Source organism: Streptomyces sp. NPDC006923, assembly GCF_040635655.1.
GTDB lineage: Bacteria > Actinomycetota > Actinomycetes > Streptomycetales > Streptomycetaceae > Streptomyces.
Genome location: NZ_JBEYIF010000003.1, coordinates 264,443 through 321,477 on the forward strand (window position 1 = coordinate 264,443; position 57,035 = coordinate 321,477).

49 protein-coding genes and 2 pseudogenes (1 of these 51 cut by a window edge) are annotated in these 57,035 nt (G+C 71.5%); 26 read left to right on the forward strand and 25 right to left on the reverse strand.

All coding sequences use genetic code 11. From position 1 onward, the window contains the following. Positions 1-284 precede the first annotated feature (284 nt). The 5 genes and pseudogenes from ABZ707_RS07135 (at position 285) to ABZ707_RS07155 (ending at position 6,278) form a co-directional block, all read left to right on the forward strand. Positions 285-785, forward strand: a complete 501-nt coding sequence (locus ABZ707_RS07135) for a CGNR zinc finger domain-containing protein (protein WP_360169096.1) — start codon at positions 285-287, stop codon at positions 783-785. Between the two features lie 123 nt (positions 786-908). Then, positions 909-1,478, forward strand: a pseudogene (locus ABZ707_RS07140) (M15 family metallopeptidase); the annotation flags it as partial. 34 nt (positions 1,479-1,512) lie between these two features. Continuing rightward, positions 1,513-1,839: a hypothetical protein gene (locus tag ABZ707_RS07145; protein WP_360169099.1), complete on the forward strand. Its 327-nt coding sequence runs from the start codon at positions 1,513-1,515 to the stop codon at positions 1,837-1,839. Between the two features lie 294 nt (positions 1,840-2,133). After that, positions 2,134-3,279 carry a beta-propeller fold lactonase family protein gene (locus ABZ707_RS07150; RefSeq protein WP_360169102.1) on the forward strand — a complete coding sequence of 382 codons (1,146 nt, stop codon included), beginning with the start codon at positions 2,134-2,136 and terminating at the stop codon, positions 3,277-3,279. Between the two features lie 1,391 nt (positions 3,280-4,670). Then, positions 4,671-6,278 carry a phosphonate degradation HD-domain oxygenase gene (locus tag ABZ707_RS07155; RefSeq protein WP_360169105.1) on the forward strand — a complete coding sequence of 536 codons (1,608 nt, stop codon included), beginning with the start codon at positions 4,671-4,673 and terminating at the stop codon, positions 6,276-6,278. Here the strand turns inward: ABZ707_RS07155 and ABZ707_RS07160 are convergent. Beyond that, on the reverse strand, positions 6,271-7,020 hold the full coding sequence (locus tag ABZ707_RS07160; protein WP_360169108.1) for a GntR family transcriptional regulator: 750 nt from the start codon (positions 7,018-7,020) through the stop codon (positions 6,271-6,273). The two genes, ABZ707_RS07155 and ABZ707_RS07160, sit on opposite strands and share 8 nt — an antisense overlap. Positions 7,021-7,474: 454 nt before the next feature. Between ABZ707_RS07160 and ABZ707_RS07165 the strand changes: the two genes are divergently transcribed. Further along, positions 7,475-8,350 carry an LLM class F420-dependent oxidoreductase gene (locus ABZ707_RS07165; RefSeq protein ID WP_360169111.1) on the forward strand — a complete coding sequence of 292 codons (876 nt, stop codon included), beginning with the start codon at positions 7,475-7,477 and terminating at the stop codon, positions 8,348-8,350. 42 nt (positions 8,351-8,392) lie between these two features. Here ABZ707_RS07165 and ABZ707_RS07170 read toward each other — a convergent pair whose 3' ends face one another. Further along, positions 8,393-9,613 (reverse strand): cysteine desulfurase-like protein, encoded by a 1,221-nt coding sequence (locus ABZ707_RS07170; protein WP_360169114.1) that lies wholly within the window; start codon positions 9,611-9,613, stop codon positions 8,393-8,395. 283 nt (positions 9,614-9,896) lie between these two features. Here ABZ707_RS07170 and ABZ707_RS07175 point away from each other — a divergent pair, with 283 nt between their 5' ends. The 3 genes from ABZ707_RS07175 to ABZ707_RS07185 all read left to right on the forward strand — a co-directional run bounded on the left by ABZ707_RS07175 (position 9,897) and on the right by ABZ707_RS07185 (position 12,746). Further along, on the forward strand, positions 9,897-10,424 hold the full coding sequence (locus ABZ707_RS07175) for a DUF4142 domain-containing protein (protein ID WP_360169118.1): 528 nt from the start codon (positions 9,897-9,899) through the stop codon (positions 10,422-10,424). A 236-nt stretch (positions 10,425-10,660) separates the two neighbouring features. Then, positions 10,661-11,713 (forward strand): zinc-dependent alcohol dehydrogenase family protein, encoded by a 1,053-nt coding sequence (locus ABZ707_RS07180; protein ID WP_360169121.1) that lies wholly within the window; start codon positions 10,661-10,663, stop codon positions 11,711-11,713. Between the two features lie 106 nt (positions 11,714-11,819). After that, positions 11,820-12,746 (forward strand): NAD(P)H-binding protein, encoded by a 927-nt coding sequence (locus tag ABZ707_RS07185; RefSeq protein ID WP_360169124.1) that lies wholly within the window; start codon positions 11,820-11,822, stop codon positions 12,744-12,746. Positions 12,747-12,767: 21 nt separating this feature from the next. Here ABZ707_RS07185 and ABZ707_RS07190 read toward each other — a convergent pair whose 3' ends face one another. Beyond that, entirely contained in the window at positions 12,768-14,579 is a 1,812-nt protein-coding gene (locus ABZ707_RS07190) for an ABC transporter ATP-binding protein (protein WP_360169127.1), read from the reverse strand. Then, a complete protein-coding gene (locus ABZ707_RS07195; RefSeq protein WP_360169130.1) occupies positions 14,576-16,360 on the reverse strand; it encodes an ABC transporter ATP-binding protein in 1,785 nt (594 codons plus the stop codon). Before ABZ707_RS07195 ends, ABZ707_RS07190 begins: the two co-directional genes overlap by 4 nt. A 320-nt stretch (positions 16,361-16,680) precedes the next feature. Between ABZ707_RS07195 and ABZ707_RS07200 the strand changes: the two genes are divergently transcribed. From ABZ707_RS07200 to ABZ707_RS07230, 7 genes are read left to right on the forward strand one after another with little or no spacing between them, the layout of a single operon-like run. Beyond that, positions 16,681-17,799, forward strand: a complete 1,119-nt coding sequence (locus ABZ707_RS07200) for an NAD-dependent epimerase/dehydratase family protein (RefSeq protein ID WP_360169133.1) — start codon at positions 16,681-16,683, stop codon at positions 17,797-17,799. A gap of 4 nt (positions 17,800-17,803) precedes the next feature. Then, positions 17,804-19,756 (forward strand): asparagine synthase (glutamine-hydrolyzing), encoded by a 1,953-nt coding sequence (gene asnB / locus ABZ707_RS07205; RefSeq protein WP_360169136.1) that lies wholly within the window; start codon positions 17,804-17,806, stop codon positions 19,754-19,756. Further along, complete coding sequence (locus tag ABZ707_RS07210; RefSeq protein WP_360169139.1) at positions 19,746-20,960, forward strand: Moenomycin biosynthesis protein MoeGT1; 1,215 nt, start codon at positions 19,746-19,748, stop codon at positions 20,958-20,960. Before asnB ends, ABZ707_RS07210 begins: the two co-directional genes overlap by 11 nt. Further along, on the forward strand, positions 20,957-22,558 hold the full coding sequence (locus tag ABZ707_RS07215) for an asparagine synthetase B family protein (RefSeq protein ID WP_360169142.1): 1,602 nt from the start codon (positions 20,957-20,959) through the stop codon (positions 22,556-22,558). Before ABZ707_RS07210 ends, ABZ707_RS07215 begins: the two co-directional genes overlap by 4 nt. 22 nt (positions 22,559-22,580) lie before the next feature. Next, positions 22,581-24,101 (forward strand): radical SAM protein, encoded by a 1,521-nt coding sequence (locus ABZ707_RS07220; RefSeq protein ID WP_360169145.1) that lies wholly within the window; start codon positions 22,581-22,583, stop codon positions 24,099-24,101. Next, complete coding sequence (locus ABZ707_RS07225; RefSeq protein WP_360169148.1) at positions 24,091-25,326, forward strand: hypothetical protein; 1,236 nt, start codon at positions 24,091-24,093, stop codon at positions 25,324-25,326. The genes ABZ707_RS07220 and ABZ707_RS07225 overlap by 11 nt, the downstream gene beginning before the upstream one ends. Positions 25,327-25,363: 37 nt before the next feature. Continuing rightward, entirely contained in the window at positions 25,364-26,944 is a 1,581-nt protein-coding gene (locus ABZ707_RS07230; RefSeq protein ID WP_360169151.1) for a carbamoyltransferase C-terminal domain-containing protein, read from the forward strand. An 8-nt stretch (positions 26,945-26,952) separates the two neighbouring features. Here the strand turns inward: ABZ707_RS07230 and ABZ707_RS07235 are convergent, their stop codons facing one another. From ABZ707_RS07235 to ABZ707_RS07260, 6 genes are all read right to left on the reverse strand, one after another. After that, a complete protein-coding gene (locus tag ABZ707_RS07235; RefSeq protein WP_360169154.1) occupies positions 26,953-27,771 on the reverse strand; it encodes a class 1 isoprenoid biosynthesis enzyme in 819 nt (272 codons plus the stop codon). Then, entirely contained in the window at positions 27,768-28,604 is an 837-nt protein-coding gene (locus tag ABZ707_RS07240) for a geranylgeranylglyceryl/heptaprenylglyceryl phosphate synthase (RefSeq protein WP_360169157.1), read from the reverse strand. Before ABZ707_RS07240 ends, ABZ707_RS07235 begins: the two co-directional genes overlap by 4 nt. An 85-nt stretch (positions 28,605-28,689) precedes the next feature. Further along, positions 28,690-29,682, reverse strand: coding sequence for a prenyltransferase/squalene oxidase repeat-containing protein (locus ABZ707_RS07245; RefSeq protein WP_360169160.1), 993 nt, complete (start codon positions 29,680-29,682; stop codon positions 28,690-28,692). A 435-nt stretch (positions 29,683-30,117) separates the two neighbouring features. Next, positions 30,118-30,798, reverse strand: coding sequence for a hypothetical protein (locus ABZ707_RS07250; protein ID WP_360169163.1), 681 nt, complete (start codon positions 30,796-30,798; stop codon positions 30,118-30,120). Continuing rightward, on the reverse strand, positions 30,795-31,379 hold the full coding sequence (locus tag ABZ707_RS07255) for an ABC transporter ATP-binding protein (protein ID WP_360169166.1): 585 nt from the start codon (positions 31,377-31,379) through the stop codon (positions 30,795-30,797). Before ABZ707_RS07255 ends, ABZ707_RS07250 begins: the two co-directional genes overlap by 4 nt. Positions 31,380-31,520: 141 nt before the next feature. Next, on the reverse strand, positions 31,521-31,670 hold the full coding sequence (locus tag ABZ707_RS07260; RefSeq protein WP_360169169.1) for a hypothetical protein: 150 nt from the start codon (positions 31,668-31,670) through the stop codon (positions 31,521-31,523). Between the two features lie 536 nt (positions 31,671-32,206). Here ABZ707_RS07260 and ABZ707_RS07265 point away from each other — a divergent pair. The 6 genes from ABZ707_RS07265 to ABZ707_RS07290 all read left to right on the forward strand — a co-directional run bounded on the left by ABZ707_RS07265 (position 32,207) and on the right by ABZ707_RS07290 (position 39,860). Beyond that, positions 32,207-33,412, forward strand: a complete 1,206-nt coding sequence (locus ABZ707_RS07265) for a glycosyltransferase family 2 protein (RefSeq protein WP_360169172.1) — start codon at positions 32,207-32,209, stop codon at positions 33,410-33,412. 53 nt (positions 33,413-33,465) lie between these two features. Then, positions 33,466-34,272, forward strand: a complete 807-nt coding sequence (locus tag ABZ707_RS07270; protein WP_360169175.1) for a glycosyltransferase family 2 protein — start codon at positions 33,466-33,468, stop codon at positions 34,270-34,272. A gap of 71 nt (positions 34,273-34,343) precedes the next feature. After that, complete coding sequence (locus ABZ707_RS07275; RefSeq protein WP_360169178.1) at positions 34,344-35,846, forward strand: glycosyltransferase family 2 protein; 1,503 nt, start codon at positions 34,344-34,346, stop codon at positions 35,844-35,846. A 337-nt stretch (positions 35,847-36,183) separates the two neighbouring features. Further along, positions 36,184-37,440, forward strand: coding sequence for a nucleotide sugar dehydrogenase (locus tag ABZ707_RS07280; protein WP_360169181.1), 1,257 nt, complete (start codon positions 36,184-36,186; stop codon positions 37,438-37,440). A gap of 39 nt (positions 37,441-37,479) precedes the next feature. Further along, on the forward strand, positions 37,480-38,442 hold the full coding sequence (locus ABZ707_RS07285) for an NAD-dependent epimerase/dehydratase family protein (RefSeq protein WP_360169892.1): 963 nt from the start codon (positions 37,480-37,482) through the stop codon (positions 38,440-38,442). 140 nt (positions 38,443-38,582) lie between these two features. Continuing rightward, entirely contained in the window at positions 38,583-39,860 is a 1,278-nt protein-coding gene (locus ABZ707_RS07290; protein ID WP_360169184.1) for a histidine kinase, read from the forward strand. A gap of 177 nt (positions 39,861-40,037) precedes the next feature. Here ABZ707_RS07290 and ABZ707_RS07295 read toward each other — a convergent pair whose 3' ends face one another. The 3 genes and pseudogenes from ABZ707_RS07295 to ABZ707_RS07305 all read right to left on the reverse strand — a co-directional run bounded on the left by ABZ707_RS07295 (position 40,038) and on the right by ABZ707_RS07305 (position 42,974). Next, positions 40,038-41,372, reverse strand: coding sequence for an ABC transporter permease (locus ABZ707_RS07295; RefSeq protein ID WP_360169187.1), 1,335 nt, complete (start codon positions 41,370-41,372; stop codon positions 40,038-40,040). Between the two features lie 3 nt (positions 41,373-41,375). After that, positions 41,376-42,167, reverse strand: a complete 792-nt coding sequence (locus ABZ707_RS07300; protein ID WP_360169190.1) for an ABC transporter ATP-binding protein — start codon at positions 42,165-42,167, stop codon at positions 41,376-41,378. A 235-nt stretch (positions 42,168-42,402) separates the two neighbouring features. After that, positions 42,403-42,974, reverse strand: a pseudogene (locus ABZ707_RS07305) (class I SAM-dependent methyltransferase). Positions 42,975-43,238: 264 nt separating this feature from the next. Between ABZ707_RS07305 and ABZ707_RS07310 the strand changes: the two are divergent. After that, a complete protein-coding gene (locus tag ABZ707_RS07310; RefSeq protein ID WP_360169895.1) occupies positions 43,239-43,694 on the forward strand; it encodes a TerB family tellurite resistance protein in 456 nt (151 codons plus the stop codon). A 248-nt stretch (positions 43,695-43,942) separates the two neighbouring features. On the opposite strand, the gene ABZ707_RS07315 is transcribed toward ABZ707_RS07310, so the two are convergent. Both ABZ707_RS07315 and ABZ707_RS07320 read right to left on the reverse strand, forming a co-directional pair. Further along, positions 43,943-44,884, reverse strand: a complete 942-nt coding sequence (locus ABZ707_RS07315; RefSeq protein WP_360169193.1) for a M56 family metallopeptidase — start codon at positions 44,882-44,884, stop codon at positions 43,943-43,945. Between the two features lie 7 nt (positions 44,885-44,891). Beyond that, positions 44,892-45,290 carry a BlaI/MecI/CopY family transcriptional regulator gene (locus ABZ707_RS07320; protein ID WP_360169196.1) on the reverse strand — a complete coding sequence of 133 codons (399 nt, stop codon included), beginning with the start codon at positions 45,288-45,290 and terminating at the stop codon, positions 44,892-44,894. A 203-nt stretch (positions 45,291-45,493) separates the two neighbouring features. Here ABZ707_RS07320 and ABZ707_RS07325 point away from each other — a divergent pair, with 203 nt between their 5' ends. Then, positions 45,494-46,525 carry a zinc-binding alcohol dehydrogenase family protein gene (locus tag ABZ707_RS07325; RefSeq protein WP_360169198.1) on the forward strand — a complete coding sequence of 344 codons (1,032 nt, stop codon included), beginning with the start codon at positions 45,494-45,496 and terminating at the stop codon, positions 46,523-46,525. 63 nt (positions 46,526-46,588) lie between these two features. Here ABZ707_RS07325 and ABZ707_RS07330 read toward each other — a convergent pair whose 3' ends face one another. After that, entirely contained in the window at positions 46,589-47,566 is a 978-nt protein-coding gene (locus tag ABZ707_RS07330) for a zinc-binding dehydrogenase (RefSeq protein ID WP_360169201.1), read from the reverse strand. A 218-nt stretch (positions 47,567-47,784) separates the two neighbouring features. Here ABZ707_RS07330 and ABZ707_RS07335 point away from each other — a divergent pair, with 218 nt between their 5' ends. After that, positions 47,785-48,474 carry a TetR family transcriptional regulator gene (locus tag ABZ707_RS07335; RefSeq protein ID WP_360169204.1) on the forward strand — a complete coding sequence of 230 codons (690 nt, stop codon included), beginning with the start codon at positions 47,785-47,787 and terminating at the stop codon, positions 48,472-48,474. Positions 48,475-48,499: 25 nt separating this feature from the next. Here ABZ707_RS07335 and ABZ707_RS07340 read toward each other — a convergent pair whose 3' ends face one another. Continuing rightward, entirely contained in the window at positions 48,500-49,147 is a 648-nt protein-coding gene (locus ABZ707_RS07340) for a GDSL-type esterase/lipase family protein (RefSeq protein ID WP_360169207.1), read from the reverse strand. A 92-nt stretch (positions 49,148-49,239) separates the two neighbouring features. Here ABZ707_RS07340 and ABZ707_RS07345 point away from each other — a divergent pair, with 92 nt between their 5' ends. After that, a complete protein-coding gene (locus ABZ707_RS07345; RefSeq protein WP_360169210.1) occupies positions 49,240-49,581 on the forward strand; it encodes a Tn3 family transposase in 342 nt (113 codons plus the stop codon). A 244-nt stretch (positions 49,582-49,825) separates the two neighbouring features. On the opposite strand, the gene ABZ707_RS07350 is transcribed toward ABZ707_RS07345, so the two are convergent. The 8 genes from ABZ707_RS07350 to ABZ707_RS07385 all read right to left on the reverse strand — a co-directional run. Beyond that, positions 49,826-50,302 (reverse strand): hypothetical protein, encoded by a 477-nt coding sequence (locus ABZ707_RS07350; RefSeq protein ID WP_360169213.1) that lies wholly within the window; start codon positions 50,300-50,302, stop codon positions 49,826-49,828. 107 nt (positions 50,303-50,409) lie between these two features. Further along, the gene (locus ABZ707_RS07355; RefSeq protein ID WP_360169216.1) at positions 50,410-50,622 is read right to left on the reverse strand and encodes a hypothetical protein; all 213 of its coding nucleotides are present in this window, start codon (positions 50,620-50,622) and stop codon (positions 50,410-50,412) included. A 312-nt stretch (positions 50,623-50,934) separates the two neighbouring features. Beyond that, positions 50,935-51,327 carry a hypothetical protein gene (locus ABZ707_RS07360; RefSeq protein WP_360169219.1) on the reverse strand — a complete coding sequence of 131 codons (393 nt, stop codon included), beginning with the start codon at positions 51,325-51,327 and terminating at the stop codon, positions 50,935-50,937. 65 nt (positions 51,328-51,392) lie between these two features. After that, complete coding sequence (locus tag ABZ707_RS07365) at positions 51,393-52,136, reverse strand: glycosyltransferase family 2 protein (RefSeq protein ID WP_360169222.1); 744 nt, start codon at positions 52,134-52,136, stop codon at positions 51,393-51,395. Continuing rightward, a complete protein-coding gene (locus ABZ707_RS07370) occupies positions 52,133-52,750 on the reverse strand; it encodes an SAM-dependent methyltransferase (protein WP_360169225.1) in 618 nt (205 codons plus the stop codon). Before ABZ707_RS07370 ends, ABZ707_RS07365 begins: the two co-directional genes overlap by 4 nt. After that, positions 52,747-53,511, reverse strand: a complete 765-nt coding sequence (locus ABZ707_RS07375; RefSeq protein ID WP_360169228.1) for a PIG-L family deacetylase — start codon at positions 53,509-53,511, stop codon at positions 52,747-52,749. Before ABZ707_RS07375 ends, ABZ707_RS07370 begins: the two co-directional genes overlap by 4 nt. After that, positions 53,508-54,464, reverse strand: coding sequence for an acyl-CoA dehydrogenase family protein (locus ABZ707_RS07380; protein WP_360169898.1), 957 nt, complete (start codon positions 54,462-54,464; stop codon positions 53,508-53,510). Before ABZ707_RS07380 ends, ABZ707_RS07375 begins: the two co-directional genes overlap by 4 nt. 351 nt (positions 54,465-54,815) lie before the next feature. Further along, positions 54,816-57,035 carry the 3' portion of an ATP-dependent Clp protease ATP-binding subunit gene (locus ABZ707_RS07385; RefSeq protein ID WP_360169231.1) on the reverse strand. Its footprint extends 360 nt past the window's final position, so the window shows 2,220 of its 2,580 coding nt (coding positions 361-2,580); the start codon falls outside the window, past its right edge; the stop codon is at positions 54,816-54,818.

Below are 57,035 nucleotides of genomic sequence, written 5' to 3' on the forward strand. Positions count from 1 at the left end.
GGTTATGGATAGTGGAGCACTCGACCTGTAACCTGTCAAACGTGTTGATGGGGTTAGGGTCCGAGTCGGTGGGCCGTTCGGTGCCCGGTCCCGCATGCCTTCCCGGTCCCGGGGCCGGATGGCCGGCGTGGCGTCAGGTGTCGCTCGGGACGGCGGCAGCCGAATGCCGGACGGGCCTCGCGCCGACGCCCCGGCACCGCGGCGGTCCGCCCGCGCGTCCACGCCGACCGTGTCGGCGTGTAACCTGCCAAGGGAGACATGGGGGTTACTGGGAAGGGGTACGGATGGCCGACGAGAACGCGGCGCTGGCCCTGCTGAACAGCCGTCCTGTTGTCGACGGTGAGCCGCGCGACGCCCTTGGCGCAGATGACGAGGGTGCGCGCTGGCTGCGGGCGCGGGGCGGCAGTGGATCCGCCGGTGAGCTGCGTACCGTGCGCAGGGCCCGGGATCTGCTGGACTCCGTGGTCCGTGGCGAGGCCCCGGCCGGCGTGCTCGCCGAGGTGCTCGAAGGCGTCCACCGCCTGCCGCACTTCAGTGACGAGGGCCTCACCTGGAAGGTGTGTGTTGAAGAGGACGCCCGCTTCGCGGTGGACGCCGTGCTCGCCTGGGACGAGCTTCGCCGTGAGGCACCGGGACGGCTGCGCCCCTGCGTCAACCCGGAGTGCCGCCTCTTCCTGATCGACCGCAGCCACGCGAACCGGGCCCGGTGGTGTTCGATGGCCACGTGCGGCAATCGTATGAAGGCGCGCCGGCACCACGAGCGGTCACGCGCCGCAGGGACCTGACGGCGGTCGCCCCGCCGGTGCGGGCCCCTTCACTCAGGGGCCCCCTTCACTCCGGAACGGGACGGTGTGGCGGACACGAGGCCGGGGTTCAAGCGTCCGGTGTGTCCCGGAGATAATCCTTCGATGAACGAGATCGTCCTGATGTCGGATCCGAAGGTCGCCGCCATACCCGTCAGGGAATGCGGTGAACGCCTCGTCGACGTACGCCTCGGCGGTTCGCTGCTGGTCGATGCGCGCAGACAGGACCCGGCAGGTGCTTCCGCGCATCTGCGGGAGGGCGTCCTTGAGCGGCTCCTCGAAGCACAGACGACGCTGCCGCGCGGCCACCGGCTGTTGTTTGTCGAGGGATACCGGCCGATCTCGCTGCAGCGGCGGTACTTCGAGGAGTACGCGGCCCAGCTCCGGGCCGGCCGGCCCGAATGGTCCGCCGAGCGGATCCACTCGGCGGCCAGCCGGTATGTCTCACCGCCCGGCATAGCCCCGCACAGCGCCGGCGCGGCGGTCGATCTGACCCTCGCCGACGCCGACGGTCAGGAACTGGACCTCGGCACCCGGATGAACGCGGATCCCGAAGAGAGCGAAGGCGCCTGCTACACCGGGGCCGCCAACATCAGCGAGGAGGCGCGCGCTCATCGTGAACTCCTGGGGGCCGCGCTGACGGCTGCGGGCCTGGTCAACTACCCCACCGAATGGTGATCCCACCGTCTGGTTCGAGGACAGCCACCCCGTGCCCGAGGAGGAGCCCCTGAGCAGATTCCTCCTCCAGTTCGCCCTTGAGGAGGCCACGCTGTCGGCTGTCCACCAGGCCCGTTGCGGCAACCTTCCCAGGCATCTCCTGCCCGCACTCGAGAGCTGCCTGCGGCGCGTGCCCCTGCGGCCGTTCTTGGCGCCCGCCGACGCACCGACGGACTTCCTCGTCGCCCCTGGCCTCGTCGCCACGGTCGGCCCCAGCGGGGACGCCGGGAAGGTTGATGTCTCGATCGGCGCCCAGCACCGCGGCTCCCTGGGGCCCCTCGACCGGCTCGACATCCCCTGGCGGCGCTTCGACGGGTGACGGATCCCGGACGCACCGGCTCCGGACGCAGGGGCCGCGTCAACGCCCACCGGTGGCGGGCGGCGTGGCTGGTTCCACGTACGTGGCGCCGTACCCGGATGGTCTCTTGACGTATCGAAGGACTGCGCCGTCCGCCGTCATGCCGCTCACTCCAACGAGGGAACGGGGCGCCGACGTCCAGGCAATGCGCGTCCGCGCACGCGACCTGCACGATCATGACCGCGGCCGTGCCTCCGCACCACAGGGACATGCGGGCCGGTCATCACACGCACCCGCGTCCGCGAAAGGGAAGCGATGAAGAGCACGCCCCAGCTCGCCCGTACGATCAAGATCGCTGTCACGGTGGCCGCTTCCATGGCTACGTTCGCCCTTCCCGCCTCCGCCGAGCCCGCCGGTCGGTCCGGCGTCTCGTCGACCCCGGTATTCGTCCAGACGGACAACACCAGAGGCAACAAGATCGTCGCCTATCACCGCGCCGCTGACGGCTCCTTGCACCGCCGGGGCATCTACGGGACCGGGGGCAAGGGCGGGATCCTCAAGGGTTCGGTCGTCGACCACCTCGCCTCACAGGGCTCTCTCACCTATGACCGCCGCCACAAACTGCTCTACGCGGTGAACGCCGGCAGCAACACCATCACCCGGTTCTCCGTCAACGGCGACCGGCTTCGACGGCAGCAGGTGATCCCGTCCGGCGGCACCTTCCCGGTCAGTGTCACCGTGCACGGTGACCGTGTCTATGTCCTCAACGCACGCAGGGGCGGCTCCATCCAGGGGTACCGGCACACCAAGGACGGGCTGCGCCGCGTCCCCGCCTGGCACCGGTCCCTCCGTCTGAACACCACCGCATCGCCGGAGTTCACCCACACCCCCGGCCAGGTCTCCTTCACTCCCGACGGATCGAGTCTGGTCGTCACCACCAAAGCGGGCGGCAACGGCATCGACGTTTTTCCGCTCGGCTCCTCCGGTGCCCCCTCGGCCAAGCCCGTCGTGAACAGCAAGAAGAACTCGGTGCCCTTCGGAGTCACCTTCGACAGCCGGGGCCGGCTCGTTGTGGCCGACACCGGGCCGAATGTGGTCCTGACCTTCGCCCTCGGCCGCAAGGGCAGACTCACCCTGCTCCATGACGTTCCCACCGGCCAGCAGGCCAGTTGCTGGGTCGTCCGCGCCGGCAGCCGCTTCTATGTGTCCAACGCCGGCAGCAGCACGCTGTCCGGCTTCCAGCAGACCCGCGGGGCGGTCCTCAAGCCGCTCGGCAACACACCCACCGGGGTGGGCACTGTCGACGCGGCCGTCACCCCCAACGGGCGCTACTTGTATGTCCAGACCGGAGGGGTGGGCGCCGTGGACGCCTTCCGTATCAACCGCGACGGCACCCTCACCAAGATCGGCACCACTGACGTGCCCGACGCGGTCGCCGGTGAAGGCATCGTGGTGATCTGACAGCCGCCCTCGGCGGGGGCAGCGGTTGCGGCAGTGAGAAGCAGCGCGGCGGCGACGGCGGTGGGCGCGATCGGCACATGGCATGAGAGGGACCGGAGGGATTCGGGCCGTCGTGTCGTGGTCGTGCCCACCGCCTGCCGCTCTCTCTGAATTGACCCTCGGTCAACCGGACTTCGGGGTTGCCCCGGCCGCCGCCGGCTTGGATTGCTTTGCACAAACGGCAAATCGCCCACCGCGGGCCTGTATGGGCCTGCCCGGTCGAGGGTGCCTGATCGTCACCGTCGGTGACACATGGACTTCGCGCAGCGTGACATCGATGTCGGAAAGTCGCGGGTTCAACGGAATCCGCCACTCTTTATGTGAGATGCGTAACTTCCCGCCGAGGAACCGGCACTGAGTTCCAAACGTACCGTCAGGCAGCGCCGCAGGTCGGGGCGTTGGTGCCCCAGGTGGTTCGCTCTCGTGATCTTGGTGCGTCACGCCCAGTGGCACGGAGTGTCCCTGGCCCGTGGTCATGGTGACCATCTGTAGTAGGGGCGCGGAGTGTGGGGCGCGGGTACTGTACTGCCTACCGAACCGCCCCCCTGTGGTCTGGATTGCTTTCGTGAACCATCCCGGGAGTTCACGACAGCCGTGGACCCAGAAAGGGGTGGGCCCGATGGCTTCCAGGCCTGAGGGGTGCTGCTGCTGCACCAAGGCGGATCGCCGCTACAAGTGGTTCCGCTGGCTCGGTCCAATCCTCGCGCTGGTCAAACTCGCGTGGGATCACTTGGGCCGGTAACGCAACAGCCCCGGCCTAAAGGCCGGGGCCGGCGCGGCAGACGGTACGAGAGGTAGAAGGCCTCACTCTGAGCTTCGCAGGCGATGGGTGGGGCCTTCTTCGTGCCCGTTTGCTCATTACTCCCGCGTAGGTTCAGCTCTGACAGTCGTCATGCGAGCCCTCGCGGTGGCTCCCATCTTGCCTGGCGCGGCCCCCGAGTGCGACCGGGGGGCGGGTCTTCGTCTCCCCGGATCGGGGGTCAAATGTGGCAAGGGGGCTGCTCATTGGCGCTATTCGTCCTTTTCGTGTGACGTAAATTACACCCGTTCGTGGAGGCGACTCGCACCCGAATGGACATCAAATAGTCAGCTTTTGTCGCGAGTTCACCTATCTCGGAACTGGCCCCCTCATGAGCGGAGGCACTGTACCCGTCACCGCTGACAACGCGATCGCGCCGATCGCGTGCCGCGCGCCGCTTCTCGCCGTGATCCGCCACGGACTACGGGGCTGCCCTTACCCGTCGGTGGTGCGCTGTTCACCGTCCCGCCACGCCGTCATGGCCCGCGCCTCACGCGCGGCTGGCAGCTTCTGGCTCCAGAGGAAAAGTTGGCTGTACAACTTTGGAGGAGAAATGGAGCTGACCGACGTTCCCGCCGTCTGGCTGCGGGACAACTGTCCGTGCTCGCTCTGCCGTGATCCGCGCAATGGGCAGAAGCTGTTCCAGATCACCGACCTGCCCGCCCGGCCGGCGGTGGCGTCGACGCGGGAGCTGCCCGACGGCTCCGGTACCGAGGTGGTCTGGGCGCCCGACGGACATCGCTCCGTGTTCCCCCACGGATGGCCGGGACAGGACACCGGCGCCGGTGACGGCCGTACGGAGGCCGACAAGGAGACCTGGACGGCGGCCGACCTGGACGGGCGGATCCCCGAGGCGTCGTGGCCCGCGTACCTGGCCGACCACGCGGTGCGGGAGAGGATCCTGACGGCCGTCGCGCGGCTCGGCTTCGCGCTGCTGCGCGAGGTCCCCTGCCGGCCCGGCCAGGTGCTCGACGTGGCCGGGGCGTTCGGCTTCGTACGGGAGACGAACTACGGCGAGCTGTTCGACGTACGGGTCGAAGAGGACCCGAACAACCTGGCCTTCACCGGCTCCCGCATCACGCCGCACACCGACAACCCCTACCGGGACCCGGTGCCCACCCTGCAGCTGCTGCACTGCCTGGCCAACTCGGCCGAGGGCGGTGACTCCGGCCTCGTGGACGGGTTCCGGGCGGCGGCGCTGCTGCGTACGGAGAATCCGGAGGCGTTCGAGGTGCTGACCCGTACCCCGGTGCCGTTCCGCTTCGCCGACGCACGCACGTCGCTGCGCGCGGACCGTCCGCTGATCGATGTCGACGCCCGTGGGCGGATCCGCGAAATCCGCTTCAACAACCGCTCGATCGGGACCCTGCGGCTGCCCGCCGGGGAGCTGACCGCCTTCTACGCCGCCTACCGCGCCTTCGGTGAACTGCTCCAGCGCCCCGGGCTCCAACTGGACTTCCGGCTCGACCCCGGTGACTGCCTCATCTTCGACAACACCCGCCTGCTGCACGCCCGTACGGCCTTCGCCGAGAACGGCGCCCGCCACCTCCAGGGGGCCTACGCCGACCTGGACGGACTCTTCAGCACCCTCGCCGTGCTGCGCAGGCAGCGACCGCTGGACGATCTCGCCGCGCTCTTCGCGGGCCCGGGCACCGAGCAGTACCTGGGCGAAGAGGTCACTCAGGCGCAGCACATGCTGCGGACCGCGGCGCTCGCCGAGGCGGACGGTGCTCCCGCCGCCCTGATCGCGGCCGGACTGCTGCACGACGTGGGCCACTTCCACGGCCCGGTCAGCGGGGAGGAGCTGATGGCCGGCACCGACAACCGGCACAGCCACACCGGCGCGGACCTGCTCTCCCGCTGGTTCGGGCCCGCCGTCACCGAGCCGGTGCGGCTGCATGTGGCGGCCAAGCGCTATCTGTGCGCCGTGGAGCCGGAGTACTTCCAGCAGCTCTCCGCCGCCTCCGTGCACACCCTGAACGTGCAGGGAGGCCCGATGTCGCGTGCCGAGGCCGACGCGTTCGAGGCGAACCCCCACGCGCGGGACGCGGTGGCGCTGCGCCGCTGGGACGACCGGGCGAAGGACCCGGCCACGGTCGCCCCCGGCTTCGAGCACTGGCGCCCGCTGCTGACCGGGCTGCTCCGTACGGAGGTCATATGACGGCACGCCGGGACAGCGAGGACACGTCCGCCGAGTTGTGCACCGTGAAGGCCACCGTGCCCGGCAGATAACGGTCCTCCGACCACTCCACGGGCGTGCCGGACGGGTCGGTGGTGCGCCGCCGCTCCCTGAGCAGCGGATCACCGGCCCGGCAGCCCAGCAGCCGGGCGTCGTCGGCGTCGGCGAAGGCCAGGTCGATGGTGTGGTGGGCGTCGGAGAAGAGCACACCGCGCTCCTCCAGCGGCACGGTGTGCGAGACGGCGGCCGGATCGAGGCCGGCCACGATCTCGCCTATGTGCGCCGGGTACACCGTGCGCTCCACCATCACCGGCACCCCGGACAGGGTCCGCACCCGCAGCACCCGGCAGACCTCCTCGTCCGGCTCCAGCCGGAGCTGGTCGCGTTCCGCCTCGTCGGCCGGTCCCCGCTCCACGGCGATCAGCCGGCCTCCGGGCTCCTCGCCGATCGACCGTGCCCACCGCGTGAAACTCAGCAGCTCGGAGAAGCTCTGCACCCGGGCGGTGCCGAGCACCACCCGCCTGGTGCCACGCCGTGAGGTGACCAGACCGTCCGCACGCAGGACCGCCAGTGCCTGCCGCACGGTGCCCCGCGAGACGCCGTGCACCTGGGCCAGTTCGCTCTCCGCGGGAAGCCGGCCACCGGACCCGTACGCCCCCTCCGCGATGGCCAGCCGCAGGTCAGCGGCCACCTTCCGGTACAGCGTCTGCCGGCCTTCCGTCACTGTCGCTCTCCCACGTCGCTTGATTCAACCGCCGGCCCATCACCCATGCCGCGGCGTCGTGCCGTACCCCGCGGCACCGCCCGGCGGTGTGCCGAGCGGCCCGCCGGCCGGCACGTCTCGCGGGGGCGGCCCCTCACCGCCGGTCCTGCCGCCCGCGCCGGGCCGCAGGACCCGTACAACATAGCCTGCCGAGTTGTACAGCCAACATGGTCGCTTCCCGGTCGTCCGGTGTCAGCCCCGGGCCGCCCTCGGTACACAGTCGCGCCCGGGGGCGAGCCACGGCGAAAAGGGGCTGACAGGCCGTCGGCCGGGGCCGGGGTCCGCCGGTGCGTTGCCGTAGGCTCGTCCGCGTAGACCGCCGTGAGGCCGGGCGCGCACCTGCGGGTATGCCGGAGGCGGGCGGTCCAGGCACCCCGGCGGAGCGAGCGTCCACGGTGCGGAAGGAAGTCCAGCGATGACACTCAAGCAGGCAGTGGGTCCGGTCGGTATCTGGAGCATTGAACTGCGGGCCGACGACCCTCAGCAGGGCCGGCAGGCCGCCGAGGCCGCGGCGGAGCTTGAGCAGCTCGGTTTCGGCGCGCTGTGGATCGGCGGCAACAGCACCGTCGCCCACGCCCAGCGGCTGATCGAGGCCACCTCCCGGATCGCCGTGGCGACGGGCATCCTGAGCATCTGGGAGCACGAGGCCGCCGATGTGGCCGAGAAGCACGCGGCTCTGGAGCGTTCGCATCCCGGCCGGTTCATCCTCGGCCTCGGGGCCAGTCACCCGCAACTGGCCGAGGGCTACAAGCGTCCGTACTCGACGATGCGGGCCTATCTCGACGCGCTCGACTCCGCCCCGGTACCGGTGCCGGCCGAGCGGCGGGTGCTGGCGGCGCTCGGCCCGAAGATGCTGGAGCTGTCCCGCGACCGCGCCGCCGGTGCCCACCCCTATCTGGTCACCCCGGAGCACACCGCCCAGGCCAGGGAGATCCTCGGCGCGGATCCGCTGCTGGCGCCCGAGCTCAAGGTCATCCTGGAGACCGATACCGAGCGGGCCCGGAGCATCGCCCGTGACTTCCTCTCCTTCTACCTCCCGATGACCAACTACACCTCCAACTTCCGCCGCCTCGGCTTCGGCGACGACGACTTCGAGGACGGCGGCAGCGACCGGCTGCTGGACGCGGTCTTCGCCTGGGGCGGGCCCGACAAGGTGCGCGAGCGTGTGGCCGAGTTCCACAGGGCGGGCGCCGACCATGTCGCCCTCCAGGTGGTCACCGGTGAGCGTGGTGTCCTTCCCCGGGCGGAATGGCGCCGCCTGGCGGAGATCCTGGAGTTGGGCTCCGCGTGAGCGCCCTCCAGGGCGTTTCCGGCCGGCCCCTTCGGGGGCTCCTCAAGACCGGCCGGAAACGCCCCGGCCCGCGAGTTCCCTGACACCCGCCAGCAGGCGGTCGACGTCCTCGGTGTCGTTGTACGGTGCGAGGCCCGCCCGGATCGCGCCGTCCTCCCCGAGCCCGATCCAGCGGGCGGCTTCGAGGGCGTAGAAGGTCCCGGCGGGAGCGTTCACGTCCAGCCGGGCCAGATGCTCGTGGACCTCTCCTGGGGACCGGCCGGCCACGCCGAACAGCGCTGTCGGTGTGCGCCGGCCGGCCGAGCCGTACAGCGTCACGCCGCTGATCGCGCGGAGTCCGTCGAGCAGCCGGTCGAAGAGCTGTTCCTCGTGTTCTTCGACCAGCCTCATCGACTCCAGCACACGGGCCCGCCGGCCGGCCGCCGCCGGGCTCAGCTCCGCGATGAAGTCGACGGCCGCGGTGGTGCCCGCCAGCAGTTCGTAGGGCAGGGTGCCGAGTTCGAACCGCTCGGGCACGGCGTTGCTCGACGGGAGCAGTTTGTCGGGGTGTATCCCCTCCAGCAGTCGCGGTGCCGCGACAAGTACGCCGTGGTGCGGTCCGAAGAACTTGTAGGGGGAGCAGGTGTAGAAGTCGGCTCCCAGGTCCTCGAACGACACCGGGGCGTGCGGTGTCAGATGGACTCCGTCGACATGGACCAGCGCCCCCACGGCGTGCGCCGCCTCGGTGATCGCCGGAATGTCCGGGCGGGTGCCGAGCAGGTTGGACGCGCCGGTCACCGCCACCAGGCGCGTACGCGGCGACAGCACCGCGGCGATGTCGTCGACGCTCAGGGCGCCCGTGGCGCGGTCGAAACCGGCCTGCCGCACGGTGGCCCCCGCGGCCTGGGCAGCGGCGAACCAGGGCCGGATGTTCGCGTCGTGGTCCAGCCGGGTCACAACGATCTCGTCGTCCGCGGCCCACTGCTTCGAGAGCGCCCGCGCGAGATCGTAGGTGGCCTGGGTCATGGACCGCGCGAAGACCACGCCTTCGGCCGGGCAGCCCAGCAGGTCCGCCACGGCCGCCCGCGCCGCGAGCACGACGCCGTCGGCGTACCGCTCGGCGGCGGTGACGGTGCCGCGATTGGAGAGGCCGCTGGTCATGGTGTCGGCCACGGCCCGCGCGACGGGCTCGGGCACCTGGGAGCCGCCGGGCCCGTCGAAGTGGGCCACGCCCCGGGCGAGAGCGGGAAAATGGCTGCGGAGTCGTGCGACGTCAAGGTGCATGTCCCCATCCTTCATGGCGGAGGCCGCGCGTCAACAGCGTCACCGGCTGGGCGTGAGACCCGGGCGGGGGAAGCCGGAGCGCCGCCGGGGCACGCCGCGAACGGCCCGGCTGAGCTGCCGACCCGAGGTGCGAAAGCCATTCGTGTGACAAACGGGTTTTTATGTGACCGTGCGATGCGGCAAGGGAAGTCATGGTCATTGGACACCGATACGCGTGCCCGTCCGGCGACCGGTCTGCTGCCGATCTCTGTGCATCCCAGGCCGGGCGAAGGGAGCAACGCAGATGATTGCTGTGCGACGTGTGGCCGCCGCCACGATGCTGGCGGCGCTGGCCGGCATATCCGCGCCTTCCGCGTTCGCGGAGGCCGCGGCCACCGATGACGCGCCATTCCTGAAGGCGGTCCATCAGGGAAACCTGGCGGAGATCGCCGCCGGAGAGGACGCGGGCAAGCACGCCACGGCGGCGTGCGTGAAGACGGTCGGCGCCATTCTGGTGCGCGACCACCGGAAGCTGGACGCCGACGTCAAGGCGCTGGCGCGCAAACTGGATGTGTCGCTGCCGGCGGCGCCGGCTCCGGCGCAGCAGCAGGCACTCGCCGCCGTGCGGGCCAAGGCGGGCACGAGCGCGTACAACACGGCGTGGCTGAAGACCGAGGCCACCGGGCACGTGGAGACGCTGGAACTGATCGACCACGAGATCGGGACGGGTGGCAACGCCGAGGTGAAGGCGGCAGCCCGTGCGGCCCGCCCCGTCGTGGCGAGGCACCTCGAACTGATCCGTGCGTGCGAGGCGGACATCAGCCGCTCCTGACCCGGCCGGCAGCCCAGGGCGGCAGGCGATCGCCCCGCCCGGCCCGCGGCGTCCGGCCCGCGTACGCGGCGCGTTGGCGGAGCCGTCCGGGTACGTCCAGTACGCGGACGGTTCCCCGCCTCGTGAGCGCACGCACCGGACGCCGCGGGCCCCGCCCCCTGGTAGCGCTGATCGCGGTGGTCCAATGGAATCCGGACCGGCTCAGGACCGGTGACCGGACAGGGGGAGTGGGGCTCGTGCGCGCAGTGGTGTTCGAGGAGTTCGGGCGGCTGCCGGACGTACGGGAGGTGCCGGATCCCGCGCCGCCGGCCGCCGGGGTGGTGGTGCGCGTCGAGGCGACGGGACTGTGCCGCAGCGACTGGCACGGCTGGATGGGCCATGACGACGGCATCGCCCTGCCTCATGTGCCCGGCCATGAACTGTCGGGCCGCATCGAGGCGGTGGGCTCCGAGGTCGCCAACTGGCGGGTGGGCGACCGGGTCACCGTGCCCTTCGTCTGCGCCTGCGGCCGCTGTGCCGCGTGCGCGGCAGGCGATCAGCAGGTCTGCGAGCGCCAGGAGCAGCCCGGCTTCACCCACTGGGGGTCGTTCGCCGAGTACGTCGCGGTGCACCGGGCCGATGTCAACCTGGTGGCTGTCCCCGAGAACATGTCCTTCATCACCGCGGCGGCCCTCGGCTGCCGGTTCGCCACCGCCTACCGGGCCGTTGTGGCCCAGGGCCGCACCCGGTCCGGCGAGTGGGTGGCCGTCCATGGCTGCGGGGGAGTGGGACTGTCCGCGGTGATGATCGCGGCTGCCTGCGGGGCGAGAGTCGTCGCGGTCGATGTCGCGCCGGGCGCGCTGGAGCTGGCCAGGAGCCTGGGCGCCGAGGTATGTGTGGACGCCTCCCCGACGAGTGGCGCCACCGCCGCGGCGGTACGGGAGGCCACGGGCGGCGGCGCGCATGTCTCCCTCGACGCGCTCGGCTCCGGGGCGACCTGCCGCGCGTCCCTGGAGAGCCTGCGGCGGCGGGGCAGGCATGTACAGGTCGGGCTGATGCCGTCGAGCGGCACCACCGTGCCGATGGACCGCGTTGTCGCGCTCGAACTCGAAATCCTCGGCAGCCACGGGATGGCCGCCCACGCGTACCCGGAGCTGATGGGACAGGTGAGCACCGGGGCGCTGCGCCCCGATCTGCTGGTCACGTCAGTCGTCGGGCTGGCGGAGGCGCCCGCCGCGCTGGCGGCGATGAGTGACGGTTCGCGTCCGGGCATCACCGTCATCACACCGCACGGGGCGGACGGTCCTTAGGACCGGGCGGGGCGGGGATTGGACGTGTTGCCCGGCCCCGGGCCTCGCCATAGGGTCGAGAAGGGGTCTGGCGGCGTTGCCGCAGCGGAGACTCCCGGGAGATTCGATGAGCACCACTTCGCCCACTCTGGTGACCGGGGCCGCCGGAAACATCGGGGCCGTGGGCCGTACGGTCGTACAGCTTCTGAGGGAACGGAACCTGCCGGTCCGCGCCATGGTCCGGACCGAGGACGACCGGGCCCGGGCGCTGCGGAAGACCGGTGCCGAGGTCGTGGTGGGTGACCTCACCCGGGCGCCGGACGTCGCCGCCGCCATGGCCGACTGCCGCGGGATCTACTTCGGTATGAGCGTGTCGGCCTCGTACCTCGAGGTGGCGGTGGGTCTCACGGCGCTGGCACGCGAGGCGTCCGGCCTCGACGTGCTTGTCAACATCTCCCAGATGACGGTCTCCCAGATGACATCGACGAGCACCGAGGAGTCCAGGCAGCAGAGGATGCACTGGATGGTTGAACAGGTGATGAACTGGTCCGGCCTTCCCGTGGTGCATGTCCGGCCGACCGTCTTTGTCGAGAACCCGCTCTTCACCAACGTCGCCGCCGATTCGATCGTCCGCGACGGGACGCTGCGGCTGCCCTTCGGCACGGCGCGTACCTCACCCGTCGCCGCGTGGGACGTGGCGCGCGTCATGGCCGCGATCCTCGCGGAGCCCGCCGGTCACATTGGCAGCGTCTACGAGCTGACGGGGCCGTTCAGCCTGGACATGAACGAGATGGCCGAGGAGTACGCGGCGGCGCTGGAACGGCCCGTCACCTATGTGGATGTGCCCTGGGACGAGTGGAGCGAGCGGGTCAGGACAGCACTGCCGGTCCCTCCGTATGTGGCGGACCACATCGTGACCATGGGCAAGCTGCACGCCCAGAACCGGTACGACCGGGTCTCCGACGACGTACGGCGGATCACGGGACGCGAGCCCCTCCGTATGCGTGACGCCCTCCGGCCGCATGCCGCGGAGTTCCGCGCGCCGGCCCGCTGACGCGGCCTCCTGCCGCCGCGGCTACTCCGAGGCGGGACGCTCCGGAGCGGCGGTGGACTCGGCGTCCCACAGCAGCCGCATCTCGGCGGAGGTGGCGAGCAGTTCCCCGAGGGCCCCGGTGGCCTCCGCGCGCCCGTCCCGCAGCAGCAGGATCCGGTCGGCGGCGCGGAGCACCGAGGGACGATGCGAGACCGCCAGCACCGTCGCGCCGGTCGCCAGCAGCCGGTCCCACATGATCCGTTCGGTCTCCGCGTCCAGCGCGCTGGACACATCGTCCAGCACCAGGAGTTCGGGCCTGCGGACAAGCATCCGGGCCAGGGCGATGCGCTGGATCTGGCCACCGGAGAGCCGCAGACCGCGCGGCCCCACCACGGTGTCGAGGCCGTCCCGCATGGCCGCCAGATCCGGCCCGAGCAGCACCGTGTGCACCGCCTCGGCGAGCGCGGCCTCGTCGTCCTCGCCGAGCAGGATGTTCTCCCTGACTGTCCCGCTGAACAGCCGGGGGTTCTGCGAGGTGCAGGCGCAGCGCGGCGGTGTGAGAAAAGCCGCCGGGTCCCGCACCCGTTCTCCTTTCCACCGGATCTCGCCGCTCTCCAGCGGAGTGAGTCCGAGCACGGCCCGCAGGAGTGTGGTCTTTCCCGAGCCGACGCGGCCGGTGATCACCGTGAGGGATCTCCGGCGGACCGCCAGCTCTATCCCCCGCACCTGGAAGGACGAGGCGGACTGCCGGGCGGTCAGTCCTCGTACGGTCAGGTGGTCCCGCTCCGGCGCGTCCCGCGCGCTGCCCTCCGGAGACGGTACGGGGGCCGTGCCCGCGCCGGGCCTCGCTCCCGGCCCGGACGCCGGTGGGGCCGTGCTCGCGTGGAGCGCGTCGCGCAGCCGCTCCCCGAGAAAGCCGGTGATGCGGTCGAGGGCCACCGCCACGCGTTGCAGCCGTACCGACAGGATGCCGAGCGAGGCCAGCGTCTCCGTCAGGATCTGCAGATAGAAGGTGAAGAGAGCCAGGTCTCCCACGGTGAAGCCGCCGTCGCGGATGCGGCCGGCGGTGAGCAGCAGCACCAGACCGATGCCCAGCGAGGCCGCGTTGCCGATGGCGTTGCGCTGGGCGCTGGCGAAGAGTTCCTCCCGGACCGCGACACTGCCGCGCGCCTCGTTCAGCCGCCGGATGTGCGCGGTGACATGCTCCTCGGCCGCCGCGGCCTGCACCGCCTGGACGGAGCTGACGGATTCCCGGAGGGCTCCGGCGACCCGCGCCGAGGCGGTACGGGTGGTCTGCCGGTAGGCCAGATAGCGGCTGTGAGCGACGGCGGTCACCGCCGTGATGAGGATCAGCAGGCCCAGCAGCGCGCAGGTGACCAGTGCGTCGATCCGCATCATGATGGTGACGGCGGCCACCGCGAACAGCCAGCGGGCGAGGTTCGTCGGAGCCCAGACGACAAAGAATCCGACCTCCTCGACATCCTCGCCGACGGCCCGCAGCGACTCGCCCGTCGTCGTGCGGGACGCCACGCCGGGCCGGCGCAGCGCCGATCCCAGCAGCGCGCGCCGCAGCCCGGCGGTCGCCCGGTACTGCAGGCGTGGTTCCAGCCGGTTCAGCATCACGCCGAACTGGAGGAAGAGCCGGGCCCCTTCGACCGCCGCCACCCAGGCGATGAGCAGCCACATCGCGCCGCCCGCGGCGGTGCCGTCGCCGAGTTCGTCGAAGAGCCGCTGGAACAGCAGGCCGACCACGAGTGTGCCGAACCGCAGCAGGACCCACAGTCCGGTCAGACCCCAGTACGTGCCGGCCAGACCTCCGAGCACCGCGCGCAACCGGGAGACGACCGCTGTCACCGCGCCGTCCCGCCCGTCCGCAGCAGGCCGTGATAGCGGGAGGCCGGATCGGCGGCCAGCTCGCCGCGCGGGCCCTGCTCGACCGCCCGGCCTTCCTCCAGCACAAGGATCCGGTCCACCTGTCGCAGCGCGTGCAGCCGGTGATGCACCATCACCGCCGTCCGCCCGTGCAGCAGCCGCTCCATCGCCGGGGCCAGAAGCTGCTCGGTGTGCGGGTCGAGCCGGGCGGACGGCTCGTCCATCAGCACCACGGCCGGATCCCGCAGGAAGGCGCGGGCCAGGGCGACAAGCTGCTCCTGCCCCGCCGAGACTCCGCGCGCCCCGGTGCCGAGGACGGTGTCCAGCCCCTCGGGCAGCTCCCGGTACCAGGTGTCGAGCCCCGCCTCGTCCAGGGCCGCGAGCAGCCGGCCGTCCTCGACGGAGCCGTCGAAGAAGGTGAGGTTGTCGCGCAGCGTGGCATGGAAGACATGCACCTCCTGGGTGATCAGCGCGACCCTGGTGCGCAGCGAGCGCACATCGAGGGTCCGCACCTCCCGGCCGCCGATCGTGACGGAGCCGCGCGCCGGATGGTGCAGACCGAACAGCAGACGGACCACCGTCGACTTGCCGCTGCCGGTGCGTCCGACCACGCCGAGGCGCTCGCCCGGCCGCAGCGCGAAGGAGACCTCGCGCAGCACCGGCTCACCCGTCCGGTACGCGAAGGACACCGCGTCGAAGCGGGCGTCCAGCGGTCGCGCGGGCAGTCGGCGGGTGCCCCTCGGACCCGTGCCGCCCTCACGCAGCAGCTCCCCGATGCGGCGCACACTCACCACGGCCTCCTCGATGTCCTGGAAGCGGGTGGTGATGCTCTGCAGCGGCCTGCGCAGCAGCATCGCGTACGAGAGCACGGCGAAGGTGGTGCCGGTGGAGATCTGTCCGGCCGCCCGGAGCCAGACGCTCAGCACCAGCGCCAGCACCACGCTGACGGTGGACAGCCCCTGGGTGGTGGCGGGCCACTGGACGGAGACCCGGGCGGCGCGGCGCGCCCGGTCGTACAGGACGCCGAGCCGCGTCTCCAGAGCCCGCATGGTGAACGGCACGGCGCCGTTGGTCCGCAGGTCCTCCGCGCCGGCGAGGCGCTCCTCCAGGAAGCCGACGAGTTCCGCGCCCGAGGCGCGACGGGCGGCGACAAAGGGGACGGCCCGGCCGACCAGCCTGCGCAGGAGCAGCAGGGTGGCCAGCGCGAAAGGAGCGAAGACCAGGCCGAACCGCCAGTCCAGGTGGAACAGCGCGGCGAGGATGCCGGCGACCAGCAGGGCCTGGGCCACGATCTCCAGCAGCAGGACCGACATCACGCCGGCCAGCCGGGTGACATCGCCGTCCATCCGGTCCACCAGCTCGCCGGGCGGATAACGCTGGTAGAAACGGGCCGGGCGGCGCAGACAGTGGGCGACGAGATCGTCGCGCAGCCGGTTGGTGCCGCGCCAGGCGAGCCGGGTGGCGGCGTAGTCGGACGCCACCGAGGCGATGAGCTGGCCCACGGCGAACGCCAGGTACCACAGCGCCAGTTGGAGCAGCGCGTCCGTCGGGCGGCCGTTCAGCGCGCCGTCGATGAATCTCCGCATCACCTCGGGCGCCGCGAGCTGGAGGCCGACGGCCGCCGGGACCAGCACGGCGAGCACCGTCATGGACCGCCATTCTCCGCGCGTGTAGCGGGCGAGCCGGGCGAGCTGACGCCCCATGGGCCCGGCGTCCGCCGGCCCGCCGGAAACATCCCGGGCGGGCTCGGGGCTGTCTGCCATCGCGGTTCCTCCCCGTTGATCCACGAGCGGCGGAGTGCGGAACAGCGACAGCATAAAGACGGCACGGAGCCGGCGGAAGAGGACGCCGGTCCGGTCATCGGGAACCGGAATGCGACGTACCTTTTCCAGTATTCCTGTGAAACCGCCGAGGCGTCATTGCCCATTGAATGGGAGCGCTGTTAGGCTCCACCGGATCCTGATACGGGGCGCGTTCACCACGTTATGACGCCCCGATCAGCCGGGTATCCGGCACGTTCGGTCATCCCTCGCGGCATTACACCGGCGAGGATGCGCGGGGAGCGTTCGCACCACCTCCCCCCATGCCGGCCCGGAAGCTGCTGAACAGGGCTCCACGCACGTCGCACCGCCTTGAGAAACCGTACTCGCCACGGCACAAGGGGGAGATCTTGTTACGCGATGCACTCGTACCGGGAAATGCCAAGTATGACGTGGTCACCGGCGCCGCTGGATTCATCGGCTCCCATCTGGTCGAGGCATTGCGCCGCGGTGGCCGGAACGTAGTGGGAATCGACCGCCGGGAAGTGGCGGTCCGCAGCGATACGCCCTTGCCGGCCGACGCGGGAGACTTTCACGCGGTCCGCTGCGATCTGGCCAAAACCGATCTGTCCGCCGTGCTGACCAATGCGGACGTGGTATTCCATCTCGCGGCGATACCCGGAGTCCGGCCTTCGTGGACAGAGTTTCCCGAATATTTGCACTGCAATGTCCTGGCCACCCAGCGACTACTGGATTCATGTGTCCGCTCGGGTGTACCGCACCTGGTCGTGGCCTCCTCGTCGAGTGTCTACGGAAACGCCACCCGGGCCATGGGGGAGGATCTGCTGCCCCAGCCGGCGTCGCCGTACGGAGTGACCAAACTCGCCGCGGAACGCCTGGCACTGGCCTTCGCCGCACGGGCGGACACCGACATGTGTGTGACGGCGCTGCGCTTCTTCACCGTCTACGGGCCCGGTCAGCGGCCCGACATGTTCATCTCACGGATGGTCCGCGCGGTACTGGAGGACAAGCCGATCCAGATCCACGGTGACGGCACCCAGCGCCGGGACTTCGTCTACGTCGGCGACATCGTGCGGGCGCTGATGCTCGTCGGTGCTCCCGGACGCCGGCCCGTGGAGAGCGGTGTGATCAACGTGGGGGGCAACGACCCGGTGTCCCTCAACGAACTCCTCGCGCTCGCCGCTGAGTTGACCGGGGTCAAGCCGGACGCCCGGTACGGCCCCACCCGGCTCGGCGACGTCGACGCCACCGTGGCCGACCTCACCCGCGCCCAGGGCCTGCTCGGCTACCGGCCCGAGACCAGTCTGCGCGACGGCCTCGCCGCCCAGATCGACTGGACACGCCGATGGCTGGCGGCCGGAGCCCGACCACCGGCGGCCGCCGCGGCGCTGCTGGAGACCGCCCCGACCCGCCCGAGGTAACCGCATGTGCGGCTTCGTGGGCTTCAGCGACCCCCGGGGGGCGCCGGAGACCTCCCGCGCCACCGCGGAGCGGATGCTCTCGGCGATCGCGCACCGGGGGCCCGACGGTTCCGGCTGGTGTCACCACCGCGGCGTCACCTTCGCGCACTGCGCGCTCGCCTTCGTCGACCCCGAAGGCGGCCGGCAGCCGTTCACCTCCCGCAGCGGCGCCGTCGCGGTCGTCTTCAACGGCGAGATCTACAACCACGCCGAGCTGCGCCGTGCCCTGCTGGCCGACGGCGCCGCGCTGCGCACGACAAGCGACACCGAGGTACTGGTGGAGCTCTACGAACGCGAGGGCGCCGGAGCCCTGGACCGGCTCCGCGGCATGTACGCCTTCGCGCTCCACGACGCCCGTACGGACACCACGCTGCTGGTCAGGGACCCGCTGGGCAAGAAACCCCTCTACTACACCAGAACCCCGGACGGGGTCGCCTTCGCCTCCGAACTCGCCGCGCTGCTGCGCCACCCGGACTGCCCGCGCACCCCCGATGTGACCGCGACCGCCGACTATCTGGTCCTCCAGGCGTTCCCGGCCCCGGGATCGGCCGTCACCGGTGTCCACAAGGTCCGCCCCGGCAGCTATCTGCGCTTCCGGCGCGGGAGCGAAGAGGAGGTGGAGTACTGGAGGCCCGAACTCGGGCCGGCGCGCGGCCGGGTCTCCGCGCGCGAGGCCGGGGCACGCTTCGGGGAACTCTTCACGGCGGCCGTCGCCCGCCGCACCGCCAGCACCCCGCGACGGCTCGGCGTACTGCTCAGCGGAGGTCTCGACTCCAGCGCGGTGGCCGCCGTGGCACAGCGCCTCTCCGCGGATCCGGTGCCCACCTTCAGCGCGGGCTTCGACGATCCGGCCTTCGACGAATCCGGCCACGCCGAGGCGGTGGCCAGGCACCTGGGCACCGAACACCACACCATCCGCGTCGGGCAGCGCGACCTCGCCGAGGTCGTCACCGGCGAATACGCCGGCGCGGACGAACCGCTCGCCGACCCCTCGCTGCTGCCGACCCGGCTGATCTGCCGCGAGGCGCGCCGCCGGGTGCGCGGCGTGCTGACCGGCGACGGCGCCGACGAACTCCTCCTCGGCTACCGCTTCTTCCAGGCCGAACGCGCCATGGAGACCCTGCTGCGGGTGATACCGGCCGACCGGATCCAGACCCTCGCCCGGCTCGCCCGCCACCTCCCGGAGCGGTCCGGCAACCTGCCGGTCAGGGCCGCCCTGCAACAGCTCGCACGCGGTGTCAGAGCCGCGCCGGAGCACCGCTTCTACGCCTCGACGGCCCCCTTCGGCCCCGGTGAACTCGCGGGCCTCTTCTCCGCCGGGGCGAGGGAGCGGCTCACGGACCACGAGCCCTTCCGGGAGATCGCCCGGCTGCTCGCCGGTCGGCCGGCCCTCACCCCCATGGAACGCAGCCAGCTCGGCATCATGTGCCACTTCCTGCGTGATGTCATCCTCACCAAGGCCGACCGCGGCGGTATGCGCAGCGCCCTGGAGATCCGTTCCCCGTTCCTCGACCTGGACCTCGTGGAATTCTGCGGCAGCCTGCCCACCGACCTCAAACTGCGCCGCTTCACCAGCAAGTACCTGCTGCGCGGCGTCGCCGCGGACTGGCTGCCCCGGCAGACGGTGCGGCAGACCAAGCTGGGCTTCAGGACACCCCTCGCCGAACTCCTGCGCGGAGCGCTGCGCCCGGTGCTCGTCGATTCCCTGGCGCCGGGCGCCCTGGCCGCCGGCGGGATGTTCGACCCGGTGGCGGTACGGGGTCTGGTGGACGCGCACCTGACCCGGCGCAGGGACAACTCCCGCCGGCTGTGGGCGCTTCTCTGCTACCAGCTCTGGTACGAGGGGCAGCTCGCTTCCGCCCGGACCACCCACAGTGGCCCGCCGGTCCTCTCCAAGGAGACCCGTCATGCCGTCTGAGCGAGTGCACGTCCTGTCACCCAAGACCTGGGGGGAGTTCGGCAACTTCCTGGCCGCCACCAGCTTCTCCCGCGCCCTGCGCGGTGCCCTCGACGTGCAGGTGACGCTGCTGGAGGCGGAAACGTTCCTGCCGTGGCTCGGCGACATCGGCGCGCAGATCCGCACGATCTCGCTGGAGAGTCCCGACGCCGCCACCAGGACCGAGCGCTATCTGGCACTCATGTCCCGTCTCCAGCAGCGCTTCCCCCGGGGCTTCGAGACCGACCCGGGGCCGGAGCACGCCTCGGCGCTCACCGGTCTGGTGAAGCATCTCCGCGAGACGGAACCGGACCTCGTCGTCGGCACGAAGGGCTTTGTCGCCCGGCTGTGCGTCGCGGCGAGCCGACTGGCGGGCGTCCGTACGGCGGTGGCCCACCACCTGACCAACCCCGGACTGCTGGACCTGCCCCTGCACCGCAGCCCGCACCCCGACCTGACCCTGGTCGGCTTCCCCTGGGCGAAGGACCGGCTGGTCGCCGAGGAAGGCGCCGATCCCGGCCGGATACGGACGGTCGGGCCGCTGGTCGCCCAGCACGATCTGAGCGACTTCATGACGGACGGCTCCGGGCCCCGGGCCTCGGAGCCCTGGGGAGAGCGGACCGGCGGCGAGACCCGGCCCAAGGTGATCGTCTTCTGCAACCGGGGCGGCGAGACCTATCTGCGCGTGCTGGAGCACATCGCGCACCGCCACCCGGCCACCGACCTGGTCTTCGTCGGCTACGACGACCCCGGACTGGCGCGCCGGGCCGCCGCCGCGGCGAGCGGGGCGCCACGGGGCGACTGGCGCTTCCACAGCCGGCTCACCCAGGCCGAGTACTTCGACTACATCAGCCAGGCGTCCAAGTCCCCGCACGGACTGCTCATCTCCAAGGCGGGACCCAACACCACCCTGGAAGCGGCCTACTTCGGCATACCCGTCCTCATGCTGGAATCCGGGCTGCCGATGGAGAGCTGGGTCCCCGGACTCATCCGGGACCACGGGCTGGGAGCGGCGTGCGCCTCGCCCGGGGAACTGCTGAGCGCCGTCGACGACTGGCTCGGACACCCCGCCACCATCGAACGGCACCAGCGGGCCGCCCTCTCCTTCGCCGACACCGTGCTCGACCAGGAGGCCGTCGTCCGCCGGATCGGCGCCGCCGTACGCACCGTCCTGGACGCACGGTGACACGCGCGCCGACGGCCGCCTCCCGCCCCCGCCCGCCCTATCTGCGGCTGGAACACGGCCCGGACGGCACCAGGGCCGAAGGAGTCCCGTCGGCGCGCCTGGGCCACCGGCTGCGCCGCGCCGGCCGCGCCGACGAGGGAGTGTTCGCCGAATGGCGGTGGGACGGCGAACGCCTGCTGGTACGCAACGACCGGTACGGGATGTTCCCTCTCTACTACTGGGCGGACGGCGACCGCATCGCGCTCGCCACCTCGCCGACGGACCTGCCCGCCCTCGGAGCCCCCGCCGGGCTCGACCACGACGCGCTCTCCGTCTTCCTCAGACTGGGCTTCTACCTGGGCGAGGACACCTGCTTCGCGGCCGTCCGGGCACTGCCGCCGGCCGCGACCCTGACCTGGTCCGCCGGCGCGCTGCGGCTGGAGTCCGGCCGCGCCGTCCCGGCCCCCGCGACCCGGATGACCCGCCGCGAGGCCGTCGACGGCCTCATCGAGCTGTTCCGCGCCGCGGTGGCCCGCAGACTGCCGGGAGAGCCCTATGTCCTGCCGCTGAGCGGCGGCCGTGACTCCCGCCATCTCCTGCTGGAGCTGGCACGCCAGGGAGCCGCGCCCCGGCTGTGCGTGAGCGGTTCGAAGTTCCCGCCCGACACCGGGGCGGACGCGCCGGTGGCCGCCGAACTGGCCGCCCGGCTCGGCATCCCTCATCTGACCCTGGACCGCCCCGCGTCCGAGTTCCACGCCGAACTGGTCGCCAACCGCGCCCAGGGCCTGTCCTCCGTCGAGGGGGCATGGGCGCTGCCCGTCCTCGACCACCTTCGCCACCACACCCGGATCACCTACGACGGCCTGGGCGGCGACGCGCTGGCCAGACCCGCGCCCGCGCTCTCCTTCGTCCGCGACGCCCCCCTGGACGCCACGGACCTGCCCGGAGAGGCCGGACGCCTGCTGCTGGCCGGCCGGACAGGACCACACGTCGAGCATCTGCTCAGCCCGGCGCTGGGACGGCTGTGGAGCCGGGACCGCGCCCGCCGACGCCTCGCCACCGAACTCGCCGGGCACACCGGGGCCGCCTTTCCCGCGGGGTCGTTCTACTTCTGGAACAGGACCCGCCGGGCGGTCGCCCTGACGCCGTACCGGCTGGTCCCCGGCGGCCCGCTGATCCACGCGCCCTATCTCGACCACGACCTGTTCGACCATCTCGCCTCGGTGCCGGAGCGGCTGCTGACCGACGGCGGGCTGCACGACGAGGCCCTGCGCCGGGCGTTTCCGCACCACGCCTCGCTGCGGTTCGCCGGGGACGGACCGCCCGCGTCCACCGCCCTGACACTGCGCCACCGCGCGGCCTATCTGCGCGGTCTGCTCGGCCACGCGCTGTACGCGGAACCCGGCTGGTGGCGCGGCGGCGACCGGATGCTGCTGCGGCTGCTGGCCGGCGGCCGGGGCCGGCCGGGACCCCAGCGGGTCAGCCGTCTGATGCCGCTGACGCTCTATCTGCTCCAGCTCGAATCCCTCGCCGCCGGTTTCCCCACCGGCTCAGCGCCTCGCACCCGCTCGTCCCGTACCGACGCGTCCCGTGTCGGCCCGTACGACCCCACCCGGTAAGCCCCAACAAGGAGGGCACACCATGCGGAAGACACTGCCCGTCATCTCGACCTCCGTATCCTCGAACGGCGCGTCGGGCGGCTGCTCTACCGCCGCCCCGGACACCGCGTCCGCGCGCCGCGCGCTGCCGCGCTGGCGCAAGCGCAAACTGCGCATCGCGCTCGTACGCCATCACGACCTGTGCCTCAACACCCGCCAGATCAGCCAGATCCAGCGGCGCGCGGGGGTCCTGCCCCACCTCGGCCTGGGCTATATCCACACGGCACTCAAGAGCGCGGGATTCCACAACGTCATACAGATCGACACCCCCGCGCTCGGCCTGGACAGCGAGGGACTGCGCAAACTCCTCGCCGACTTCGGCCCCGACCTGGTCGGGGTGAGCACCACGACGCCGGGGCTGCCGGGAGCGGTCGAGGCGTGCGAGGCGGCGAAGAGCACCGGAGCGAAGGTCATCCTCGGCGGACCGCACACCGAGGTCTACGCCCGCGAGAACCTCTACCACTCCTGCATCGACTACGTCGGCGTCGGTGAAGGCATCACGATCATGCCGGAGCTGGCCGAGGCCCTGGAACAGGGCGAGGAGCCGGTGGGCATACGCGGGCTGGTGGGCCGCGAATTCGACGGCGGCGCCGCGCCCATGGTCAACCTGGAGGACGTGGGCTGGCCGGAACGTGAGGGCCTGCCCATGGACCGGTACTTCTCAATCATGGCGCCGAAGCCCTTCGCGACGATGATCTCCAGCCGGGGCTGCCCCTTCAAGTGCAGCTTCTGCTTCAAACAGGCGGTGGACAAGAAGTCGATGTACCGCTCTCCCGAGGACGTCGTCGGCGAGATGACGGAGCTCCAGAAACGCTGGGGCGTCAAGGAGATCATGTTCTACGACGACGTGTTCACCCTCCACCGCGGCCGGGTCCGGGAGATCTGCGAACTCATCGGCAGGACCGGACTCAAGGTCCGCTGGGAGGCGCCCACCCGGGTCGACCTCGTCCCGGAGAAACTCCTGGAGGCCATGGCGGGCGCCGGCTGCGTCCGCCTGCGCTTCGGCATCGAGCACGGGGACTCCGACATCCTCGAACGGATGCGCAAGGAGAGTGACATCGGGAAGATCGAGCGCGCGGTGACCTCCGCCCACGAGGCCGGCATCAAGGGCTTCGGCTACTTCATCGTGGGCTGGCTGGACGAGAGCAAGGAGCAGTTCCGCCGTACCGTCGACCTCGCCTGCCGCATCCCGCTCGACTACGCCAGCTTCTACACCGCCACTCCGCTGCCGGGCACCCCGCTGCACACCGAGTCGGTGGCCGCCGGACGGATCCCCGCCGACTACTGGGACCGCTTTGTGCGCGGGGAGTTCGACCAGCGGATCGGATACCTGGTGCCCGACGCCCAGCAGCGCGCCCAGATCGCCTATCGCAAGTTCTTCCTGCGCCGTGACATGGCCCGCCCGCTGATCTCGCACATGGCGTCGACCGGCCAGTGGCTCAACACCCTGGACGGGCTGCGGAGCCTGGCCAAGTCGACCTCCAACACCGACCGTGACTTCTGACGGCGGCCGGCCCCCCGTACGGCTGAACCTGCCCGCGCGGCCGGGCCGGCCCCGGGACCGGAGCGAACCGGCCCTGCCGCGCCATCTGCGCGCCACCGTCGCACGGGGCTACCGCCCGGACGACACCTGGACCGTACCGGTGCGCCATCTCCTGGACGACGGCTCCTCGACCGGAGACCCGGAGAAGGCCGCCGCCGCGCTGCGCGGCCCGGGGGACCCGGTGTTCACCCTTGTCGCGCCCACCTATGTCCGCCGGCACACCCTCGCCGAACAGGAGGAACGCCTGGACCGGCTGCTGGAACGGGTGGACGAGGCGGTACGGGAGCACCCCGGCGCGGGCTTCGTGCTCCTCCTCGGGATGCAGTGGTCGGACCCGGAGGAGGAGCCCGAGGCCCTCCGGCGGCTGGAGGCGCTGCTGCGCCGGGCCGGGGGGCACCGGTCAGCGGTCCGCGTCGCGGGACTGTCGCTGCCGGGCCCCGGAAAGCCGCGCACGCTCAACGCCGCCATCGCGGTGGCGGAGACACTCGGCTGCGCCGGGGTCGGCTGGCTCGACGACGACGTGACCCTGGAGCCGGCCTGCCTGGCCCACCTCGTCGGCGACTTCATGGCCGGCGGCTGCCGGGGCGCGGTCGGCGCCACAAAGATCCCGCACGCCAAACCGCACACCACCTCCCGGCTGCTGCACCGGGCCAAGGCGGTCGCCGGACCGGCCACCAACTACCCGCACGGCTGCTGCATCCTGGTGGCCACCGAGGTCATGGCCGGCGGCATGCCGGACCGGTATGTCTCGGACGACGGCTATGTGTGCTTCCGGCTGCTCGACCCGGACCTGCCGGACCCGCTGGCCCATCTGCGTCTGGTGCCCGGCGCGCGCTGCCACTACCACGTGGCAGGACCGGCGGGAGAGACCCGCCGCCGTATCCGCCGGCTCCTGCTCAACCACCTCGTGGACCTCGCCGACTGGCCGCTGCCGGTGACCCGCCACTACGTCCGCCACATCCTTTTGCCCGGCATGTGGCCGCTGACCGGCTGGAACGGCTCGAAGGGCACGGCGCACGGCGTCGCCAACGCCGCCATCAAATGGATCTACTTCGGCTGGTTCGCCGCGGTCGGCGCGGAGCTCTATCTGCGCGGGCTGTTCCGCCGCCCGCTGCGCGGGATCCGCTGGGCCCCCTACTCCACCGCCAGTGCGCCCGTGCCGGCCGACGCGGAACCACCCGCCTGAGCGGGCGTCACCCGGCATCCACCGAGAAGGGAAGCTGATGCAGGTACTGTCACTCCACTCCGCCGGCCACGACACGGGGGTCGGATACTTCAAGGACGGCCGCCTCGCCTTCGCGGTCGAGACCGAGCGGCTGACCCGTACCAAACACGACCACCGCTCCGACATCGCGCTGCGGCACGTCCTGTCCCAGGAGGACGTGGACGCCGACGGCGTCGAACTCGTCGCGGTGAGCACCCCCGTCCGCAGCGGCCTGCTGCGCATACCCGACCTGGACCGCGCGATGGAACGCATCGCGGGCGGCGCTCCGCACCACCGCACCACCTGCGAACTCCTCGGGCGCCGGGTGGAGTGCGTCGTCGTCACGCACGAGGTCTCGCACGCGGCTCTGGCGGCGCACTACGCGGGCCACCAGGAGGGCACGACGGTCCTGGTCAACGAGGGCCGCGGCCAGATCACCCGCAGTTCGCTGTTCAGAGTCGGCGGGGACGGCCTGGAGTGGCTGGAGAAGGATCCGCTGCCCTGGTACGGCAACGGCTTCGGATGGACCGCCATCGGCCATCTCCTCGGCTTCGGCAGAACGCCCAGCGTCGCCGGAAAGGTGATGGCGCTCGGCGGCTACGGCTCCCCGGACCCGCGCGTACGCGAGATCCTGGAGGCCGTGGACCACCGGGTGATGCACGATCTGGCGCTCGCCGAGGAGGTGCGCCAGGACCTGGCTTCCCGGCCCGAGTTCGGCCGGGACTTCGAGAGCATGGCGCGGGTGGTGGCGACCTTCCAGGAACTCTTCACCGAGACCGTCCACGGGCTGCTCGCCCGGCATGTCCGCGAGGACGGCCCGATCGCCCTCGGCGGTGGCTGCGGGCTGAACATCGTCGCCAACTCCGTCCTGCGCGAGCGGTTCGGCCGGGCCGTCGCGGTGCCTCCGGCCTGCGGCGACGCCGGACATCTGGCCGGCGCCGGGATCTACGCGCAGAAGTATCTGTACGGGCAGGACGTGGCACCGCTGAGCGTGTACGCCAACGGCGCGGCGAACTCCCGCGAGGAGGTGCTGGCGGCGCTCTCCGCGAGCGGTCTCGAACCGGTGCCGTACGACAGGACCGCGGTGGCCGGGGAACTGAGCGACGGCGGGGTGGTCGCGCTGGTGGACGGCGCGGCGGAGCTCGGCCCGCGCGCCCTGGGCCACCGTTCGCTGCTCGGCAGTCCCGCCGTGCCCGGCATGCGCAAGCGGATGAGCGAGGAGCTGAAGCAGCGGGAGTGGTACCGCCCGCTGGGCGCGGTGATGCGCGAGGAGCGGTTCGCTGAGCTGTTCCCCGGCGAACGGCCCTCGCCGTACATGCTCTTCGAGTATCTGCTGCCCGAGGGCATGGCCCCGGAGGCCCGGCACATCAACGGGACGTGCCGGATCCAGACCCTCGGGCCCGACGAGGCACGGCTGCACACGCTGCTCGCCGAGTTCGAGACCCTGAGCGGCGTGCCCGCGCTGATCAACACCTCGCTGAACGGCCCCGGCCGGGCCATCGCGCACACGGTCCGGGACGTGCTGGAGGACTTCCGGGACAGCCCGGTGGACCTGTTCGTCCTGGGTGATGTGATGGCCTACCGGGCCGGTCCCCGGTAGGCCCCCGGTCAGCCGCGCGCGTGCACGGGGAGCAGCCGGTCCAGCACATCGTCGGTGTACAGGTCGACGACCGCCACCAGACCGTGCGAGACCGGCTGTTCCCGCACCGCGCCGAGCGCCTGGGCCCGCAGCTTCTCCAGCAGGTCCGTGACGTCCTGAGCGGTGACATCACCGGTCCGCATCAGATGGCCCAGGTTTCCGTCCCGCTCCCCGTCGCGGTCGTAGTCGGTGAGGTCGTCGGCGATCGTGATGATCGTGCCGAACGCCTCGGCGAAGGAACGCGCCGGGCCGGTCCACTCCGGCCTGCGGCCGCACAGCGCCGCCAGCGCGCCGTAGCAGCCCAGGAAGGTCGCGCCATAGGTGCTCGCGTTGGCGCACCACTGCTCCAGATCCCGGGCGCGATGGCGCTTGGTACGGATCTGGCCGGTGCACACGGTGGTGAAGTCGTGCTCCAGCAGGTCCACCACGGCCTGGGCGTCGGCGGACTCCTCGCACAGCTCCCGCAGCGCGGTCAGATGCAGCCGCAGGGCCGCGCAGGCGAGCTCTATGCGGTTCAGCCCGGTGTCGTCGTCCATCAGGTCGTCGAGCAGTTTCATCGCCACGATGTCCAGCGCGAGCGCCGCCGAGACCCTGGCGCGCAGCGGGGGGTCGGTGATCCACTCCGTAAGGAAGTGGGGGACACGCAGATAGAGCCGCAGTGCGGCGACATGCGCCGTCAGATCCGCCGAACCACCGGTCGCGGCCACGCAGGCGGTCACCCGGTCGCGGTTCGCCCCCTCCGTGACCAGCATGGCGGCGGTGTAGTCCGGGGGCAGCGCGGCCCTCATCGCCGTGCCTCCGGGCCGCCGGTGCCGTACACGGCGGCCATCCGCTCCAGCACGGGCAGCCAGTCCGGCTGTTCGAGAGCCCCGGCGAACCCCACGTAGTCCGCGCCCGCCTCCAGACAGACCGCGATCCGCTCCGCCGAGCGAACGTTTCCGCTGACAAAGAGGATCTGGTCCGGATGGAGCCGGTCCCGGAAGTACCGGACCACCTCGGGCGGCACATGGGAGTTGCGGGAATACAGATAGACCATGTGGAAGCCGAAACTGCGGGTGACCGCGATGTGCTGGTCGAGCTGGTCCAGGGCCGGCGAGACCGGTACGGTCCCCAGCAGGTCGCCGGTCCTGCTGTCCTCGCCGAAGGTGAGTGCCACGGTCAGCAGGAACTCCGGCCAGTGCTCACGGTCCATGCGGCCGGGCAGCGTGAGAAGCGTCTCCAGATAGCTCTTCCAGACGTAGTAGTCGTCACGGGAGCCGAGAAGGGCCGGCAGCACCACGGCGTCGGCCCCGGCGACGAGCGGGAAACCGGTGCCTCTTCGCGGCGGGAAGTGCAGCAGCACCGGGAGCGGGGTGACGGCTTTGACGCGGGCCACATAGGGCGCCATCCGCGTCTCGAACGCCTCGTAGTCGGTGCTGGCCAGGATGATGGCCGGAAAGCCCAGCCGGGTCAGCTCCCTGGCCTTCTCGACGGCTTCGGCCACCGGCACCTTGAACGGGTCGATGATGTGCACGGGCCCCGGCGGGTGCTTCCGGAGCCGCGCGAGGACCTCCCGGCTGGGCAGTGCCTGCTCGGGGAGTCTCCGCTCTGCCTGCTGCGCCAATTCCGTTAACGGGTTCACCAGTGCGTTCACCTCTCGGCCCTGGAAGTGTGAAGGAACGTCCGGACGGGCGCCCGGGGGATGTACGGGCGGCCTCCGCGCGGGGTCAGCGGGCGGCGGTGGCTCTGCCGAGAGCCGCGACCACGGAAGCGGTGGTGTACAGGGCGGCGTTGTCGAGGACCACGGAGCCCAGGGCGGCGCGTCCGCGCCGGTTGCGCTCCCAGTGCTCTCTCTCGTCGGGGTCCAGATCCGTCGGACCCGGGCAGCGGCACCAGGCCGACGGCTTCCAGCTTCCGTCCTGACGCTGGGAGTCCAGCAGCCAGCGCACGGCGCGTCCTACGGCGGGCCGGCCCTCCCGGGCGCCGCCGGCCAGTACGGCCCGGACCGCGAAGGCGGTGGCGAACGGTGATCCGTCCGGCTCCCAGGAGGTACGGACGGCGCCGTCGGGGCCGATGCGCTCCGCCGCCCACCGGCCGGCCGCCGAGGCCGCCGGAATGTCCCGGTCGTCGGGGTCCGCCATGAGTGCCTCCGCCGCGAGAGCGGTGGAGTACTCCCGGTCGGCCCACCAGTAGGCGGCCCAGGAGCCCTCCGGCCGCTGGATCTCGCGGAGCCTGGTGAGCAGCCGGGGCCGGCGGGGCAGCCGGAGCAGTCCGGCGGCAGCGGCGGTCACACAGGGATGGCTCGCGTACCAGCCGTCCCAGCGCGGGGCGACGCGGGTGAGGAACGGACCGGCGACCTCCGGCACATAACTGGTGATGCCGCCGTCGGCGCGGAGATGTCTCAGGACGAAGTCGTACCCTTCGGCGGCCCGTGGTTCCGCGTCCGCGCCGACCGCCTCCGCGAGGCGCAGCGCCCAGGACGTGATGTCCGCGTCGCCCGGCACCTGAGGTCCGTAACCCCAGCCGTCGGAGGGTCCCCGGGTGCGTGCCAGGAGCCGCCACGCGTCCAGGGCCGCCGCCTGTGCGTCTTTACCGGGGACTTCGGTCAGGGAGGCTCCGACAAAGGCCGTCGCCCAGAATTGACCGGGGCCGCGGACTTCGTAGTCGTTCCACCAGCCGTCCGGGTCGCGCTGTGCCGTCAGGAATTGCGTTCCGCTCAACAGGGCTGTCTCGCCCGGTCCGGCGGACGGTATTAGCTCCACACCGTGCACGTGCTCTCCTTCCCAGAGGAAGTGGCCACATAGCAGGTTTATGCGCGGGCAAACCCATCGGTGCCCGGAGTCGCAGTGGCACAGGCTACACGCCCCCAGGGCCCTCCCGTAATCCCCGGCGGGCGCGCGACGACAACTATGGCGCTTTACCGCGTTGTCGGAACGCCCGCATACATCCTGTATGCGAGCGCCTCTCCGCCGTGCGACGCACCGCATCCGATGCCGCGCGCTGATCCCCCGGGGATTACGGGACAGCCCTCAGTTCCGGTGGGGCAGGGGGTGAAATCGCGAACTCGCCCGACCCGTAACGCAATTGCCGCCGGTGACCGGCGGATCGGGGTCCGCGGTCACCGGCGGCAATGCCGTCACGACAGGGCTGGAAGGTCAGATGAACTGCATGTGCGGGCGCCGGCGCAGCCGGACCGACATGACAGCTCCGCTCGCCAGAGCGAGGAGCCCGCCCACGATCACCGCGTGAAGGACACCCGTGGAGAGAGAGGCGCTGGCCGAACCGTCGACCGCGTACGTGATGATTTCGCGGGTCGACCAGAACGGCAGCAGTTTGGCCGAATCCTTGACCGGATCAATGACCATCTGCGCGCCGATGACCGAGATCAGCAGCAGGGCACCTTCCAGATCGCGGGGCACCGCGAGGCCCAGAAGCAGACCGAGCGGAACGGCGACCAGCGTGGTCAATGCCATCTCTACCGCCACCGCGGACGGGTTCGGCACATTCTGGTCCAGCAGGATCACGACGGTGTAGAGCGCCGAGATGACCAGTCCCGCCGAGCCGAGCGCCAGGCTCCGGCCCAGAAAGAGGTGGACCGGACGGAAGCCGGACAGGGCGAGCCGCGACTCCACCTCCCGCCCGCCCGCGGCGGAGAACAGGGCGGCGGTGCTCACCGCGAACCCGACGCCGAGGCTCGCGAACCGGATGGCCTGGCCGCTCTGGTCGTGCCGGCCGAGGTAGAAGACAAGGGGCACCACCAGCAGCAGGCCCATGACGCCGCGCCGGCGCAGCAGTTCCCGCAGGGTCATCTCCGCCATGCGGACGGTCCTGGTCATCGCGCGGCCCCCGCCTTCGCCGGAGTGAGGTCGAGGACCTGGTCGACCCGGTCGAGCTGATTGAGCATGTGCGTGACGACGACCACCGCCTTGCCCTCGTCGCGCCACTTCCACACGCTCTTCCAGAAGTCCAGGTACGACCCGCGGTCGAAGCCCTGGTACGGCTCGTCGAGCAGCAGGACGTCCGGGTCGCCGAGCGCGGACAGCACGACGTTCAGCTTCTGCCGGGTGCCGCCGGAGAGGTCCTTGGCCAGGGTGTTCCTGGAGACGTTCCAGTCGAGCTCGACGGCGAGTTCCCGGCCCCTGCGGTCCGCGGCCGGGCCGCTCAGGCCTCGGCCGGCGCCGAAGAGGGTGAAGTGCTCGCGGGGTTTCAGGAAGTCCATCACACCGGCGCCCTGCGGGCAGTAGCCGAGCCGCCCGTTCACCGAGACCTGCCCCTTGTCGGGGGAGGCGAGCCCGGCGCAGATCTTGAGCATGGTGGACTTCCCGGCGCCATTGGCGCCGATGATCGCGGCGATCTCACCGGCGCGTACCCGCAGATCGACTCCGTCCAGCACACGCCGCCGGCTGAAGCTCTTCACGATTCCCCGGGCGTGCAGGAGAACAGGCCGCCCGCCGTCGTCCGGCCCGTCCCTCAGCTCATTCCGGTGTCCCGCATTCGTAGGAGTCACCATGCTTCCGTCACCTCTTTCTCAGCCGCGTGAACGGCACGGAAAACCATGTCACCGCGCACCGCGCGGCTGTTTCTCGCCTGTCCCGGAACCGCGGCGGCGCTCCCCGTCCCGGAAGCGATGGAGCGCCCCGGCCTGCGTGCCGCCTTCCGCCGCGCCCCGGCCGATGGGCTTGCCGTACCGCACACTTCGGCCGGACATCGCCGTACTCCGTTACGGGACAGGGCAGTTCGGACCCGACACTACCGGCGCGGCCCACCGAACGTACCATGACAACAGCAGGCGAATGCGGTAATGCCCGGCATAGCGCGTTCCCGGAAAGCGGCGCCGGGCATGAGAGCGTCCTCCGCTCCCGGACAGCCTTGCATCGACCGCGCGCCGCACCGGCGCCGGGATTGAGCGAGAGCCCTCCGCGACAGCCCCTGGCGGGATCCGGGCGGTGCATTTCACCGGCGCTCCACATCTCCTGAGGTCTCTTGAGATCTCTTGAGAGAGGCAAAAGCGCTGGTTCCGGCCATTCACGGGTTCGGCCGCGACATCTCCTTGTGATCACCTTGCGGATTTCGTTAATGTCCCGACCGCTGATCGATGCGAAGAACGCGTCTCACGCATACCGATTGCCGGTCTCCCGGCCGTTCCGCCGGGGCCCCGCGAAACGCACACCATGGAAGGGCCGGAAGCTCTCCGGCCGAATACCGACAGCACGGGCGGCGTTCGGACGAGCGGAAGGGGACGGTATGCGCAGGCGCACCGACGGCAGACGGACCTGGCTGCAGCGCGTGGTGGCCCGTGGCTACGATCCGGCTCCCGAGCCGCGGACCCCGGTCACCCTGGTGCTGCCCGCCGGACCGGGCGCGGACGCGGGCCCCCGGACCGTCCGGGAGGAGGACGCGGCCGGCCCGCTCGCCCACCTGCCGGCCGGCGGTGTCGCCACGCTGCTGCCCACCTATGTGGGCCGGTGCGGCGCGGCGGAACAGGAGACGGCGTTCGCCCACACCCTCGAAGCGCTGAAGGGCGTCCGGCGGACACACCCGGACCTGCCACTGACCGTCTGGGCCGGCATGCAGTACGCGCCCGGCGAGTACGAGGAGGCGGTGGACCGGCTGCGGCGGCTGGCCGCCCTCGCCCGGGACAGCACGCTCACGGCCTTTGTCGGGCTCGCGCTGCCGGGACCGGGAAAGATCCGCACGACCAACGCGGCGGTCCGGCTCAGCCAGGGGCTCGACTACGCCGGCTGGCTGTGGATCGACGACGACATCGAACTGGGCCCCGGCTGCCTGGAGCGCCTGGTCTCCCGGTTCCGCGACCGCGGATGCACCGGAGCGGTCGGCGCCCGGGCCGTCGCCCTGCCGCGGTCCACCCCCACGTCCCAGGTGATGGACAGGATCGGCGGCAACACCCTGCCCCCGACGGCCTACCCGGCGGCCGGCTGCATGATCGTGGAGTCCGCCGTGATCGCCTCCGGTATCTCCTCACGCCGGGTCACCGACGACGGCTTCGTACTGTTCGAACTGCTCGACGGGATCGGCGCGGACCCGCTGCGCGACCTGGAGGTACTGCCCGACGCGTACTGCCGCTTCTACCGCGTCAGCCGGGTCCACGACACGGTGAGCCGGCTCCGCCGCTCGATGTACAGCCATGTGACCTGCATGGCCGACTATCCGCGCGATGTCGCCGGCCGGTACTTCCAGGACATCCTCTTCCACGGCCTGTGGCCGCTCGCTCCGTGGGACGGGCGCCGGGGCACGGCACGCGGTCTGCTGCGCTGGACGGTCAAGTCCGTCCAGTTCACCTGGTTCGGCGCGGTGGTCACCGGCCTGGCCGTGCGCGGCCTGACCTCCCGTCCGCTGCGCCAGGTCGCCTGGGGCGACGAGGGGGACTTCGCCAGCCCGGCCGACGAGAAGACGTCCACGCTCACCGCCCGGACGCCCCGGAGCGCCTGAGCCGGCCCGGCGCCCCACGGCCCCAGAAAGGATCCGAGGTGCGGGCGACACCCGTGAGGCTGAACACGGCCACACTCACCGTCATCCTTCCCCACTACGACTGCGCGGACTATCTGGGCCTCGCCGTGGAGTCCGTCCTCCGGCAGGACTTCCGGGACCTCGTCCTCGTCGTCGTGGACGACTGCTCCCCGGACGACGCGTGGACCCGGACGCTGCGTCCCTTCGCGGACGACACCCGGCTCGTCGCCCTGCGGACCTCGCGCAACGTGGGCCATCTGCGCATCAAGAACGCGGTGCTGGAGCGGGTACGCGGCCCCTACGTCGGCTTTCAGGACGCCGACGACATCAGCCTGCCCGGCCGCTTCACCCACCAGGTGCGCATGCTGGCGTCCGGCCGGGCCGACCTGGTCGGCTGCGGCTACGAGTACATCGACGACGCGGGGCGGGTCACGGGCCACCGCCGGATGCCCCGGCACGGCAACCTCTGGATGCGCCTCGGCCGGACGACGGTGGCGCACCACCCGGCGACGGTGATCCGCCGCGACATGATGGACCGGCTGCGCGGCTTCGACGGGACCGTACGGCTCGGCGCCGACACCGACTTCCATCTGCGGGCCGCGCGCCTGTACCGCCTGCGGAACACCCGCCGGCTGCTGTACCAGTACCGGATCTGGCCCAAGTCGCTGACCCAGGCGCCCGACACCGGCTTCGGCTCCGAGGCCCGGCGCGCCTACACCGAGGCCATGACCGCGCAGGAACACGCCAGAAGACAGGCACGCTCACGCGAGGAACTGCTGCCGCTGCTCGCCGCTCCGCCGAACGACATCGAGTTCGAACTGCGTCCCGTCCGCATCGGATGAGATCCGCCGGCCCGCGGGCGCGGCGGCGGGGCGCGCCGGAGCGGCACCGCGACGCGGACGACGGGAGGACCATGCACGGACAACCGCCGGAATTCAGCGTCGTCGTCAGCTCGTCCGACGGCGAGTGGGGGCCCGCGGTGGACAGCGTGCTGCGCCAGACCCGGCCCGCGCACGAGACCGTTGTGATCAGCGGTGACGCGGACCGGCCGGCCCGGACCCCGGTGCCTGACCGGCCCGGTGTACGGGTGGTGCGCTGCCCACAGGACGGCGTCGCGGCGGCCGTCCGCCGGGCCGCGGACGAGGCGAAGGGCGAGTACGTCGCCTTTCTGGACGGCACGGACGAGGCCCTGCCGGAGTGGCTGGAGCAGCTCGCGGCGGCGGCCGGGGACACCGGCGCCGGGGTCATCCGCTGCGGTGCGCTGCGGCTGCGCCCGGACGGCCTGGTCGGCGGTTTTGTCCTGCCACCCGCCGAGGGCGCGAGCGCGCGTGGCCCGGGCGGGACGGCGCCCCGGGCGGTCCACCGTGACCTGCTGGGCGGGCGCGGTTCCCGGGGGGCGGGCCCCGGCGGTCCGGCGGTCTGCGCGGTACCCCTGCTGCTGGTCCGCCGGTATGAGCGCCCGGGGCGCGACGAAGGGGGCCGGGACGCGGACGACCGGTACGGTTCCGCGCGTACCACCAGGGCATACGCGCCCTCCCGGCCACCGGCCGCGAACCGGGCCGGTCCTGAGCTGGTCTCCGTGGTCATCCCCGTCCGCGACGGTGCCCGGACACTGACCGCGCAACTGCGGGCGCTGTCCGGACAGACCTACCGCGGCCCGCGCGAGATCCTGGTCGTCGACAACGGTTCCACGGACGGCACCCGGGCGGTGGCCGCCGCCGCGTGCTCCTGGCTGCCGGAACTGCGGGTGGTCGACGCGTCGGGCCGGGCGGGGGAGGGATACGCGCGCAACACCGGAATCGCCGCCGCGCGCGGCGACTTCATCGCCTTCTGCGACGCGGACGACGTCGCGGACCCCGGGTGGCTCACCGCGCTGGTGGAGTCGGCCCGGGGCGCGGACGTCGTCGGCGGCTCGCTGGACGTCTCCGTACTCAGCCCCGCGCACGCCGACGAGCAGCCCCTGCCCATGACCGCGCAGAGCGACTTCCTGCCCTTCGCCCGAGGGGCCAACTGCGGTGCGTGGAAGGAGGTGCTGACGGTCATCGGCGGCTGGGACGAGTCGTACCGGGGCGGCGGTGAGGACATGGATCTCTCCTGGCGGGCGCACCTCTGCGGCTTCCGGGTGGAGTACGCGCCCGGCGCGCGGATGCACTACCGCCTCAGGACCGGGCTCGCCTCCCTGGCCCGGCAGAAGTGGAACTACGGAAAGTCCGGCGCCCGGCTCTACGCCGCCTACCGCCACGCCGGGTTCCGGCGGCGGAGCCCCGGCGTGGTGGCGAAGAACTGGCTGTGGCTGGCGGTGCGTCTGCCGGACCTCGTCCGTTCCCCGGGGCAGCGTCGACGGTGGGTCAGATACGCGGCGCGACTGAGTGGCTTTCTGGCCGGAAGCCTGCGCCGCCGTGTGATGTACCTCTGAGACCGACCGGGGCCGGGCCGGGATCCCCGGTGATGCGGCGGCGACCTGAAATGCGCGTACGGGCCGGCTGGACGGTGTACGGATCAATTCACCCCGGCCGGGCCGTCGTCGTCATTCGGCCATGTACAAGGGCCTCTTGAACCACTGCTGGAATCCGTTAAACTCGGCGGCTTCGGAGGTAGCTGTCCCATCGCCCTCCGCGGCACCCCCGGCCCGAAGCGAGCTCACCGTGTGGCTTTACCGGACGAATAGGGGCTGAACAGAAATGCCGGAATCCGTTTCTCGCGAAGAGCCTTCGGCCGGCGTCGCCCGGCCGCTTTCCGCCGCCGTCGTCGGAATGGGGTATGTCGGGCTGCCGACTGCTCTCGGGCTGCACGCGAGCGGTCTGCGCGTACTCGGAATAGATCACAGCGCACCGCGCAACGCGGCCGTCCGCTCGGGCGACGTCGACCTGACCGCCGCCGACCAGCGGCGGCTGGAGAAGTCGCTCCAGAGTGACGACTTCCAGCTCACCACCGACCTGTCGGGGCTGTCCGGGGCCGATGTGGTGGTCGTGTGCGTCCCCACCCCGGTCGACCGCCATCTGATGCCGGATCTCACCGCGCTGGAGGAGGCATGTGCCTCGCTGGTGCGTCACGCGCGACCGGGACAGACCCTCATCCTGACCTCGACGAGTTTTGTCGGGACCACGCGGCGCATGCTGATCGACCCGCTGCGGGACAAGGGTTTCACGGTCGGCGAGGACATCTTTGTGGCCTGCAGCCCGGAACGTATTGATCCGGGCAACACCGCCCATGTGCAGAGCGAGACACCACGGGTGCTCGGCGGCGCCACAGCGGCGTGTGTGAAACGCGCGAAAGGCGCTCTCGCGGCGGTCTCCTCCGCGGTGCACGAAGTGGGCTCGCCGGAAGCGGCGGAGATGACCAAGCTGTACGAGAATTCCTTCCGTGCCGTCAACATAGCCCTGGCGAACGAATTCGCCGACATATGCGTCGAGTTGGATCTCGACCCGGCAGAGGTGTCGGACGCGGCGGCGACCAAACCGTACGGCTTCATGCCGTTCAGCCCGGGTCCCGGGGTCGGCGGACATTGCATCCCCTGCGATCCGCACTATCTGCTCTGGCAATTACGCGAGTCACGCGGCAGCGCCCCCCTCATCAGCCAGGCGATGACCGCCATCGCCGAACGGCCGAAACACATCGTCGCGCGCGTCCTCGACACCCTGTCGCGGGCGGGCCTCGGACTGGCGGGCCGCCGGGTGGTCGTGGTCGGAGCCGCGTACAAACCCGGAGTCAGGGACATCCGCCATTCCCCGGCCGTGGAGATCGTCGAGCAGCTCACCGGGCGGGGCGCGGACGTCTCGTACTACGACCCGCTCGTGAGCGAACTGCCGTTGTCCGGCGGAGCCCGGGTGCGGCGGGTCACCGAACCGCGCGGCACCGACTGGGACCTCGCGCTGATCCACACGGTCCATCCCGACCAGGAATACGGCTGGGTGCGGGAATGCCCGATGGTGGTGGACGCGACCCACCGCTTCGAACCGCACACGGCCCCGGCCGCCGTCACGGGCACGGCCCGCGACCGGCACGCCTGATGCCGTACCCCCGGAGCCAAGGAAAGGACCGTGTCCCTCATGCGCTGTCTGGTCACCGGCGGTGCCGGCTTCATCGGCTCGCATCTTGTGGAGCACCTGCTGGCACTCGGCGACGACGTCGTCGTCCTCGACGACCTCAGCACCGGCAGCGAGCGCAATCTCGCCGCGGTCGCGTCCCACCCGCGACTCAGGCTGATCAAGGGCGACATCTGCGTCCCGGACACGGTCGCGCGGGCCATGGAAGGAGTGGACGAGGTCTATCATCTGGCCGCCGCGGTGGGCGTGTTCACCATCCTCGACCGGACCCTGGAGAGTCTGCGGACGAATCTCACGGGCACCGAGACCGTCCTCGACGCGGCACGCCGTCACGACGTCCCGCTGCTCCTCGCCTCCACCAGCGAGGTGTACGGGAAGAACACGGCCGAGGGCCTGACGGAGGAGGACGACCGGATCCTCGGCTCACCGCTGAAGAGCCGCTGGTCGTACTCCGAGGCGAAGGCGCTGGACGAGACGCTGGCCGCGCTCTACGCGGCGCGGTACGGACTGCGGATGGTCATCGCGCGGCTCTTCAACACCGTGGGCCCCCGCCAGAGCGGGCAGTACGGGATGGTGATCCCGCGCTTCGTCGACCAGGCACTGGCCGGTGAGCCCCTCACGGTCTTCGGGGACGGCACACAGATCCGCTGCTTCTGCCATGTCGCCGACGTGGTGCCCGCGTTGGTGACCCTGCTGCGCACCGAGGACGCGCACGGAACGGTCTACAACATCGGCGGCACCCAGCCGGTGACCATCACCGAACTCGCCGAGCGGACCATCGCCGCGACCGGTTCGGCCGGCACCCTGGCCAAGATCCCCTACACCGAGGCGTACGGCGCGGGTTTCGAGGACATGCGGCGCCGCGTCCCGAACTGCGACAAGGCGTACCGCGCCATTGGATTCCGGGCGGCCCGCACTCTGGACGAGATCATCGCGGATGTGGTGGCCGAGCGACGGGCGCTCTGAGAACCACCGGTCCGACCGCTCCGAGGTGGTGCTACCTGTACCTTCGGGCCGGGGCCTCGGGCCCGTGACCGGCGCCGGCGCGCCCGGCAGGATGGGCGTCCGGCCCGAGAGACGGGCGGGCGAGCCGAGGGGGTACCTGGATGCGCTTCCGGAACGCGGCGGTGGCCGGCCTGCGGGGGCTGGCGCTGTCGGTGATGTCGTTGGCCGGTTCGACAGCGCTCTTCGTCGGCGCCGTTGTCTCGATCGCCCTCATTCCGCTCGGGCTCGGCGTGGTCACCACCCCCTGGGTCATCGGCCTGGTCCGCCGGTTCGCCGGCCTGCGGCGTGAGCTGGGGGCCGCATGGTGCGAGGTGAGCGTGCCGGTCGCGTACCGGCCCTTCCCGGCCGGCACACCGTCCGGCGCCGCAGGACAGGTGAGCACGTGCGTCCACCTGATGAAGGACCCGGCGGCCTGGCGCGATCTGCGCTGGCTCGTCACCGACATGACCGCGGGCTCCCTCACGGCGCTGCTGCCGGCCGCGCTGCTGGTCTATCCGCTGGAGGGCTTCGCCCTCGCCGCCGGTCTGTGGCGTGTCTTCGCCGACGGCGGCATCGGATACTGGTACGGCTTCGTCCCCATCCGGGGCCAGGCAACCGGCCTTGGCGCCGGGGCCCTCGGTGCGGCCCTGCTCGGCCTCGGTCTCTTCGTCAACCCACCGCTGCTGCGCGTCCACTTCCTGCTGACCAGGGCCGTCCTGGCGCCCCGCCGGACGGAGCTTGAGCAGCGTGTCGAGCGGCTCACCAAGACCCGCCACGACGCCGTCGACACCTCGGCCGCCGAACTGCGCCGTATCGAACGCGATCTGCACGACGGCGCGCAGGCGCGGCTCGTCGCGGTGGGCATGAGCCTCGGCACCGTCGAGGCGCTGATCGAGAAGAACCCGGCCAAGGCGAAGGAACTGCTGGCCAAGGCGCGCGCGGACTCTGCGGACGCGCTGGGCGAGCTGCGTGATCTGGTGCGCGGCATCCATCCGCCCGTGCTCGCGGAGCGCGGCCTGGCGGCCGCGGCGGAGGCGCTCGCTCTGCGGATGCCTCTACCGGTGGAGGTGTGCGTCACCCTGCCGGGGCGGGCCCCGGAATCCGTCGAGTCGGCCGCGTACTTCGCGATCAGCGAGGTGCTGACGAACGCCGCCAAGCACTCCGGCGCCGAACAGGTCCGGCTGGACCTCGACCACCGCGACGGGGCGCTGCGGATCCTCATCACGGACGACGGACGGGGCGGCGCGACCGCGAGCGGCTCCGGGCTGGCCGGGATCGAGCGCCGGCTGGGAGCCTTCGACGGCGTACTGGTCGTCGACAGTCCGCTCGGCGGTCCCACCACGGTGACGATGGAGATCCCGTGCGCGCTGTCGTCGCCGGAAGCCACTCCGTCGTCCTGATGCCCCCGGCCCCTCGGCACGCGTGCCGGGCGTCGTGGGCAGGAGGTCTTTGTCAGACAGGTGTCGGACAGGGCCGAGGGGCAGCCGCCTCAAGCGACTGCCCCCAGGGCCTCTCGTCCGGATCGTGCCGGGCTCGCCAGATCCAGACGAAAGACCTGGGCCGTGCCCGGTGGTGGCTCAGGTCTCCACCGCCACCGCTCGCACCGCGGGCGTGCGCAGCGAACGGCGCGCGGTACCAAGGCTGGTGATCAGCGTCGCCGCGGTGGCGACCGCCACCACACCGAGCCAGATTCCCAGTCCCTGACCGGGCCAGAGGGAGTCATCACGGACCAGGCCGAACGACGCGATTCCGGCGAGCCCCGCCACCGTCCCGAAGAACACCCCGGTCACCGTCAGCACCAGCCCTTCCACCCCGACCATTCCCAGCACCTGCGCCGGGGTGGCCCCCGCGAGCCGCTGCTGGCCGAACTCCCGGCGACGGAACGAGGTCGCCGCGTACAGGGTGTTGATCAGCATGACGCAGGAGAACACCACGATGATGCCGACGACCACGTAGTTCAGTGTTTCGAGGTTCTTGTCCTCCACCGACTTGGTGAGGCCGGAGGCCCTGAGCGCGTCACTCTCGATGGCCTGCATACAGAGCGTCGCCGTGGCGATGCCGGTGAAGAGGACCAGGGGCATCAGCACCCCGGACAACTCCGCCGCGCGATGCCGCATGGTGCGCACGGTCAGGTAACCGCTCGCCCCCGTGAGCGCCGTGACCGGACGCTCCAGCAGGCCCAGCAGCGCGCGCAGCAGTGGCGGCGAGAAGAACGCGAACCCGACGGCCAGCATGATGGCGCCGAACGCCGGAGCCGCCATCAGCGCGCCGTCCGTCGGCTTCATCGTGAAGGTGGCGGACACCCCCGCGGCACCGGCCACAAGCGCGGCCCAGCCGGCGAAGCGGCGCACCAGGCCCCGGGACTCGCGTGCCCCCGCCGCCCCCGTCGCCCGGCGCACCGCGAGGAACGCGGCGCCCACCGACGCGACCAGTGTGGTGCCGGCGCCCGACAACAGAGCGACCGGCCCGAAGACATGCTCGACGTCCCGCGCGACCTGGCCACTGTCCTGGAACGCCCCGAGCAGCGCCTGACCGCCCAGCATCGCCGGCCCGACGGCCAGCAGCGCTCCGGCGAGGGCGACCACGGCCGCCTCACCGACCACCATCCGCTTGAGCTGCGCCGGAGTCGCCCCGGCGCTGCGCAGCAGACCGATCTCCTCGGCGCGCTGCCGTACGTTCACCGTCAGTGTGGAGGCGACGGCGAAGAACACCAGCAGTGTCCCGTAGCCACCGACCACACTCGCCGTGAGAGTCAGTGTCTCGGCGCTGACGTCGTCGACGCCCGTGGCGCCCGCGGTGTCGTGCATCGAATGGAATGTCATCATGACGGCCGCGCCCAGGAACGCGGCCAGCAGTGTGGCGGTGAAACGGCCCGGACGGTGCCGGACGGAACGCATGGCCAGAACGAACATGACTCACACCCCCGCCGGAAGGTCGTCGCCCACCGCGTCGCCCAGATGCGCCAGCCGCTCGGCGACCGCGTCCACGGTCGGCTCCGCCAGCTCTCCGGCCAGCCTCCCGTCGGCCAGGAACAGCACGGAGTCGGCGTACGAGGCGGCGACCGGGTCGTGCGTCACCATCACCACGGTCCTGCCGTGGACCTGTACGGCCTCCCGCAGCAGCCGCAGCACATCCCGCGCGGCACGGGTGTCGAGCGCGCCGGTCGGCTCGTCCGCGAAGATCACGCTGGGCTCGGTGACCAGCGCGCGGGCGATGGCGACCCGCTGGCGCTGCCCGCCGGAGAGCTGGTCGGGCCGGTGGCCGAGACGGTCGCCGAGGCCGACCTGGGTGAGGATCCGCTCAGTCCGGGCCCGGTCGACGCGACGGCCGGCGAGCCTCAGCGGCAGTGTGGTGTTCTGCGCCACGGTGAGCGTGGGCAGCAGGTTGTACTGCTGGAAGACGAAGCCGATCCGCCGGCGCCGGAATTTTGTCAGCGCCGCCTCGCTGCCTCCCGTCATCTCCTCGCCGTCCACCGTGATCCGTCCGCTGTCCGGCCGGTCCAGCCCGGCGGCACACTGCAGCAGAGTGGATTTGCCGGATCCGGACGGCCCCATGACGGCGGTGAAGCTTCCCGCCGGGAGGCGAAGGGACACACCGTCCAGTGCGGTGACGGTGTTCCCGGCTGTCCCGTAGGTCTTGCTGACGCCGGCCAGACGCAGGGCCTCGGCGCCCCCGGCGGGGCCGGTCCTGCTCGCGCGTTGAAACATCTCATCCCCCTCTTCGGGCACGGGCTGTGCCACATCCACGAAGTTAGGGGCGGTGACGGTCCGGCACATTGGGCGTACGACCCGGGTGGGGGGTGTCGTTGAGTACACCCTCACCCACCGGGCCCGCCCCAGGGTCGCGGACCCTTCTCGGGCGGCGCGTATGTGGATGGCTCCGGTAACGCGTCGATGTGCCGTAGCCGTCGTCGCGAGCCCGCCAGCCGTGACGGGAGAGCCCTCAGAGACGACGTGCCGCGACAACCGCCGAACTGGTTGGCGTTGTGAGTACCTCCGTGGCGTCCAGGGCTGGATGCGCGAGGTAGAACAGGCGGAGCTCGTCCACTTCACCCTCGAAGCGAGGCGGCCAGTGGGGCGAGGGGTGAAGTCGTCCAGGATGAGAAGGCCGCCGGGCGCAAGGAGGTCGACGACTCCCCGGGGGTCGTCACGCTTGCCCCCGCCGTCGCAGAAGAAGACGTCGAAGGGGGCGTGCCGCTCCAGCAGCCGCCAGTCACCGGTGAGCACGCTGACGCGCTCGTCGTCCGCGAAAACACTGGCCGCTCGACGTGCCAGCTCCTCGTCACGCTCCACGGTCACCAGGCGCGCACCGGCGCCGAGGCCGCTGTGCAGCCAGGCGGTGCCCACTCCCGAGCCGGTGCCGCTCTCCGCGATGCTTCCATGAGGTTTCGCGGCGGCGGCCAGCCTGAGCAACCTGCCCACTTCAGGGATGCAGCTCTTCTTGAATCCCGTCTCGGCGGCGACACGCTCCGCGGCCACCACGCGAGGCGGAAGCGCACGTTCTGCCACGATCACGTCCCCCTTTCATCGTGGACACGACGCTATCCGCCGGCAAGGACGTCCACGGGAAGTTCCGCCGGTCCGGACCGGGTCGGTTTCCGGGGCGGAGCACGGGCGGTGGCGGCCCGGTCGCGCTCGCGGCGGTGACAAGCCGCGCGCGGCGGGGGGAGCGGGTTCGTACGGTCGCTCAGGCTATCTTCTACAGTGCTGTAGAGATTTGTTTCGTCCCGGGCCTGCGGCCCGGGAGCCGAGCGAGTGACGGAACTGACGGAGACGAAGATGGCCCTGTGGGATCGCCTCAAGGAATCCGCATCGACGATGCAGACCCAGCTCAACGCCAAGAAGAACGACCTCAAGAGCGGGGCGTTCCGGGATGCCAGCATGGCGATGTGCGCCCTGGTCGCCGCCGCGGACGGTACGGTCGACCCGTCCGAACGCCGCCGGGTGGCGCAACTGATCGCCAGTAACGAGGTGCTGCAGAACTTCCCCGCGGACGACCTCCAGCGCCGCTTCGACGACTGTCTGAACAAGCTGACGGCCGACTTCGACTTCGGTAAGGTCAGCGTCCTCCAGGAGGTCGCCAAGGCCAAGAAGAAGCCGGCCGAGGCGCGCGCGGTGATCCAGATCGGCATTGTCATCGGCGGCGCCGACGGTGACTTCGACAAGACCGAGCAGGCCGTCGTACGCGAAGCCTGCTACACGCTGGACCTGCCGCCCGCCGAGTTCGATCTCTGACCAGCGGGCGACGGGGCGGGGCGCGCCGGTGAGCGGCGGACCCCGCCCCGCTTCGGCTGGGGCGTGTTGTGAAAGGGGCGCCGTCCGCCCCTGGGGCGGGGCTCGCGGTGTCTGGTGCGTGCGATCGCAAGGCGGAGGATCGTTCGCGTACTGGACATACTGTTACGACGCGGGCGACTCAGACGACTCAGGCGACTCCGACAACGCGGCGAGCGTGCGTGCCAGGCGTCGCAGGCCAGGCGGGACTTTCACCACACGCCCTGGAGCGGGGTCGCGGCGTGCAGCAGGACGATCAGGGTCACGGCGGAGTTCGCCGACGACACGGCCGAGACGGCCGTACCCACCGCCGCGATCCAGGCGGCCACGCCCGCGGCCGTCCCGACCGGTGGCCAGACGCGGGCGGCCGGCAACGGGTCGAGCAGTGCCCTGACCCGGCGCGGCACGGGTCCCGGCATCGCGAAACCCGCCAGCGTCGGGCCCGGCGCCCCGTGGGACACCAGGGCGGCCCTGCCGACGGCGCGGGCCATCAGCCGGCGGTCTCCCATCGCCGCGGCGGCTTCCTCGTCCGCCCAGCGTTCCGCGCTGAAGGCCGTGGCGGAGCGCAGTGGCCGCAGCAACGGGTGCGCCCGCGCCGCGAGTTGGACCGCCAGCAGATAGCGGTGGTGCCGCGCGGTCAGATGGACCCGCTCATGGGCGACCAGGGCCTCGCGCTCCCGGGCGTCGAGGCTCGAAAACATCGCGGAGGACACCACGACCCGTCCCGGAGTGCCCGGCAGGGCGTAGGCGTACGGGATGCTGTCGGGCAGCACGGCCACCGGCGACGGGGGCATCCCCGCCAGCGCGCGCTCCGCGCCCCGGCGTACCCGGTAGTGACGCCACACCGCGGCCGTGCACGCGGCGGCCACGGCGATCAGCGCGGGAATCGCGGCCTTGCCCGCCACCTCGTTGTACGGCACCGCGGCGCGGACCTCCGGGTCGGACCAGCCGTCCGGCAGCGGGTTGTTGGGCAGTTGCGCCGTGCCGACGACCATGATCAGACCGAGGCACAGGGTGCTGCACAGCGCCAGCACCACGCTGACGCAGCTCAGCAGGCGGGTGGCGCCGCGTGGGTGCAGGTGCAGTTCCGCCAGACGCGCGATCGGCCACGCGGTCAGGGGCAGGACCAGCGGAAGGAAGACAAAGACGCCCATGTGCCGCTCAGCCTTCCGGCCCGTCGGCGGTCGCTTCGTTCAGGAGGGCACGCAGCACCCGCTCGTCGTCGGCCGACAGCGTGGTGACAAAACTGGCCAGCACGGCTCTGCGGTCCGCCTCGCCGTCCAGGACCCGGCGCATCCGGAGGGCCGCCAGGCCCGCCTCGTCCGAGGTCGCCTGCCACGCGAACGATCTGCCCGACCGCTGGCGCGAGACGGCGCCCTTGACGAGCAGACGGGACAGGATCGTGATCACCGTGGTGTACGCCAGGTCGCAGTCGAGACGCTCCTGCACCCAGGCGGCCGTCGCCGGGCCCGGAGCCTGGCCCAGGGCGGACAGCACTTGTGCCTCCAGCTCGCCCTGTCGGCGCCGGCGCGTGGGAGCACCCTCTTCTCCGCCTGTCACCCCGGCCCCCTCGCCCGCACGTCAGCAAAACAGTGGCACAGCATACTTCGCCGCGAGCGGCGAGCCTTGCGGGAGCGGGAGCGGGAGCGGGAGCGGGAGCGGGTGCGGGTGCGGGAGCGGCGAGGCGGGTGCGGCGAGGCGGGAGCGTCCGGGCGGTGGCGGAAGCGGTTGCCCGCCCCGCCCGCCGGTCGCAGGCTGGGGGTATGGCTTTTCCCGCTTCCGCCGGGGAGGCGCTGAACGGCTGGGCGGTCGAGACGCCCGGACCGATCGGCACCGGGCCCCTGGCGCGTATTCGTCGGCCGGCGCCCCGTCCGGGTCCGGGAGACCTGCTGCTGCGCGTGGAAGCCTGCGGTGTCTGCCGTACGGATCTGCATCTGTCCGAGGGAGACCTCACCCCGCGTCACGCGTCGGTCATTCCCGGGCATGAGATCGTCGGCCGGGTGATCGCCGTCGGGGACGGCGTGACCCAGTTCCGTACCGGCGACCGGGCCGGTGGCGCCTGGCTGCGCGGCACCTGTGGGACCTGCCGGTACTGCCGGGCCGGACGCGAGAACCTCTGCCCCTGGTCCGTGTACACCGGCTGGGACGTCGACGGCGGCTTCGCGGACCTGACCGTGGTTCCGGAGTCCTTCGCCTACCGGCTGCCGGGCGACCGGGACCCGGTGCTGCTCGCGCCGCTGCTGTGTGCGGGGATCATCGGCTACCGGGCCCTGCGCCGCAGCGTGCTTCCGGAGGGCGGCCGGCTCGGAATCTACGGCTTCGGCGCGTCGGCCCATCTGGCCGCCCAGGTGGCGCTGGCCGAGGGCGCCACCGTCCATGTGCTGACCCGGTCGGAACCGGCGCGTGAACTCGCCCTGGAACTGGGCGCTTCCTCGGTCGGCAGCGCTCAGGACAAGCCGCCGGAACCCCTGGACTCGGCGATCCTCTTCGCCCCTGTGGGAGACCTGGTGCCGGTGGCGCTGGAGGCGCTTGACAGGTCGGGCACCCTCGCCGTGGCCGGTATCCATCTCTCCGACATTCCCGTACTGAACTACCAGCGCCATCTGTTCCAGGAGCGGAATCTGCGCAGCGTCACCTCCAACACCCGCCAGGACGGCCGTGACTTCCTCGCCCTGGCCGAGCGCATCGGTATCCAGGTCACCACCAGCCCCTACCCGCTGAGCCGGGCAGACGAGGCACTCGCGGACCTGGCGGCCGACCGGGTCAATGGGGCGGCGGTGCTCGTACCGTCCTGACCGTGAGCCGTCGCGGGCGGGCGCGAAACGCCGACGTCTGCCGTGGAGACGCGCGCGGGCCGGTCAGACGGTGAGGACGAGACGCCCCGGGACCTCGCGTGCTTCCAGCCGGCGGTGTGCCTCAGCGGCCTCGGCGAGGGGGAGTTCATCGACCCGCAGGGTCAGTTCGCCGCTCGTGAGGAGGCCGACGACCTTCTCGGCTGCGGGTCGGGCGGTGGCGGGGTTGTCGCGCAGGATGCTGCCGACCTCGAAGCCGAGCATGCCCGCGCTCCTGTGCCACAGCTCGTCACCGGTGACGGGGGAGTCCGGGGTGCGGGCGGCGTGGCCGAGCAGGAGGATACGGCCGAGCGGGGCCAGCACATCCAGACTGGCCGTGCGCAGATCGCCGCCGACCGGATCGACCACGACGTCGACGAGCCGGCCGTCCAGGTCCTTCACAAACCGGTCACTGGTGAAGACCCCGTCCAGTCCCAAGTGTCCGGTGTCCTTGATCCGGGCCTGCGAGGAGACGGTGCCGGTGACGTGGGAGGCGCCCAGTGAACGGGCGACCGCGACAAAGGTGGCGGCCAGACCGCCGGCCACCCCGTGCACGAGCACACTCTCTCCTTCCTGGAGGTGCGCCACCCGGGTGAGCGCCAGATAGGCGGTGGTGGCGTTCGGCAGCGCCGAGACGGCCTGCGCGGGATCTATGCCGCCGTCCTTGAGGGAGACGGTCATGGCCGCCTGGGCGAGGGTCACCGAGGCGTAACCGCCCAGGCTCACCTGCGACAGTGTGACGACGGGCTCGCCGACCCGGAAGCCGGTCACCCCAGGGCCCAGCTCACGCACGGTTCCGGCGGCTTCGAGGCCGGGTACGAAGGGCGGCTGCGGCAGGTCGGGCCGTCCCGCGAGGTCACCGCGGCGGAAGAACACGTCGACCAGCCCCACCGCGGCATGCGTCGTGTTGATGGTGAGCTGCCCCGGGCCGGGCCTGGGGTCGGGCAACTCGGCCTCGGTCAGAACCTGCGGTCCGCCGAACTCGTTGATGGTGATCGCACGCATCGCGCACTCCGTACTGTGTCGGTTCGTTTTCGCCGTCGTGGCGGGCGCAGGGGGCGCCCGGGCGGCCGTCGCCTCGTACGAGAGTCATTTCCCGCGCTCTCTCCGCGGACGGCACCCGAAACGTAACGCAACACCCTTGCGTAGTCAACGCAAGGGTGTTGCGTTAGTGGCGGGCGCCCGTCTCGGTCGGGTGGCTCGGTTGCGTTTACCGTGTGGACATGACTGATCGCCCCGGCTTCCAGCGCGCCTACTCTCCCGAGCACAAGGCGCGGCGGGCCGCCGACCTCATGGCGGCGGCCCGGACCCTCGCCGCCCGCGAGGGGGTGCGGGGCGTCACCCTCACCGCCATCGCCCGGCACGCGGGGGTCCATGTCTCGGCGGTGCGCCGGTACTACGCGTCCCGCGAGGAGATCCTGCTCAACCTCGCCGAGGAGGGATACGACGGGTGGTCACGGGCCGTCGCCACGCGGCTCACGGGCCGCGCCGGACTGGACTCGGTGGAGTTGGCCCGTACTCTGGTCGCCACCCTCGCCGAGCGTCCGCTCTTCTGCGACCTGCTCACCCATGTCACGCTCAGCCTTGAACGCGAGGTCGCCTACGAACGCGTCCGCGCCTTCAAGCGCGCGGCCGGCGAGGCCGTGGGTGTCCTCACCGACACCGTCGCCGCCGCGAGCGCCCTCGACCGCGCCGCCGCCCGGGAGCTGATCACCGGCACCATCGCCCTGACCGCCCCCCTGTGGCAGGCCGGCCACCCGGGGGACGTCCTCACCCGTCTCTACCGGGAAGAACCGGACATGGCACATGTCGGCATCGACTTCGAACCGGCCCTCACCCGTCTCCTCGCCGCGCTCTGCGACGGTCTGACCGGCGACAGGAGCCCCCTGGAGACGGCCGAGCGAGAGGCCTGAGCCGGGGCGGCTCCCGCCCGACCGGTCATCGAGGGGAGCGTACGGCGGCAGCGGTGCGGTGGGGTGGCGGCGGGCATGCGGACAGCCAGTCGCGCCACCGGGGTGCGACGAGGGCCGCGATCTCGTCGTAGCCGCCCGCGCCCGGATGCGCGCCGTCGCCGGCGCGTACCTCGCGCATCCACACGGCGCTGTCGAGCAGCGGCCGATGGACGGGTACGTACGGCACGGACGCGTCATGGCAGACACGGGCGAACCGCTCGTCGAGCAGCGCGGTGCGGGCGTTGTGTGCGGGGTCGTCGACGGGTGGCGGGGCGACCATCAGGACGGGCCACCCCCGGTCCGCCGCCTGGCCGAGCAACTCGGCCAGATTGGCCGTCGACTCGTCGGGTGCCACGCGTGGGAGGCCGCCCTCCAGGGTGGTGTCGTTGACGCCGAATGACAGTACAAGCCGCAGGTCGCTGCCGTCCCGCAGCCGTTGGACGCATTCGCGCTGCCAGCGGGCGAGAACGTCGGAGGAAGTCTCGCGCCGCACACCGAGGTTGTAGAAGGTGAGCGGCTGTCCTTCGGTGAGCGCCCGCGCGGCCAGGCGTCCTGCCCAGCCGAGGCAGAGAGGGTCGCCCACACCGGCGACAAAGGAGTCCCCGACGAAGCCGATGCGCAGGTCGCGAGTCATGTGATCGATCTTCGCACGACCGCGGACCGCGACCGGGCCGCCTCCGGGTCGCCGAGGTAGCCGGCCACCGTGGCGCCGTCGCGCAGCGCGACATGACATCGGCGGCCCGCTCGGGATCGGGGTGGCCGCCTTCCCGGAACGCCTCGGCAAGGGTCCCGTGGCGACCTGACGGGTGCGGACAAGGAGAGCAGGAGGTCTCGATGCTCGCCCTGCACCTTTTGCAGAGCGGTCTCGTGCATGTCAATACATTGCTCGTTCAGCAGGTTTTGGCCGACCCGAAGTGGGCGGACACACTCGCTGAGGCGGACCGGCGGGGTCTGTCTCCGCTGTTCTGGACCCACGTGAACCCGTATGGCCGGTTCGAACTGGATATGAACAGCCGTCTCGACCTGGACCTCGGCGTGGGGGACCGGTCGACCAGCGGATGGCGTTAGGCCCTAGCTCCGCAGGGTCACGGGCCTCTGGCGTCGGCCCCCAGAACTGCCTCGCAGAACGCAACGGTTGTCAGAGGGTTATGACGGCTGTCCTGGGGCAGTCCGAAAAGTCCTGAACTCGCTTGTCCCGAGCGGCCCGGGGTGTGACCGGGACGCCATTCGCGGCAGTGTTCCGCACGGCCAAATGGCCCGCACCCTCCCTAGGGTGCGGGCCATTTGTCCTACTTCGACTACCCGATTCGGGTCAGCAGGGGCGTAGCGAATACACCGGACCCCAGTCCGCCGTTCCCTCGCTGTATGCAGTCGATCGCATATTGACTAGCTCGTTGCCCGACGCTCCGTAGTACCGGGCGACCGTCCCCCGGGTCTGGTTGTTCTCCCACGGGCCCGTGCCGTACCAGTTGGAAACGGTCCACAACTGACAGGTGGTGAAGCTGAACGTTGTGCCGCGTACGACCATACACAGGTACTTGTAGCTGCAGATCAGATCAGCACTGAGCACAGTTTTGGTAGCGGTGAACCCGTTGTAGTCCATGGTCTTCGCGTTGACCTGGTGGCCCTGGGCAGCAACGTCCGCGCCCATCACCGAAGCGACCGTGGCCTGGACTTCGCTGAGCCCGTTGTCCTGTGCTGCCGCGGACGAGCCCGTCATGCCCAGCAGCGTGACCGCCATCAGCATGCTCACGGCCATTGCCGTGCCTATGCGTTTTATCGGATTCATCTAGTCTGTTCCCTCCCCTGTGGCCTGCCCGCCCGTGCGGGCGATGCCTTGACCGTGTACAGCAGAACAGGTGGTTAACTCGGCGGCTAGACGGCACCCTCGAACAGTTACGCAGATGCGCCCGAACCGGCCAACTTCCATACAGACGCGGTCAGTTGGTCTTGGGGGCCGACCAGTGCGGTGGTGAGCTTGCGGGCCGCTCCCTTCGTCAGCCGCCCCAGCGCCTTCAGCTGGGCCGGGGTGGCCGGATCCTTCTTCGACTGCGCGGCGCGTTCGCGCCGGTCGCCGTAGTGCTTCGTATACCGGGTGAATCCCGACACGGCCCGCTGTCTCCCACGGTGCTCATATCTGGCCAACCGGTACAAGTGGGCGCGAGACAGAGCGAACCGGATGAGCGCTCACTCGATCCGGGGCCCGTCGACCACCCGTGCGAGGATGTCCGCTTCTCAGAAACGAACCTTTCCCGGAGCAAGGTCAAGAACGATCGGTGAGGGCGGCCTGAAGCGCGGACTCACTGTCACCACTCGCCACCCGGCGGCAGCTATACGAGCACGGAGCCTTGATTGACGGGCTGCCAAATGGGTCCTGGTCATGCCGGAATAATCCGGAATGATGCAGAACGGTCCGTCTCCCTATGTGCCGGACCGCTTCCCGGGCTTCTTCGACGGGGGATCCTGCGGGTCCACGCCCGTGAAGGCGGAGGCGTCCTTGCTGCCGCTCGGGCGCTGCGACCGGCCCTTGGGGCCCTTGTCGTGCATGCCTTCGCTCTTTCCGGCCTGTTCCTCACCGCGCCGTGATGTGCTTTCCAGCGGGGTTCCGGCGGTCGATTTCTTCTTGTCCTCGTCGGTGGCGGCGCGGCCGGCGTCCGGCTCCGGAGCGTGCTTGCCGGGGTGGAAGGAACGGTGTGCGCTCGGGTTGGGCTGCTGGGTGGTGTCGTCCACGTCCGGTGCCCATCCGTGCTGGTCACGTCCCTCGAACCGGCTCGGGCCCTCGCCGTGCGAGGGCTGGCTGCGCTTCTTCGACATCAGGAGGGCCTCCTGTTCCGTTCACACGCGTCATTCCTGGACATACAGCAGCAATGTTACGCACATCACTCGACGGGTGCAGGAAGGAGATCGCCCTCCCGGGCAACCAGGCGCAGGAAGGCGCCCAGTCCGTGAGGGGCCCTGAAGTCGCTCCGGCCCGAGGTGAGGACGGGGCACAGATCGGTGCGTACGATCCGGCGGTTGTCCCGTTCCAGAGCGGCGACCAGGGCGCGGTCCTCGCTGTGCCTGAGCGCGGGGAAACCGCCCGCGTCGAGATAGGGCACCGCGGCCACGCCGAGGTTGGCGCCGTGCACATGCGGATGCGACCAGGTCGCGGCGGAGGCGGGCCGTCCCGCGAAGTAGTGGGCGTCGTGCCGTTCGGCGGTCACCGGGCTGAGCAGGGGATGGGGCGCGATCCGTACGGTGCCCACCACACACTCCCAGCCGCGCCGGGCATGCCGCATCTGGTGGGCCAGCCACCGCCGGGGCACGAGTGTGTCGGCGTCGGTGGAGGCGATCCAGATCCGGTCGGCGCCCGGCCCGAGGAGGCTGAGGGCCCGCTCGGCGGCGGCGGCGCGGGCGGCTCCCACGTTGCGGCCCGATGTCTCGACGACATGTGCGCCCAGGCGCCGTGCGACCGCCGCGGTGTTGTCCGTGCAGTCGTCGGCCGCGACCACGGTCACCAGGGACATACCGGCCAGCGCCGGATGCCGGGCGGCCGCGTGCACGCTTCGCAGGGTGGCCGGGAGCTGACCGGCCTCGTTGTGCGCCGGGATGACAACGGCGCACGCGGTCGGTGCGGAGATCACACCAGCCCCTCTTCGGCCGCCGGGGAGAGCGCCGCGCTTCCGTCGGTGTGCCGCTTGGTGAACGTGTGGAGAGTGAAGTCCGGGTCGCGGTGGTCGGTGACCAGGTCGAGGCCGGGAGTCGAGAGGAGCAGCGGGGCCAGCTCCGAGCCGGTGAGCCGGTGTTCGGGGACGGGATGGTCCCAGTGCACGGTGACGAGGGTGCCCCCGGGCTCAAGGCTCTCCACGGCGCGGGTGAGCAGTTGCCGCAGGGTGTCGTCACTGAAGTAGTAGAGGAGCTCGGACAGGACGATCAGGTCGAACTCGCCCCGCGGCCACTCGGCGGGGACGGTGAGCTCGCGTATCTCGACATGCGGCCGGCCGCGCAGGCGCTCCGACGCCGTCCGCACCGCCGAGGGAACCCGGTCGGTGGCCAGGAGACGGTCACACCGGTCCGCGAGCCGGGCGGTCAGGACCCCCACGGAACAGCCCGGTTCGAAGGCGCGGTGATAACGACGGCGGGGCAGGGCGGCGAGGGTGAGGGCGTACTTGCGTTCCTCGTACCAGCGCCCCGCGAGATCCCAGGGATCGGGCGAGCCGTCGTACATGGCCGCGAAGTAGGTGGCCGGCGTGCTCATCGGAAGACCACCTCGAAGGACCTGGTGTGATGGGCGAGTTCCTCCGGCGGGAGGATCGCGGCGTTCTCCTCGCCGTCCCCCAGAGGCGTGGTCTGACTCGTGAAACGGCCGACGGCACGGCGTTTCCGCGCGGCGGCCTCGTCCGGTACGGGCAGGCGGGCGGCCTCCGGCCAGGGCACCCGGGGGTCGGCCGGCTTCGCCCAGTGCCACATCCAGACGGGGTAGAGCCACAGGGGTGTGTCCGCCTCCCGGCAGGCCGCCGCGGCGGCCCGGCCCGCGGCCTCGTGATCGCTGTGCAGGTCGCCGGTCCAGGGCGCGACGCAGTGGGCGCCGCCCACCTCTCGCAGCAGTCCGGCGACGGCGTCCCCCACCCGTGCCTCGTGGCGGTGCACCTGGGTGTCCGGGACGCGCAGACGCCGGGGCTCCAGCGCGGGCAGGCCGAGGTCGGAGAGCGCTGTGCGCAGTTCCGCCGCGCGGACCTCCGCGAGCCGCGCGGCGGTGACACGAGCGCTGCGCGGGTGGGAGCCCTCGCCGTCGGTGACCGACAGAAGATGCACCTCGGTGCCCGCCGCCGCCAGGGCCGCCATGGTGCCGCCAAAACCGAGCACCTCGTCGTCCGGGTGCGCGGCCACGACGACCACGGGGCCGGTGGGCGGGTCGGTGTGCGGCAGGAGCGCCAGCCCGTCCCAGGACGCCCACAGCGCCTCCGGAGTGCCCGGCGCGTCGATGGCGGCGGCCGCGGCCTGCCGGACGCCGGTCATTGGGCCTCCCGGTGGCCGGCGACCTGCCGGCCGAGTGCGGCCAGATCGGCCTCGGCGTGGTGCTGACGGATGTAGACGGTCAGATCGGCCACGGCGCGCGCGTGCCGGGCGTCGTGGCACAGCGGACCCGCGCCCAGGGCGCGCCCGACATGGCCGAGCACTTCCGTACAGACCTTCTCGACCAGGGCGCGCACCCTCAGGCCGCGTACCCCGGCCCCGCCCAGCGCGTCCAGCGGGTCGGCGTCGATGTCGGCCGCCGCACGTTCCAGCACCGTTTCCGCCGTGCTGAGCAGCATGTCCACGGCGCCGAGGTGCGCCGCGACCCGGTCGCCGGGGACGCGCTCCCGCGCCGAGACGACGAGGGCGTCCGCCACGGCGTGCGCGCCTCCGAGCCAGCACGCGGCCACACCTACGCCGCCGTGCTGGAACCCGGGGCGGTCGAGGTAGTCGCCGGCCCCGCCGACCGGTTCGGCCGGTACGGCGGAGAAGGTGACATCCGGGGTGTCGCTGCCGGCCATTCCGACCGCCTGCCAGGTGCCCGGCACCGGTCTCACACCCGGCTCGGCCAGGCGGACGGCGAACAGGCGCCGTCCCTCGGGGGTGTCCGCGGTGACCAGCGCGTGGGTGCAGACATGGGCTCCGGAGCAGTACGGTTTGACGCCGCCCAGCCGCCAGCCGTCGCCGTCCCGCTCCGCGGTGAGTCCGGGCCCCGGCGGCTGCGCGGCCCACACGCCCCAGCGCTCGCCGGGCTCGGGCCGGGGGCCGTTCAGCTCGTGCAGGATCGCCGTCGCGTCGAGGTGTCCCTCGCCCAGGCGGGCCAGGGACAGGTCCTCCCGGCCCAGACGGGACAGCGCGTGGAACCGTTCCCGTGTACGGCCGGCACCGGGCAGCGGGACCTTCGGCGCCTCGTCGTCGGCCCATGCCGTGAAGCGCGCCGCGACGGACCGGCACAGCGCGGTCGGATCCAGCGGGCTCACGGTGTCCGCCGGGCGCGGAGTGCCGGCGCGGTGAGTCGCTTCTGCAGTCAACCTTTTCTCCCGTGAATGGTGACCGGTCACGCCGGTCGGGCGGAACGGGCGCGAGGGCCCCGTACCGGCGGTGAACGAGTGCCTGCCGCGTGCCCCTGCTCAGGGGCCACAAACGCGGGGGCTGCGGTTTCGCGCCGTACCGGGGGGAGCGCGCGGAACTCACACCGCGGCGGAGCCCCGGCGCGGCAGGGCACACCCGGCCCGGTCCCTGGCGCCTCCGGCGGCCTTCGCACCCCGCGCCCCCGCAAACACCACCCCGGTCCGGCGGGACACCACTCAGGCGCCGTCCCATCGGGTCGTCTCCGTCGCCCGCCGGGTACGGAACGTGAGCGCGCCGTCCGCCGCTTCCACCCGTACCCGGTCACCGGCGGACAGCGCGCCGTCCAGCAGCAGCCGGGAGAGCGGGTTGTCGACCTCGCGCTGAATGGTGCGCCGCAGCGGTCTGGCGCCGTACTCCGGCCGGTGCCCGCGCTGGGTGAGCCAGTCGACGGCCTCCGGCGCGAACTCGATGGCGACGTCCTGGGCGTGCAGCCGGCGGCGGGTCGCGTCGAGGAGCAGCTCGGTGATCTGCCGAAGCTCGTCCCCGGTGAGCCGCCGGAAGACGACGACCTCGTCGAGGCGGTTCAGGAACTCCGGACGGAAATGTTCGCGCAGTGCGCCCAGCGCCCGCTCCCCGGCGGCGGAGCCGGACCCGGACCCGGTCCCGGCCTCGCCGGAAGCGAAGCCCAGAACGCCACGGCCCCCGCTGAGCGCGTCGGAACCCAGATTGCTCGTCATCACGACCACGGTGTTCTTGAAATCGACCCGGCGGCCCTGGGAGTCCGTCAGATGCCCGTCGTCGAGCACCTGGAGGAGCAGGTTGAAGACGTCGGGGTGCGCCTTCTCCACCTCGTCGAGCAGCAGCAGCGAGTACGGGTGGCGGCGCACCGCCTCCGTGAGCTGGCCCGCCCCCTCGTGACCGACGTATCCGGGCGGCGCGCCGACCAGCCGGCTGACGGTGTGCCGCTCCTGGTACTCGCTCATGTCGAGACGCACCATGCGGTCCTCGCTGCCGAACAGCGCCTCGGCGAGTGCCCGCGCCAGTTCCGTCTTGCCCACACCGGTCGGCCCGAGGAAGAGGAAGCTGCCGATCGGCCGGCTCGGGTCGGCGAGACCGGCCCGGGAGCGCAGGACCGCCTCCGCGACGGCCGTCACGGCGTCGTCCTGTCCGACGACGCGGCCGTGGAGACGGGTCTCCAGGCCCAGCAGCCTGCTCTTCTCCTCCTCGGTCAGGCTGCTGACCGGTATGCCGGTCTGCCGTGACACCACTTCGGCGATGTCCTCGGCGGTGACCTCGATGATCCTGCCGTCGCCCGGCCGGTCACCGTCCTCGGCCCCGATCCGCCTGCTCAGTTCACTGATCCGGTCCCGCAGCTCGGTGGCCCGCTCGTACCGCTCAGAGGCGACGGCCTGGTCCTTGTCCCTGGCGAGCTGTTCGGCCTCGCGCTCCAGCTCCCGTATGTCGGTGGTCTTCGTTCCCGAGCGCAGCCGGACGCGGGCCCCGGCCTGGTCGATCAGATCGATCGCCTTGTCGGGCAGGAAACGGTCGGAGACATAGCGGTCCGACAGTTCGACGGCGGCGAGGAGGGCCTCGTTCGTATAGCGGACCTGGTGGTGGGCTTCGTAACGGTCCCGCAGCCCCCGCAGGATCAGCACCGCGTCCGCGGGAGCGGGCTCCGGGACGAGGATGGGCTGGAAGCGGCGGGCCAGCGCGGCGTCCTTCTCGATGGTGCGCCGGAATTCCTCCAGCGTGGTGGCCCCGATGACATGCAGCTCGCCACGGGCCAGCGCGGGCTTGAGCATATTGCTCGCCTCAAGCGAGCCGCCGCCCTCGGAGCCGCCGCTTCCGCCGGCGCCGACCACGGTGTGCAGCTCGTCGATGAAGACGACGAGGGTGTCGGAGTGGGTGCGTATCTCCTCGATGATGCTGTTCAGCCGCTCCTCGAAATCGCCGCGATAGCGGGTGCCGGCGACGACGCCCGCCAGATCCAGGGCGACGACACGGCGGCCGAGCAGCGCGTCCGGCACTTCTGCCGCGGCGATGCGCTGGGCGAGCCCTTCGACGATGGCGGTTTTCCCGACCCCCGCGTCGCCGAGCAGCACGGGGTTGTTCTTGCCCCGCCGTGAGAGCACCTCGATCGTCTGCTCGATCTGTTCCTCGCGGCCGATGACCGGGTCGATACGGCCGGCCCGGGCGAGACCGGTCAGGTCGCGGCTGTACTTGTCGAGGGTCGGGGTGTCGTGCGGCGGTGCGGCTCCCGGCTCGGTCCCGGTGACCTGCGATCCCCCGGCGCCCCACGGGGCCGCGGGATGTTCGAAGCGCATCACGTTCAGGATGCGCCCGGCGGCCGAGTCGGGGTTGGCCGCGAGCGCTCCGAGGACATGCTCGGGGCCGATGTACGAGGAGCCGGCGGCCCGGGCGAGTTCATGGGCGCCCAGCAGGGCACGCTTGACCGC

Excerpts from the sequence above, each read along its gene's own strand:
- ABZ707_RS07310 (WP_360169895.1), top strand. The coding sequence starts at position 43,239 with ATGGCCCTGTGGGATCGCCTCAAGGAATCCGCATCGACGATGCAGACC.
- ABZ707_RS07275 (WP_360169178.1), top strand. The coding sequence starts at position 34,344 with ATGCACGGACAACCGCCGGAATTCAGCGTCGTCGTCAGCTCGTCCGAC.
- ABZ707_RS07220 (WP_360169145.1), top strand. The coding sequence starts at position 22,581 with ATGCGGAAGACACTGCCCGTCATCTCGACCTCCGTATCCTCGAACGGC.
- ABZ707_RS07370 (WP_360169225.1), bottom strand. The coding sequence starts at position 52,750 with ATGAGCACGCCGGCCACCTACTTCGCGGCCATGTACGACGGCTCGCCC.
- ABZ707_RS07260 (WP_360169169.1), bottom strand. The coding sequence starts at position 31,670 with ATGTCCGGCCGAAGTGTGCGGTACGGCAAGCCCATCGGCCGGGGCGCG.
- ABZ707_RS07280 (WP_360169181.1), top strand. The coding sequence starts at position 36,184 with ATGGGGTATGTCGGGCTGCCGACTGCTCTCGGGCTGCACGCGAGCGGT.
- ABZ707_RS07135 (WP_360169096.1), top strand. The coding sequence starts at position 285 with ATGGCCGACGAGAACGCGGCGCTGGCCCTGCTGAACAGCCGTCCTGTT.
- ABZ707_RS07375 (WP_360169228.1), bottom strand. The coding sequence starts at position 53,511 with ATGACCGGCGTCCGGCAGGCCGCGGCCGCCGCCATCGACGCGCCGGGC.
- ABZ707_RS07165 (WP_360169111.1), top strand. The coding sequence starts at position 7,475 with ATGACACTCAAGCAGGCAGTGGGTCCGGTCGGTATCTGGAGCATTGAA.
- ABZ707_RS07210 (WP_360169139.1), top strand. The coding sequence starts at position 19,746 with ATGCCGTCTGAGCGAGTGCACGTCCTGTCACCCAAGACCTGGGGGGAG.
- ABZ707_RS07175 (WP_360169118.1), top strand. The coding sequence starts at position 9,897 with ATGATTGCTGTGCGACGTGTGGCCGCCGCCACGATGCTGGCGGCGCTG.
- asnB (WP_360169136.1), top strand. The coding sequence starts at position 17,804 with ATGTGCGGCTTCGTGGGCTTCAGCGACCCCCGGGGGGCGCCGGAGACC.
- ABZ707_RS07155 (WP_360169105.1), top strand. The coding sequence starts at position 4,671 with ATGGAGCTGACCGACGTTCCCGCCGTCTGGCTGCGGGACAACTGTCCG.
- ABZ707_RS07350 (WP_360169213.1), bottom strand. The coding sequence starts at position 50,302 with ATGAATCCGATAAAACGCATAGGCACGGCAATGGCCGTGAGCATGCTG.
- ABZ707_RS07335 (WP_360169204.1), top strand. The coding sequence starts at position 47,785 with ATGACTGATCGCCCCGGCTTCCAGCGCGCCTACTCTCCCGAGCACAAG.
- ABZ707_RS07290 (WP_360169184.1), top strand. The coding sequence starts at position 38,583 with ATGCGCTTCCGGAACGCGGCGGTGGCCGGCCTGCGGGGGCTGGCGCTG.
- ABZ707_RS07340 (WP_360169207.1), bottom strand. The coding sequence starts at position 49,147 with ATGACTCGCGACCTGCGCATCGGCTTCGTCGGGGACTCCTTTGTCGCC.
- ABZ707_RS07325 (WP_360169198.1), top strand. The coding sequence starts at position 45,494 with ATGGCTTTTCCCGCTTCCGCCGGGGAGGCGCTGAACGGCTGGGCGGTC.
- ABZ707_RS07170 (WP_360169114.1), bottom strand. The coding sequence starts at position 9,613 with ATGCACCTTGACGTCGCACGACTCCGCAGCCATTTTCCCGCTCTCGCC.
- ABZ707_RS07200 (WP_360169133.1), top strand. The coding sequence starts at position 16,681 with ATGCCGGCCCGGAAGCTGCTGAACAGGGCTCCACGCACGTCGCACCGC.
- ABZ707_RS07330 (WP_360169201.1), bottom strand. The coding sequence starts at position 47,566 with ATGCGTGCGATCACCATCAACGAGTTCGGCGGACCGCAGGTTCTGACC.
- ABZ707_RS07195 (WP_360169130.1), bottom strand. The coding sequence starts at position 16,360 with ATGGCAGACAGCCCCGAGCCCGCCCGGGATGTTTCCGGCGGGCCGGCG.
- ABZ707_RS07360 (WP_360169219.1), bottom strand. The coding sequence starts at position 51,327 with ATGTCGAAGAAGCGCAGCCAGCCCTCGCACGGCGAGGGCCCGAGCCGG.
- ABZ707_RS07235 (WP_360169154.1), bottom strand. The coding sequence starts at position 27,771 with ATGAGGGCCGCGCTGCCCCCGGACTACACCGCCGCCATGCTGGTCACG.
- ABZ707_RS07300 (WP_360169190.1), bottom strand. The coding sequence starts at position 42,167 with ATGTTTCAACGCGCGAGCAGGACCGGCCCCGCCGGGGGCGCCGAGGCC.
- ABZ707_RS07230 (WP_360169151.1), top strand. The coding sequence starts at position 25,364 with ATGCAGGTACTGTCACTCCACTCCGCCGGCCACGACACGGGGGTCGGA.
- ABZ707_RS07185 (WP_360169124.1), top strand. The coding sequence starts at position 11,820 with ATGAGCACCACTTCGCCCACTCTGGTGACCGGGGCCGCCGGAAACATC.
- ABZ707_RS07295 (WP_360169187.1), bottom strand. The coding sequence starts at position 41,372 with ATGTTCGTTCTGGCCATGCGTTCCGTCCGGCACCGTCCGGGCCGTTTC.
- ABZ707_RS07315 (WP_360169193.1), bottom strand. The coding sequence starts at position 44,884 with ATGGGCGTCTTTGTCTTCCTTCCGCTGGTCCTGCCCCTGACCGCGTGG.
- ABZ707_RS07250 (WP_360169163.1), bottom strand. The coding sequence starts at position 30,798 with ATGACCAGGACCGTCCGCATGGCGGAGATGACCCTGCGGGAACTGCTG.
- ABZ707_RS07265 (WP_360169172.1), top strand. The coding sequence starts at position 32,207 with ATGCGCAGGCGCACCGACGGCAGACGGACCTGGCTGCAGCGCGTGGTG.
- ABZ707_RS07150 (WP_360169102.1), top strand. The coding sequence starts at position 2,134 with ATGAAGAGCACGCCCCAGCTCGCCCGTACGATCAAGATCGCTGTCACG.
- ABZ707_RS07345 (WP_360169210.1), top strand. The coding sequence starts at position 49,240 with ATGACATCGGCGGCCCGCTCGGGATCGGGGTGGCCGCCTTCCCGGAAC.
- ABZ707_RS07285 (WP_360169892.1), top strand. The coding sequence starts at position 37,480 with ATGCGCTGTCTGGTCACCGGCGGTGCCGGCTTCATCGGCTCGCATCTT.